This is a genomic window from Lysobacter soli, assembly GCF_003382285.1.
GTDB lineage: Bacteria > Pseudomonadota > Gammaproteobacteria > Xanthomonadales > Xanthomonadaceae > Lysobacter_J > Lysobacter_J soli.
The window spans coordinates 1-56,149 of the sequence record NZ_QTJR01000018.1; the positions used below are offsets into that span (position 1 = coordinate 1).

Below are 56,149 nucleotides of genomic sequence, written 5' to 3' on the forward strand. Positions count from 1 at the left end.
GAAGTGACGCGCGTGGCGCGCGAAGTGGGTACCGAAGGACGCCTGGGCGGCCAGGCCGTCGTGCCGGGCGTCGCCGGTACGTGGAAGGACCTGACCGACTCGGTCAACGCGATGGCGTCCAACCTCACCTCGCAGGTGCGAAACATCGCCGAGGTGACCACCGCGGTGGCGAAGGGCGACCTCTCGCGCAAGATCGCCGTGGACGTGAAGGGCGAAATCCTGCAGCTGAAGGAAACCATCAACACGATGGTGGACCAGCTCAACGGTTTCGCCGCGGAAGTGACGCGCGTGGCGCGCGAGGTCGGTACCGAGGGCAAGCTCGGCGGCCAGGCGCAGGTGCCGGGCGTCGCCGGCACATGGAAGGACCTCACCGACAACGTCAACTCGATGGCGTCCAACCTCACCGCGCAGGTGCGAAACATCGCCGAAGTCACCACCGCGGTGGCGAAGGGCGACCTGTCGCGCAAGATCGCCGTGGACGTGAAGGGCGAAATCCTGCAGCTGAAGGAAACCATCAACACGATGGTGGACCAGCTCAACGGCTTCGCCGCGGAAGTGACGCGCGTGGCGCGCGAAGTGGGTACCGAAGGCAAGCTCGGCGGCCAGGCGCAGGTGCCCGGCGTGACCGGCGCCTGGAAGGACCTCACCGACAACGTCAACTCGATGGCGTCCAACCTCACCACGCAGGTGCGAAACATCGCCGAAGTGGCGACGTCGGTGGCGAAGGGCGACCTGTCGCGAAAGATCGCGGTGGGCGCGGAAGGCGAAATCCTCCAGCTGAAGGAAACCATCAACACGATGGTGGACCAGCTCAACGGTTTCGCCGCGGAAGTGACGCGCGTGGCGCGCGAAGTCGGCACGGAGGGCAAGCTCGGCGGCCAGGCGCGCGTGCCCGGCGTGGCCGGTACGTGGAAGGACCTCACCGACAACGTCAACTCGATGGCGTCCAACCTCACCACGCAGGTGCGCGGCATCGCGGCGGTGGTGACGGCGGTGGCCAACGGCGACCTGCACCGCAAGCTCACCGTGGAAGCCAAGGGCGAAGTCGCCGAACTGGCCGACACCATCAACAACATGACCAACACGCTCGCGATCTTCGCCGACCAGGTGACGACCGTGGCGCGCGAGGTGGGCGTGGAAGGACGCCTGGGCGGCCAGGCGAAGGTGCCGGGTACGGCCGGCATCTGGAAGGACCTCACCGCCAACGTGAACCAGCTCGCGGCGAACCTGACCAACCAGGTGCGCGCGATCGCCGAAGTGGCCACCGCGGTGACGCAGGGCGACCTCACGCGTTCGATCCAGGTGGACGTGCGCGGCGAAGTGTCCGACCTGAAGGACAACATCAACGCGATGATCGCCAACCTGCGCGCGACGACCGAGTCGAACCGCGAGCAGGACTGGCTGAAGACCAACCTCGCCAAGTTCTCCTCGATGATGCAGGGCCAGCGCGACCTGCTCACGCTCGGCCAGATGCTGCTGTCGGAACTGGCGCCGCTGGTGGATGCGCAGCAGGCCGTCATGTACATCGTCGAGGAAGGCGACGACGGCGAGGCGCCGCGCCTGCGCCAGCTGGCCGGCTACGCCGACAGTGCGCCCTCGGCGAGCCGCACGCTCGACTTCGGCGAAGGCCTGGTGGGCCAGTGCGCCGCCGAAGCGCGCCTGATCCTGCTGGAGAACATCGGCCGCACCGGCAAGGCCAACGCCGGCGTGCGCATCCAGTCGGGCCTGATCGAAGCCGCGCCGAGCAGCGTGATCGTGCTGCCGGTGCTGTTCGAGGACCAGGTCAAGGCGGTGATCGAACTGGCGACGCTGCACGAGTTCACGCCGTCGCAGCGCGCGTTCCTCGAACAGCTGTCGGGCAGCATCGGCATCGTGCTCAACACGATCGAGGCGACGATGCGCACCGAGCGCCTGCTGTCGCAGTCGCAGCAGCTGGCCGGCGAGTTGCAGACGCAGCAGGACGAACTGCAGCAGACCAACGAGGAAATCGCGCTGAAGGCCTCGCTGCTTGCAGCGCAGAAGGCCGAGGTGGAGCAGAAGAACCTGCAGATCGAACACGCACGACGCGCGCTCGAGGAAAAGGCGGCCGAGCTGGCGCAGACCTCGCGCTACAAGTCCGAGTTCCTCGCCAACATGTCGCACGAGCTGCGCACGCCGCTCAACAGCATCCTGATCCTCAGCCAGCAGCTGGCGGAGAATCCGGAAGACAACCTGAGCGAGCGCCAGGTCGAATTCGGCCGCACGATCCACGCTGCCGGCACCGACCTGCTGCACCTGATCAGCGACATCCTGGACCTGTCGAAGATCGAGTCCGGCACGGTCACCATCGACATCGAGACGATCAGCTTCGCGCACCTGCGCGAGAACCTCGAACGCGGTTTCCGCCACGAGGCCGAACGCCGCAAGCTCGATTTCGCCGTCGATTTCTCGCGCGATCTCGGCCCGACCCTGCGCTCGGATCCCAAGCGCCTGCAGCAGATCCTCAAGAACCTGCTGTCGAACGCGTTCAAGTTCACCGACCAGGGCAGCGTGCGGCTCGCCGCGCGTCCGGCCACGCGTGGCTGGAGCGACGACCATCCGGTGCTCGCGCGTGCGCCGGTCGTGGTCGCCATCGAAGTCACCGACACCGGCATCGGCATCTCGCCCGACAAGCAGCGCATCGTGTTCGAGGCGTTCCAGCAGGCCGACGCGGGCACCTCGCGCAAGTACGGCGGCACGGGCCTGGGCCTTGCGATCAGCCGCGAAATCGCCGGGCTGCTCGGCGGCGAGTTGAAGCTGCACAGCGTGGAAGGCGAAGGCAGCACGTTCACGCTGTACCTGCCGCTGAACTACCAGGGCAGCAACCAGGACCGCAACCTGCCCGAGCCGGGCACCAGCGCGAACCGCGTGCGCGTGGAAGTGCCGATGCCCGCCGAGCACGTCAGCGGCGCCGATACCGGCATAGCGGAGAAGATCGAGGACGACCGCCACGCGCTCGTCTCCGACGTACCGACGCTGCTCATCGTCGAGGACGACGCGCACTACGCATCGGTGCTGCGCGACCTCGCGCGTTCGCGCGGCTTCCAGGTGCTGCACGCCAACCGCGGCGACGAAGCGTTGCGCCTTGTGCGCGAGTACAAGCCGACGGCGATCACGCTCGACATCTTCCTGCCCGACATGCTCGGCTGGACGGTGCTCGCGCGCCTGAAGCAGGACGCCTCCACGCGCCACATCCCGGTGCAGATCGTCACCGTGGAGGAAAGCCGCCATCACAGCATCGAGCGCGGCGCCTTCTCGTACCTGGCCAAGCCGTCCACGTCGGAAACGATCGGCGACGCGCTGGAACGCATCAAGGAGTACGCCGCCCCGCGCGTGAAGCGCCTGCTGGTGGTGGAAGACGACGCCAACGAGCAGATGAGCATCGTCGAACTGTTGCGCCACGACGACATCGCCATCGACACGGTCGGCTCCGGCGCCGAGGCGCTCACCGCGCTGCGCGAAGGCAAGTTCGACTGCGCCGTGCTCGACCTGCGCCTGCCGGACATGACCGGCTTCGATCTGATCGAGCGCATCCACGCCGACGAGTCGCTGAAGAACGTGCCCATCGTGGTGTTCACCGGCAAGGAACTCAGTGCCGAGGAGAGCGAACGTTTGCGGCGCGTCGCGCGCAGCGTGGTGCTCAAGGGCGTGGAATCGCCCGAGCGCCTGCTCGATGAGACCGCGCTGTTCCTGCACCGCGTCATCGGCAACCTGCCGCCGGCCAAGCAGCGCATGGTGCGCAGCCTGCACGAGTCCGACGACGGCCTGCGCGGCAAGAACGTGCTGGTGGTGGACGACGACGTGCGCAACATCTTCGCGCTGTCGAGCGTGCTCGAACGCCACGGCATGCACGTGCACACCGCCGGCAACGGGCGCGACGCCGTCACCAAGGTCAGCGAGATGCCCGAGCTCGACCTGGTGCTGATGGACATCATGATGCCCGGCATGGACGGCTACGACACGATGCGCGAGATCCGCGCGCTGGGCGACCGCCGCACGCTTCCGATCGTCGCGCTCACCGCGAAGGCGATGAAGGGCGATCGAGAGAAGTGCCTGGAGGCTGGAGCCTCCGACTACCTGGCCAAGCCGGTCGTCACCGACCAGCTGCTCGGAGTCCTGCGCCAATGGCTGCAACGCTGAACGAAACCGGCGCGGTGACCACGACCGCGCCGGTCAAGATCCTGCTGGTCGACGACCAGCCCGGGCGTCTTTTGACGTATCGCACCATCCTGGAGCCGCTGGGCGAGGAACTGGTCGATGCGCGCTCGGGCATGGAAGCGCTCAAGCTTCTGATGGAGGACGAGTACGCCGTCATCCTGCTCGACGTGAACATGCCGGTGATGGACGGCTTCGAAACCGCGACGCTGATCCACCAGCATCCGCGCTTCGAGAACACGCCGATCATCTTCGTCACCGCGGTGAACCTCTCCGACCTGGACCGCCTGCGCGGCTACAAGCTCGGTGCGGTCGATTACGTGATGGTGCCGGTGATCCCGGAGATCATGCGCACCAAGGTGTCCGTGCTCGCCGAGCTGTATCGCAAGCGTCGCGAACTGCAGGTGCTCAACGAGAGCCTGGCGACGGCGCATCGCGAACTGCAGGCGGAGAAGGCGCAGGAACTCGAACGCCTCAACGCCTCGCTGCGCGCGGCGAACGCCGAACTCGAACTGCGCAACCGCGAACTGCTGGCCGAGAACAAGGAGCGCACGCGCGCCGAACGTCGCCTGCGCGAAGCCGACCAGCGCAAGGACGAATTCCTCGCCACGCTCGCGCACGAGCTGCGCAACCCGCTCGCGCCGCTGCAGAACGCACTGGCCGTGCGCCGCCTGCGCGCGCCCGACGACCACGATCCGCTGCTGTCGATGATGGAACGCCAGCTGTCGCTGCTGGTGCGCATGATCGAGGACCTGCTCGACATCGCGCGCATCACGCGCGGCAAGCTCACGCTGCGCCGCGCCTCCACGATCCTGCAGGACGTCATCGCCGCCGCCGTCGATACCGCGCGGCCGCTGATCGAGGAAGGCGGCCACACGCTGGAGCTGCAGCTGCCCGAATCGCCCGTGCCGCTCGACGCCGATCACGCGCGCCTGGCGCAGGTGTTTGCGAACCTGCTCAACAACGCGGCGAAGTATTCCGACGCGAAGGGCCGCATCGAACTGGGCGCAGCGCTGGAAGGCGAGGAAGTGCAGGTGTGGATCCGCGACTCCGGCATCGGCCTCACCGCCGAACAGATGGACACGGTGTTCGAGATGTTCCACCAGGTCGACACCACCGTGGAGCGCTCGCGCGGCGGGCTCGGCATCGGCCTGACGCTGGTGCAGCGACTCACCGAAATGCACGGTGGCCGCGTCGAGGTGCATAGCGAAGGCCCGAATCGCGGTTCGACCTTCCGCGTGCGCCTGCCGCGCTCGGCGACGACCGAAGCATCTCCGCCGACGCCCGCGCCGGCTCGCGATGCATCCAGCGCGCAGCGCCGCGTGCTGATCGTCGACGACAACCACGACGCCGCCGACACGCTGGCGATGATGGTGCGTCTGCTGGGTCACGAGACGCGCGCCGTGTACGACCCGCAGACGGTCGAGGGCGAGGTGTCGGCGTTCGGCCCGGAAATCGTGTTCCTCGACGTCGGCATGCCCGGCCGCAGCGGCTACGACGTCGCGCGCGCCCTGCGCGACATGCATGGCAGCGCGCTGGTGATCGTCGCCGTCACCGGTTGGGGCCAGCCCGAAGACCGCCAGCGCACGCTGCAGGCGGGCTTCGACCATCACCTGGTGAAGCCGCCGGACATCCAGGCCATCACCGACATCTGCAGCAAGGGATTGCGCCCGCTCGCGGAGGGCACGCCGCAATGACCGTCGATTCCCGTTCCGGCCATCACACCGGCTCCAGCCCCGCCTGGATGAGCAAGTGGGCGCACGACCTGCGCGGCCCGCTCGCGCCGATCCAGTCGGCGCTGTTCCTGCTGCGCCACAGCGGCAGCGATGCAAACGAACGCGACGAGCTGTTCGAACTCATCGAGCGCCAGATCCGCCGCCTCACCGGCATGATCGACGAGATCGGCGACTGGGTCCGCGCCGACCAGGGCCGGCTGCTCACGCGCAGCGGGCCGATCGACCTGGGGCTGATCGTCGAAGCCAGCCGCGGTCTTGGCAGCGAAGCGGTCGAGGTGCGTTACGAAGGCGACGCGGAGACCGCGTGCCTGGAAGGCGATGCATCGCGCCTGGCGAACCTGCTGTCGACCTTCTTCTGGCTGGTTTCCACGCCGCGCGACAACGGCCACGGCAACGGCGCGCGCGCGGTGGTGGACATCGCGGTGCAGGACGGCCGCGTGCGCCTCACCGGTCCGCTGAGTCCGGCGATCCGCGCAGGCAGCGACGTCGAAACCTTGTTCACCCAGCCGCAGGTCGGCGCCGCGGGCGACGGCCTGGGTTTGCGGATGCTGATCGCCAGCGCCATCGCAAAAGGCCATGGCGGCGAACTCGGCACGCGCTCCAGCGGCGATGACGCGGTCGAGGTGGTGTTGCAGTTGCCGGTCAGCGCGGGCTGATCCCGCGCGTAGGCTTTTGTCATCCGGGTAAGCGACGCGCACCCGGGGCTTCTGCGGCGACGCTACGACCGCTGGTTTCGAGCTGTCGTCCCCGCGAAGGCGGGGACACATGCATCAGATTTCTCACGTCTTACGAAGGGCGTGACGCATCGGAACGTTGCATCCCCGCCTTCGCGGGGATGACAGCAGACTCCCAGGACCTGCCTGTATCCGCGAAGGAGCGACACGCGCTACCGCGGCGCCAACCGCTCCGAATTCCCGTACGCCGCCGGCTTCAACGCGCCGTCGCGGATCCAGTCCACGAGCATCGCGTAATAGCCGTCCGCGTAGCGCAGCGCCGTGCGCTCGCCATCGGCGCCGGTCTCGAATTCGATGATGCCGTGGTCGGTGCCGGGGAATTCGACGACTTCCACGTTCGGATTCGTCTTCGCCACCGACAGCAGGCGACGACGCGTTTCCTCCGGCGGCGCTTCCTTGTCGGCGCCGGCGATGATCCACAGCAACGGCACCTTCACCGCGCGCAGCGGCGGCATCGGGTCGTGGCGCCACGTCGTGCCTTCGTCATGGAACGGCCCAACCAGCCGCAACATCGTCGGCGAATGCTTGACGATGTCGCCGGTGAACTCGCCCTGCATGGCGTTCCACCACGGCTCCTTGCCGTACTTCGCCTTGAGCGCTTCCAGGCGGTCGTAGCCATCCTTGAAGCCCGACGCCATCACCTCGCCGGTCGCGTCGGTCACTTCGCGCGCCTTCACCAGCGCGTCGCCCTTGAAGCCGGCGCGGATCAGGTCCAGCTGCACCTGATCGCGATCTTCGGCGAGCGGGCTGTCGGCCAAGCCGAAGCTCACCGCGACGAAATCCGGATCGCTGCGCTGCGCGGCGAGCGGTTCGATCCAGCCGGCCTGGCTGCCGCCGCTGTAACCGACGCGGCCCGCGCGCTTGCCCGCCAGGCGGCGCGCTTCCTTCAGCGCGGCCGCGGCGTCGTCGGCGAGCAAATGGAAGTCCTGGCTGTAACGCCCAGTGCTGTCGCCCGTGCCGCGCTTGTCGTACACGAACACGCCGATGCCGTTGGCCGGGAAGATGCGCTGGAATGCATTGAACGTGCGCGCCGAATAGCCTTCCGAGCCATGCACCATCACCGCGATCGGCACGGGGCCGTCGCCCGGCGGCATCACGAGGCGCCCGGCGAGCGTTTCGCCGTTGCCTTCGAAGCGCGTCTCCACCGCTTCGAACTGCAGCTTCGTGCCGCGATGGCCTTCGAAGGTCATCGCCGGCTTCTCGCAGGTGCCCAGCGATACCGGCGTGGTGTCGGCGTGGTCGCTCCAGCCGACGGTTCCGCTCCACTTGCCGGCCTCGTCCTGCACGAGCTTGCCCGTGCGTCCGTCCATCGCGCGCCAGCGCAGGCCGGGTTCGGACATCGGCGCGATATCGAGGAGACGACCGTCATCGAGGCGATACAGGCCGACATGGCACGCCATGCGCGGATCGATGGGCTTGTCGCGCTCCGGCCGCGTCCACCAGAACACCGCCGCGGCTCCCACCGCGATCAGCACCAGCACCGTCACCAACACCTTGCGCATGAGCGTCCTCCTTCGGCCGGGCCGACTTTACGGCATCGGGCGATGCCACATGCCTTCGGATGCGCGTGGGGGCGTTGGGGTTTGGATGGCTCGACCGGACGTCGCAACGGGCCGCGAGCGTGGGTGCTAATGTCCGCGTTCGACCCGAAGCGGACGATCGACATGTTGTTCGTCAGTTCCTACCCAAAGATGGCAACGGCGATGCTCCTCGGGCTGCTCATCTGGTGCTTCGGACCTGGCTCACTCGCGGTGGCGCGGACATTGGGTGGGCCTGCGACGAAGGCAAACACGCCGCATGACGGGCTTTTGGCGAGGGAACAGGCGCTGGCTCGGGCTCGTGAGGTTGCTGTGACAGACGGCCGAGATCTTGAGCGTTATGAGTTGGACACCTTCGGTGACGAGTTGACCGAAGATCGCAGTGAATGGGTGTTTGTCTTTCGATGCAAACCCGCGCCTGCGCCGCCCGGATGCCACTTTATGGTCGTAGTGGATCGGCGGACGGGGGAGTCGCAGCTCTTCCCGGGCGAGTAGCAAACGTCAGCTTCTGGCCGATCGCAGACATTTACTCGACAACTATCCTGCCCCGACCTTCTTGCAATACAGGAGCCGCGCCATGTCCATGATGGGTCTGTTGTTCATCGCCGCCTCGGCCACCGGCGCCGCGCCGCAAGCCGCCATCGATCCCGCCACGCGCGCGGCGCTCGAAGCGACCTGTTTCGATTACGTCGACGGCCAGCTCGAAGGCGATGCCGAACGCGTCGCGCGCTCGCTGCATCCGGATCTCGCGAAGCGGCGCGTGCTCGGCGATACGCCCGACGAGCGTCTAGGCCTGCGCCGCATGAGCAAGGAAGAGCTGGTGGAACTGACGAAGCAGGGCGCGCTGAAGACGCCGAAGGATCAATGGAACCGCTCGTGCACTGTGCTCGACGTCGCCGGCAATGCCTCGGCGGTGCGTGCGGAAACGCCGTGGTTCGTCGACTTCTTCCACATGGGGAAGTTCGGCGACCGCTGGGTGATCGTCAACGCGCTCTGGTATTCGAAACCGCGGTGACGACGACGCGCGCGGGCCTTACCCGCGCGCCGGCCCGAGCTTGAACGACGCCGGCTTGCCTGCCTTGCAATTCGGCGCGATCCACACGTCGAACGTGCCGGGCTCCGCGCGGCGCACGCCGTCCGCACCGGAGAACGCCAGCGCTTCGAGATCGAGCGTGAAGCGCACCGTCGTGCGTTCGCCCGGTTCGAGCCGCACCTTCGCGAAACCGCGCAGCTCGCGCACCGGACGCACGCGGCTGGCGACGCGATCGTGGATGTACAGCTGCGCGACTTCCTCCGCCGCGCGCGTGCCGGTGTTCGTCAACGTCGCGCGCACCTCGAGCGTGTCGCCCCATGCGAGTTCGCTCGTCGACAGTTCGACATCGCCGTATTCGAAACGGCTGTAGGTCAGGCCGTGACCGAAGGGATACAGCGGCTCGTTCGGGATCTCGCGCCAGCGCGCCTTGAATTCCGACATCTCCGGCGTTTCGGGCCGGCCGGTGCGCGTGTGGTTGTAGAAGTACGGCTGCTGGCCCGACGCGAGCGGAAAGCTCACCGGCAAACGCGCCGACGGACTGTAATGCCCGAACACCACGTCGGCGACCGCGTGTCCCGACTGTGTGCCGAGGAACCACGTGACGAGCACCGCGTCGGCGTCGCGCACCGCGCCTTCCAGCGCCAGCGCGCGGCCGTTGCGCAGCAGCACGACGACGGGCTTGCCGACGGCGGCGACCGCGTCGGCCAACGCCTGCTGCGCGGGCGGAATCGTGATCTGCACGCGCGATTGCGCTTCGCCGCTGTAGTTCTGCGGTTCGCCCAGCGCGAGCACGACGACGTCGGCGCGCGCAGCGGCTTCGACGGCCGCTTCGATGCCACCGTCGAGCGGCGCTTCCGGCGCGCAGCCGGCGACGACGTCGAGCAACGCCGCGTCGTCCATCGCGGCGCGGAAGCCGTCTTCCCAGCTGACGTAACGCGACTTGTCGCCGAACAGCGTCCAGCAGCCTTCGATGTTGTCGCGATCGCTCGCGAACGGGCCGATCAGCGCGATGCGCCGGCCGGCGCTGCGCAGCGGCAGCACGTCGCCATCGTTCTTCGCCAGCACGATGGAACGGCGCGCGGCCTCGCGGGCGAGTGCATCGTGCGCGTCGAGCCAGCTGCGGTCGGCTTCACGCGCGAGGTCGAGTGAACGGTACGGATCGTCGAGCAGGCCGATGGTTTCCTTCAGCGTCAGCATGCGGCGGACCGCCTCGTCGACGCGCTCGATCGGCACCTCGCCGCTCTCGACCAGCGCGGGAAGGTGGTTCGCGAAGAAGCCGCTCTGCATGCTCAGGTCGAGCCCGGCGAGGATCGCGCGGCGCGTGGCATCGCGCTCGTCCTCGGCGTAGCCATGCGCGATCAGCTCCATGTCGGAGGTGTAGTCCGACACGACGACGCCACGAAATTTCCATTCACCGCGCAGCAGGTCCGTCAGCAGCCACGCATTAGCCGAAGCGGGCACGCCGTTGATGTCGTTGAACGAGGACATGATCGCAAGCGCGCCGGCATCGATGGCCGCCTTGAACGGCGGCAGGTGAACGTCGCGCAGCGTTTGCGGCGAGATGTCCACCGTCGCGTATTCCATGCCCGCGGCCACCGCGCCGTACGCGGCGAAATGCTTGGGCGTGGCGAGCAGCGCGTCGGGCGAACGCAGGTCGTCGCCCTGGAAGCCGCGCACGCGCGCGGCGGCGAACGCGCACGAGAGGAAGGTGTCTTCGCCCGCGCTCTCCGCGCCGCGGCCCCAGCGCTGGTCGCGCGCGATGTCGACCGATGGCGCATAGGTCCAGTGCACGCCGCTGGCCGTGGCTTCGACCGCGGTCGCGCGCGCGGTGTGCTGCGCGAGGTCGGGCTCGAAGCTGGCCGCTTCGCCGAGCGGAATCGGGAACACGGTCTTCATGCCGTGGATGACGTCCGCGGCGAGGATCACCGGGATGCCCAGGCGGCTTTCCTCGACAGCGACTTTCTGCAGACGTCGGCCCGCTTCCACGCCGTAGCCGTTGAACAGCGAACCGACCGCGCCGGCCCGGATCTCGTCCAGCACCTGGTCGGCGTTGCGGGCGTTGGTCTCCGGGTTCACGTCGGGATTGAAGGGCCGGACCATGTCGGCGAACACGCCCAGCTGGCCGACCTTTTCCTCCAGGGTCATGGCGGCCAACAGGGCTTCGACGCGGGCAGATGACATGCAGCGGGTCCGTGAAAACGTTTACAGGAGTCTAGGGCAGCCGGTGGCTGAAGTCATTTTGTCGCAAGGCAGGACAGCCGTGGTCAGAACACCAAAGTCCGTCCCTCTCGGGCGTCCATAGTTTGTGGCTCAGCCTGATGAGCGGAACGAACTTTGGCTCAGGAAGTGAGTGAAAGTATGGCCCGACTCGCTAGATCAATGAGTTAGGCGCTACACGACCTGGCAACGGACAGCGAGGTCACACCATAGTTTGGGCGACAGATCACCACCGCGGTGGTCTTCAGAGGCTTGGCCTTGGAGCCCTCGGCGGCGCCTCATCGCAGGAATCTCGGCTAGCGCGCCGCCGCGAATCTCTCTGTTAAGGTCTGTCAATCTCGTCAATTTGCGACTCTGAGTGATCAACCGGATTAGAGCTTTACGGGAGGCCCGGGGCCTGTCCCTCGAAGCGCTGGCAGTGCTCGTCGGGACAACAAACCAGCAGATCAGCCACCTGGAGACAGGCAAGCGACGTCTGACCGTCGATTGGCTGAGCCGGCTTGGGGAGGCGCTTTGCTGCCACCCCTGGACTCTCGTCAGTGATGACCACTTCTCAGATGGCGCGGAGAAGCCTGTCCCTCCCGACGAGAGGCTGCTCCTAGAGTCGTACCGGAAACTCAACCAGGAACAGCAGAGAGCGGTCCTAACCCTTCTGGCGGTGCACAAGACTGGCTCCGACGCTCAAACGAAATAGTTGACTTAATCCAACACATCGTGTGAATCTCAACGCCCCCCACCCGCGGAATCCGTGGAAATGGGCGCATGGCGTACTCGATCAAAGCCCAGGCCGGACGGCGCACTCGCTGTCGCCCAATACGTGCGCATGTCGACCGATCATCAGCGGTACTCGACAGAGAACCAACGCGACGCCATCCAGCAATACGCCCTGCAGCACGGGATGGCCATCGTTCGGACTTACGCCGATGAAGGCAAAAGCGGGCTCAACCTTGAGCACCGCGAGGGACTGAAGCAACTCATTCGGGACGTTGAGTCAGGCGAGACCGACTTCGAAGCCGTCCTCGTTTACGACATCAGTCGGTGGGGGCGCTTCCAGGACGCTGATGAAAGCGCCTACTACGAATACGTCTGCCGGAGGGCCGGGATACGTGTTCACTACTGCGCGGAGCCCTTCGAGAACGACGGCAGCCCAATGACCGTCGTCATCAAGAGCGTGAAACGGGTAATGGCGGCCGAATACAGCCGCGAGCTATCCACTAAAGTCTTCATGGGTCAGTGCCGACTGATCGAACTCGGTTTCCGGCAAGGTGGTCCGCGCTGCATCCGCAAGTAGCGTTCTGGCTACTTCCAAGCGCTTCAATACCCTCTCATCCATTGGGCACCTGTGTGATTCTTCCGGACCGGCTAGCCAATGTCCGCTTTGGGTCGAAAGCGGACATTAGCAGCTCGACTACCGGCCGTCTCTTCCGAACGTCCGCTATCGGCCAGAAGCGGACATTCAACGGTAAGATCACCGCCCTCCAATCATGTTTGTCTAGCCAGACGATAAGGGCCTCGATCGACCCCTCTGCGCGGTCAAACGTAACGCTATAACCTGTAGCTTCCTCTGAGTTACGGAGCCCGCCAGGAAATCTGGCGGGCCTCTCGGGAGGCGACGCGGACGCAGCGCGGCGCTTCGTGCGGACGCTAAAGCTGGTCAGCATGGATTGCGGAGTCGCTTTCCCTATCCGACTGGGCAGGCTGCAACGTTCTACGGCTTCAGATTGCCGGGGCGACGCGCACTGCTTGGCGCTGTGTTCCCTGAGTCCTTTAACCGCACATACAAATGCGCGATCGGGGTCCCGTCTGTCGATGGCACGGTTTTGACTTCGGCGCGCGCGGCCCATCCCGGGGGATGGCCGCTAACCACTTAGCCGCATGGGGTATCCGTCGGGTCATGTGCGGACTTCGTGCCGCGAGTTCGCATCGGGCTGTCGCACTACGCCGTCAGTTCATGCAGTGCACGAAACAGGTGCGCAAGGTCGTAGGGCTTTCGCAGGTACGGCGCTTCCGAGAACTCCGGTGGCATCAGGTTCGGATCGCGGGCACTGGTGAACATGAATCTGAGTCCGATCTTTCCAAGATGGTGTGCCAGGTCAAAGGACAGCTCGTCGCCAAGCTCTACGTCAAGCAATGCGACGTCGAACGCGATATCGTCCCCGAGTGCTCTGAAGGCCTCGGCGACCGTCAGCACATGGACGGTGTCGTGGCCTTCGGAATCCAGAGCCATCACGACGGTTGCGGCCATCATCGGGCTGTCTTCGAGCAAGAGTATGCGCACAGTATCCCCACGCGGCGTCGCAGCCGACGCCTCGTCTGCCTAGTGGAAAGCGAGTGTTCTACGCGCCAGGGGCGACAGACGCGCGAGCATGTCGGCCACGCCATCCAGCGTGTAGGGCTTGGAAAGGAAAAGGGCGTCACTCGGCGCCGACTGTGGGTCAACGCCAGACGCGAAGCAAACAAGGTGGCCGGCAAGGCGCAGCTCTTCACCGACCTCCAGCGTGGAGACGCCACCGACGTTCAAATCCAGGATGAAGGCGTCGTACGCGCTGCGTGCGATCAACTCAGCGGTGGATTCTATCGAGCAGGCAACATCGGCTTCGTGACCCAGAGAGGTCAGCGCCTCGCTGACCTGCTCCGCCGTGGCAGCACAGTCTTCGACCAGAAGGATTCGCATGCCGGGCCTCATCTCGCAGCGGAGCTGCACGGAGGCTCGGGTGACAGGACCAGGGTGAGTCCGATGCATCAAGGAAGGTACACGCTCGGCCACGCAAAGAGGTGATGGGTCGTTCATGACGTTGAACGCCGCGGCCTGTGCGTCGGCGATTCGACAAGCAACACGGGTAGCGCGCGTCTTGTGCGACTGGCTTTGCTCCCTCGTTCCACGGGAGCGTCGACTTCGGACGCGGTCCGCAGTGGGAGTGCTATGTATGCCGCTTGAAGCGGTTCGGCGTGTCCGAAGGAACGTTGTGCCGGAATGCCGGCCGGCCTACTGTCCGGCGAATACAGTGGGCTCATCGCCCAGCGAATGCCGGGGAAGGTCGATGGTGAATACGCAGCCAGTGCCGGGAACGTTACGCACACTCAGCAGCCCGGCGTTGGCCTCGATGCTCCTGCGGGAGATGGACAGCCCCAGGCCCAGGCCGCTTCTGTCTTGGGCCTGCTGAGTGAACGGCAGGAACATCTTCTCCGCGTCACCCGATGAAAGGCCGCCACAACGGTCCTCCACATCAATGAGGATGCGATCCGCCACCGCGTACGCGTTGACGGTGATCTCGGTGTGCGGGTGCGAGAACTTGAAGGCGTTCTGGAGCAGATTCCCGGCGGCCGCCAGGAGCAGGTCACGATCCACGTCGACGGCCAGCGATGGGTCCACGTTGGAAACCTTCAGTGTGAACCCACGTATGTCCGCTTCCAGCGACGCGGAGAGCCTGAGCTCGGCGAGGAACTCGTGGACGGAAAACAACCGGCTCTGGAGTGGAAGACCGGCGGTCATCCGAACCTCGGCGAGAGAACGGTCGATCAGGTTGCCCAGGTTTACCAGCGAACGCTCGAGGATGCCGCCGGTGGCACCGGTGACACCCACGCTTCCATTCCGGATGGCGGAAAGTGCCAGCGTCGCCGTCGCCAGCTGATTGCGCAGCTCGTGGGCAAGGAATCCCAGCCGTGCGTTCAGATCATGCACGTGCTGGTCCGCGACCACGATGTCGCGCTGATATCCGAACTCGGTGACGGCATTGGCTATCGCGTTGTCGAGACAGCGGTTGAGGATCCGGAACTCTTCCACTTCGATCTGCGCATCGAGCTCGAACGCGAGATCAGTGATCGCCTGGCAGAGGTCGCCGTAGTCGTGGACCACTTCTTCGACAGTAAACCCGTGCTGCATCAGTTCCTTGCCATGCCGGGCCGCCGTATCGCCTATCTCGGACAGCGCCGGCTTGCCGCCACCGGCACGCCCTGAGACGCGTCGGCTCTGCAGCGGATCGGCGGTCTGCTCGAGTTCAAGTGTCTTGATTACCTGTTCGAGGAACACGGAAATGCCGTGTTCCAGCTCAGCGCCCGGAACGCCATAGGCGGATCTGGCCTGGACCTTCACCCTGCATCGGGCGGCCAGTTCGTCCCGGTTCGCGATGAGAAAGCGATGCATCATCACAACACCCTACGCCCAATGCCCGACCACGCCATGCGCGCGGTCTGCGCTCATCGGCCGCACACCTGTGTCCCTGACGATGTCCGCTATCGGTTTTCCATGCCCCGAAGACGCTCGTCTTGAGGTCGATAGCACCATTGCGCTATCGCTCCTGATAGACCGAGTAAGGGGTCGAGTAGAGTCGCCAAAGCCTCAATGCGCCGCCTGCGGCAACGGCGAACCCAATCACGAACAGACCAACCGGCAGCCAGGCGAGAACCTCGATGATCGGTCGCAGGAAGCTACCCGCCCTCTGGTCTATCGCTGCGAGCACGCCCGAAACCATGAGCGCCACGAGGGCGACAGCCGCGCCCCTCCATACACGAACACTCGCCTTTCGCTCCGTCTTCCGATGCCACCGGTTGAAGTCCACTGGGTCACCTCTGTGAATGCTCGCAGTAGGCCTGACGAAGATAAACGAGCGCGTGACGAGACGAGACGGTAACGCACGTCTTCCCGACGCGCTTGCGGGCGCCCAGTGACTACTTCTGCTCACCGTTTTCGGCGTCATCGCCATCGTGCTCTTCATCCAGCTGCCCGCTGACGCCAGTGCGCCGGTCTTCGTTGTGTCCGGCTACCGGTCCTGCTGGCTCTTCCGGACGCTGCGATTGTTGCTGGTTGCCTAGACCTATGCGCTGCTTATCGCCTTCATTGACGCTACCCATCTCGCTCTTCCAAGTGTGTCGGCGAAGCGCCGAGCATCAACACTGCGCGCCTGGCCGTCAGCATGCAGTGACGCGCCGGTGCACAGCCAACTCAGCGGAAAAGATGCGTCGCGGTGGTTTCGGCAGAGCCTGCTGTCTGTGTCGCTTGCTACGTTCGATCAACTCACCGGTACGCGAGATGAACCGAGTTCGGCTTTCGCGATCGCACGTGAGATGGGGCCATCCAAGGCCGGCGTTGCTAACCTCTCGTCACAAGGTGACGCGGATTGCGCAGTCAATCCTAGCTTCTCCGCCACCAGCTCTATGGCACTGTCGGTCATCGTGATCAGAGTTGGCGACGAATCAACGTCCGATGCCAGCTCGAGCGGGAAAGCTCCGGCCGAAGCTTGCAGGCGAACCTCGAAGGGGCTTGCAGGTGTCGGATAAACCAAACTCCGTGATCATCAGGGCTCAGGTGACGAACACCACTTGCGAAACTGTCCGACCCGGCTACCTGGAACAAAGGACATGGGTGATGACGTCAATGTCGCGCATGCGCATTTTCGCAAGGCGTCACCCTGGGCGCTCCCAGAAGAGTAACAGCGTTTACCCACCTCATAGAGTTGCCTCCGTTTCGCTCCGGTCGCTTCGACCCGAGATGAAGCGGACCAGAGACGCGACCGGACATGCGCCGAATAATGCGGTCATACACTACGGCTTGCCCCCCAGCGACTTAACTATAAGCCCCTGCTCGTAGACAGCCTGCGCAAGCTCGGTCATTCGAACGGCGAACTCGTGGCCATTAACGAAGATGATCGTGAACTTGCCGCCGCCGTCAGCCGTTGGCTCTACGGCAGACATGTGGACGATGTGGCGGGGATTTATCCAGTTGTCGCCTAGCTTGATCAATGGGGTCATTCCTTGCGGGACAAAGTCTGCACTCACTCGCGCTGTCTACTGTGACGAGCAGCAACTCAAACCCGCGCCAATAAGTAAGTGCAAAGCTCCACCGTCCACCCCATTGTCGCCGTCTTCAATGCCTTGAGCGATGGCGTATCTGAGCAATTGCGAAGTCCTCGTAGCTTCGATCGGCATCCAGTGCTTGCAGTCGTGCCGATACCTGCTCGAACTCCTCCCGTGTGAGATCGCGAACGATCACCTGAAGCTCCGGCGGACTCATCCTGCCTTCCGCCCTGGACGTCCTGAATCGCGGCAGCAGCCTATCCTTGGAGAGTAGAGCGAATCGCTTCTCGTCAGTAACGTAGATGCGTCCGCACTCCCGCAGCATCTGCGCAGTCACATCGCCTGGAGTCGCGCGGAAAGACATCGGAGTATCAGCTCTCGACTGCGAGCGCCACTACAGCGGCGATGCCTGCCCCGACCGTGCACCAGTACGCCAAGAGCAAGATCGCGCGATAGCGAGAGCAGTAGCGGGCGCCAGCTTCGTCTATGCTGCCCATAAACTCTCGCGTCAGCAGATAGAGCATCGTGCTGCGCGCGCTCAGGACGGTGCGATCGTGCCAGCGAGCGGGCTGAGCCGCGTGCATCCACTGTTCAGGATGCCGCGACTTCAAGCCCCTCAGAAACGTGATCCATACGACGGTCTCAATTGCGATAGCGATCGCAAACAGAACGCAGGCGCTGGCAGTTACCGGCTTCATGGAAATTCTCGTGGCAGCTCCATCGCACGCCAGTGGGGGCGAAGCAACGTCGGCGAACTATTCAGCTTCGCCGATGGTCCGTTCGACTAGAACCGTGAGGCTTGGCCGTTCCTATGGCCCAGAGCGCTTCATGCGCGTGCCCTGAAGTAGTTCGGTCAGGACAGTTGCTGATGTCTGCAGTGTGCTCTGACTCTCGTGACCATGTCGTTACGAGCACCGCCCAAAGCCGAGCAGGTCACCGCGAGATTCCGCAAACTACGAACCCAGTCCACGTTCGGCACGCTTCTGCGACCTACCGAAATACCTGCACCACCGCACGGAGGAGCAGGCGTTTGCTACATGGCCACGGGGGCATGGAGTGGTACGGTCGCCCTGCGGGGTTTCAGGGCTCTGACTGTCTGTAGTGGCGAGCTGGCGCGCGATGCTGCAGCCGCCCCCCCTGACCACGTGGACCTCCAGCTCCCTGGCGGCAGCGCGTGAGACGATCATTGGCTAGCGTCCTGACGTCTTCGGAAATGTCTGAAGTGGCAAGCGCGCCATTGATCGCATTCATCAGCAATGCGTAACGATCGGCTTCCGTAAGGGTCGTGTGCCCCGATCTGCAGCGCGTGAACTGTGGTAGAAAAATCCTCGGTGTCACAGCATTCTTCCGTATGAGGCTTCGCCCAGGCCGCATGCGCCGAGATCCAGTGGAACCAGCAGCGGCCATGCTGCATTCCCGTCAGTGGAGTGTACGAGTCTCGTTCTGGCCGCTCTTGAATCGCGGCTCACCTCTGAAAGATGAGGGTACAGAAGAACGGCGAGGGAAGCCCTCGCCGTTCCGTTGACACCCGCTGGCGGTTACTGCTTAGTCGGAATGTTGACCTTATCGATCCCATGGAGCAGACCATTGCTCGACCCGATGTCGGCAGAGGTAATCAGCGCTCCATCAATGCTGAGCTGGTCGTCCTTCAGGATGATCGGGGCCGACTGGCCGTTGACGGTTCTGGCAGCGTCCCACTTGCCAACGTCGGCCGCGGTCTTGCGGCCGCTGACAACATGATAGTTCAGCAGCGAGACGAGTTCTTCCTTGTTCTCGGGCTTGAACAGACTTTCCAGCTTGCCAGCCGGAAGCTTTTCAAATGCCGCATCCGTCGGTGCGAACACCGTGAAAGGGCCCGTGCCGCGCAGCGTTTCGGTCATGCCCGCGGCATCAAGTGCCTTGCCAAAAGTCCTGAAGGACCCATTGGCGGCGGCGGTGTCGACGAGATTCTTGCCGTTGGGAATGTTGGTTACGGTGTTCATACAGGATTGCCTCTTATATGGTCCGCTGTTTTGCGGAATCCAGGGCGGCCGAAGCCAGACCCCGCTCGAAGCGGGGCGAGTGAGGCTCAGTGCGGAGGAGGAGTGGAATTGCAGCGCGGCTGAGTGGCCGTTGCGACGTTGCATCGCAATGCACAAGGATCGTGCGCCGTTGAGCGTGAGTTGGGCGTGAGCTAGCCTCGTCGCGGACCGGTGCTCGTTGGCCACGCGCCGCGGCTTGTACTCAGCAGCAGGAAGGGATCACCGCGCATGCTGGTGGCGTACCCAGCATGAATGTCATGCCTGGACGCGTCATTCACTCAACAGAATGAGCGCATAGTGTCGCAGGTTGCGAGCATGTATCGCTCCGTCTCAGTTGTGTTAGCCCCCAAGGCTGTGACCTCAAATCAGAACAGCCAATCGCGGGGCTGAGGACACTAATCATGAGAACGCTCATCGAAATGCTCGCATCACAGGTCACGCAGGCGATTGGGTCGTTGAGGGTGGATCGGCCACCGCAGCTACCAGACCCCGTGCGCGACGGGTGGCCAGTGCTAGCATTCACGCATCCACATTCGAGCCGAATGACTGCAAACCTTCGATCCTCATCATTGCGTCGCAAATCCTTCCGAAAGTTCCTCCATATTGATCGACCCACGCCGTAACACGGCGCCCGGCCATTGATAGCATCACGCTGACCGAAGAGACCGCGGACCGCTTCTTTAAGTCACGAGTTAGTAACAACAGTTGGCGCACTCTCCAATGGCACTACGGCGCAACGTCGTACTGGCTATCCGGCCGCACAGCACGCCCCGCTCCTACCTTCCCTGAGCTCAAGCGCCCCATGTCGGTCGGGTTTGCTATTCGTTGGCGCTGCGGGCCATTTGCATCACACACCCATCGCCGCCGAGTTGCGGGTTCGTTTTCCGACGATGCCGCGGCGACGGCTGAACGGAGATCATCATGAACGGCGCAACCGCCCCGTTGTTCACAGACGTACTCAAGTCGATACCGAGGTTCTTCGGCATCCGACTCGACGCGAGGCCAGCCTACCGAATGGAGGACCTCGTCGGCCCCGTGGAGATCAGGCGCTACGCCCCAGCCTTGTTTGTGCATACCTCTGCGGACGGAAGCCATGACGCGGCGGTGCGTGTCGCACGCGAGAAGCTAGAGGATTACATCTACGGTGACAACGAAGCCTTAGAGAAGATGGAGATGACCTATCCGACGTACCAGGGCGACGACGAGTCCACGATGTTCCCCAGTGCCTTACGCATGCGCGAGAGGCACGGCTGGAGAGTTGCATTTTTCCTCTCCAACAACTTGGCCGCTGGGGAGGCGCCGCTACCGGACGATCCAACGGTAAGAGTCCATGAATCGCCGGAAACATTGGTTGCCGTACTCGGATACCGCGGTGCCGACACGGAGGAGAGCCGCACCGCTGCTAAGAGTGACCTAATGCAAGCACTGTCAGGGTCACGGTGGTCGGCAGACGATCAGGTGTACTGGGCAACTTACGACCAGGCGTTTGCCATTCCCTATCTCAAGAAGAATGAAGTTCATGTCCGTGTAGCGAACTCGAAGACGGAGATTGTCGTCTCGGCCAAGGTCGACGAGGCATGCAACAGCGACAGTGAAGCCGCAAACCAAGCCTAACCGCAGTACGCTCCGGAGAACTGAAATGCAAATCTTCACGAATGAAAAGAGAGATCGAAGTTTCCTACGCCCGGTCACTGAGGACGATTTGGCATTACAGCGCGCCGAGAACGAAGGACTGCCTTTCTTGTCGCACCGCGATGAAGCGAGCCATCTCTTCGCCCGCGTGTCGATGAGGCTCCGAAAGGGGCTTAGTCCAGTCGCGGATGGGAACTTGCTGACCCTTGAAGAGCTCCTCGCCGCGGTCAAAAAGGTGACGCAAAGCGACACACAATTACGTCAGCAGTGTGCAAACCTGGTTGCACTCTTGGCATCGGACATTCGGAATGCGAAGCAGTTCTCCTTGGATAGTTGTCTCCGCGCCAGGCCGCTGCGCGATTGGCGCGAGCGCTACAACGGCCTAGAGTTCCTGCGATGACCCTCGCCGAAACCGCATCCTTCTGCGCTAGCGGATGCTGATGCGCTAAGTGCTGGGCTCTCGCGTCACCTGGATGTTTGCCGCACAAAAGATCAGTTGCCGGCCAGACCGCCAGGCTTGCGTTCCCGCGGCTGGCAGAGCCCGGCCGTCAGCAGACATCTCTTGCGGAACGCCAATCATTCTTCTGCACTGCTTTTACGCTCGGCCGGCTACCTTGCCCGCAGGAGGGTCAGATGCCGGCGCCCCTGAACTCGCAGCGAGAAAACCAACGTGACGCGGCGGCGCGGCTCGCGCAGGCGCTCGCTCAGCTCGCCGAACAGCGCGACGCCCTCAGCTGGCACCGCCAGAAATCGCGCCAGCTAACAGACCAGTCCAGCCGCTTGGTTAGCGCAAGCCAGTTGCTCCGAGAAAAGATTGAGGAGTCGTGGCGACGCCTGGCTGAGTAAGCAGGTCGCGGCAATCATGCGCCGATCATTGCGACTCGACGACCAACGGGGTCAGCCACGTCAAACTTCCCTGCCGAGCACGTCTCACCCCATAAGCGAGCTCATCAGTGCAGACCTGATCGTCACGCGCTCGTGTCAGGGTAGCCGGTCCCGGAGAGAGAGTCCGTAATGCGTCTTGCCGACTTCATCGAACAAAACGTCTGTCTAATTGCCGATGGGGCGCAGGCCTTCGCCGCAACGCAGACTCCTCAGGGAGTGCACCTAGACGAAACCGCGCTGAGGGATCACATCCCGGAAATTCTGTTGGCCGTAGTTGCAGACCTGCGAACGAAACAATCCGCCGAGGCCCAGCTGCTTAAATCGGAAGGGCGGGCATCTGCGCTGGACGGACCTCGGACCCCTGCAAGCACCCACGGCATGTTGAGGGCTAAGGGCGGCTTCGACATCAATCAAATGGTTGCGGAGTACAGAGCTCTAAGAGCTGCAGTGCTTCGACTATGGATTGATGCGCATGAGCCTTCAAAGCAGTCGTTCGACGACATGATCCGATTCAACGAAGCTATTGATCAGGCCATTTCAGAGTCCGTCTCCTATTTTTCGAAGGAAGCAGAGTCTTGGCGCCAGGTGTTCCTCGGCGTTCTCGGACACGATCTCCGCGCGCCCTTGAGTGTCATCGTGACAACGTCGGACCTGCTGTCTCGGATGACGCGCGATGGCCCCTATTCCGAGCAGACGCAACGCATCGTCCGCAGCGGGATGCGCATGAGCAAGCTGCTTGACGACCTTCTTGACTACAGCAGGACCCAACTTGGCGTCGGAGTGCGCATTGTGCGCTCGGAATGCTGCCTCAGTGAGGTTCTTAGCGAAGAAATCGACCTGCTGCGCACAGCACTTCCCGAAGCGACGATCAGGTTCTACACCTCGGGACCCGTTTGCGACAGCTTTGACGCCTCACGCCTACGCGAAGTGCTAGCGAACCTAGTTAGCAATGCTTACAAATACGGCGAGAGTGGGTCAGCGATTCTGGTTTCTCTAGCACGAACAGCAGAGGGCGTTGAACTCGTGGTACGCAATCGCGGCGCCCCGCTCCCGTCGGCCTCACTGGACGAACTGTTCAACCCTCTACGACGAGGCCTGCAGCCGGCGACAAGCGGCGAACGTACGAGCCTCGGCCTGGGCCTCTTCATTGTCCGAGAGATCGTGAAGGCGCATAGGGGCGAGGTGGTCGGCGAATCAGCGCGAGGGAAGACCACCTTCACCGTTCGAATTCCGCTCCAAGCTTAACTCTCAGCGCCCAATGCTGCCGACCCCTGGGCAAGCCAGATCCAGGGCCCGCTCAAGGTCATCTATTAGATATGGCTTGCGCAGGTGCGGTTTACCTAACATCTCGAGCGGCGTATCTGCTTTAGCTTGCCCAGTGGCAACGACAAACGGGATCGATCTCTCATTCAGAACGGATGCCACATCCGCGCTGGTGCCGCCGCCAAGGTCCACATCTAGCACCGCGGCATTGGGGCAGGTCACATCGATAAGCTTGAGAGCTTCAACAACCGAAGATGCATGGCTTACAGAGTGTCCAAGGACAGCGAGCGCGTCCGCAACGCTCTCCGCGACTTCCTTGTCATCCTCGACGAGTAGAATCTGCATGCCTCTGCCCCCAGTGGGACATTCGACACTCCCACAGGCAGTGTGAGCAACTGGTCGAAGTAGCCTCAGCTTATAGCTCGTTCGTCGAGGAGGCTCTTCACCGTCCCACGAAGGGCATGACGTACGTGGCTTGGATGAACGCGTCGCCGAACTCGACACGGACATCGCGGCCATCGCGCAGAACGATCCGCACGCGCGCAGGTTGCAGCAGCTACGAGGTGTTGGCCGATGATTGCCACCGCGCTGGTGGCTGCAGTGGGCGCGGCAGTTCGCCAATGGCCGTCAACTGTCAGCGTCGCTCGGCCTGACACCGCGTCAACACAGTTCCGGTGGCAAGGAGCGATTGCTGGGCATCAGCAAACGCGGCGATGCTTATCTGCGCTCGCTGCTGGTGTATGGCGCGCGGGCGATGCTGCGAACGGCAAGGGGCAAAGAGGACCGACTCAGCCGATGGGCATGCCAGCTGGCCGAACGGTCACACCCGAACGTCGCCTGCGTAGCCTTGGCCAACAAAACTGCACGCATGGCCTGGGCCATGCTGCGCAACGGCACCGACTATCGACCGGACTTGGCTGCCGCCTGACGCCTAGGAGAGCCCCCACAGATTGCGAGTAACCTGCAGATGAAAAAACCGGGCGGACCGGCGTCGGTAAACCCAAGGTGCGCAAGCACGTGTTAGCGATTCGGAGCCGGCGCGCGAATAGCCCATCAAGGCTCAGCATCGGAGCGATGCAGCAGTCCGAGGCCGGATATACGTGCGCAGGCGACTAGGGCGCCGAATGCGGGATGCTTTCAGCCATAGGAGGAGTCCATATACGGACATTGGGGCAGTGCGGACGCTGCATCGGATGCTAATGTCGGCTTTCGACTGCGGTTTCAACCGGTCGATGCAACACACTGAAGGCTGCTTCGGCAGCAGGAGTGTTGCATATGAAGTACCGGACAAGGATCTGCTACACCCGAAGACTTGTAAGCTGGCCCGGCACCGAGCCGTGGCGCGACAGGTCGCGGCCAAGCTGCAACAGCGCTGGTCTCCGCAGCAGATCGCCGGATGGCTCAAGCGCATCCATCCCGACGACGCGAACGGCCAGGTGTCACACGAGACGATCTACCGCACGCTCTTCATCCAGGCCCGCGGTGCTGGGCGCGGCGGCGGGCGACGGCGACGTCGCTGTTCTCGTGCGTCCCATCATGATCTTCAGCTCGCCTCGTCCAGAACACGCTGCACCAGCTCGTCACCGTCGGCAAGCCAAGCGTGCTCGTCGACGTACCACGTGCCGCCGACCTTCCGGCCCGGCACCTTGCCGTTGCGCAGCCCGCATAAGGGTGATTTCCGCCGGCCGGCTCTCCGGCGCGAAGTACTTCTCGATCCAGGCGTGCGCAGCCAGGAGCTTCATGCTGAGGCGCGTCCTTCAAACTGCGGGGCTTCCGGTTCCTCCGTCACGCGCCGCATCCGGTCGGGCGCCCATCCTGCAGGAATGCCTGTGCGCGGGAAGACATTCGTCTTACTCGCCCAGCCGGACGTTCGATTCCTTCCAAGGGAGGAGGACTGAGCATGGAACCCTCTGAGTACCCTGACATCTGGCTGATCCGTCTGCTTGGACATCACGGGTTCGCGGACTACGTGGTTGAAGCCGACCGCCGGGATGCCTCGGCTTGGCGCTTTAGCCTGCAGTTTGTCAACGACAATCGTCACATCGATCTCGGAGTATTTGCAGACTGGAATGAGGGGCTCGGCGCAGCGATGGAAGTTGCTGCCGTCGGCGTGACGCGTTTTGACCACAACGCTCATGGGTTGGCGGATCCAGATCGACTTACACGTCGACCGAAGAGATCTGAGCGCGCGGCTGATCATCCGGATGTACTCGATGTAGGTGGGCAGGGCAGGTGAACTGCGCCGTGTCGGCTAGCGTCCCCCACTCGCCGTCTGCGGAACTGTCGGTGTAGTCGCGCAGGCGCCAGACCTGGATGCGGGCGCCAGCGGCGTGCGCCGCGCGGAGTGTTGCGTGCTGATCGATCTGGTTCATGCGGCTCTCCAGAGTAGGCGGCGCCACCACGGGCGCCGAAGGTGCTCGATTTCCCGCGCCTGCCTCTCGATCGTTTCGGCGGCATCGCGGAGTAGGTCTCGCAGCTGGTCTTCTCGCGGCTGCTTCATTCGCCGCGGCGGGCGAGGGAACAGGTGCTGATTCATGCCGCCCTCTTCGCGCTGTTGTTGAAGGGGATGAAGCCGAGCGGCTTCGAGACGGCGCCGATGGAAGCACCTGCGGTGTGTTCCCAGTACGGGCCATCCACTGCTCGACGGTCTCCTCGGCGCTTCCTTCTTCGGTGCTGGCAGCGGCGCGAGCTGAACGACGGCGTCGGGTTTCGCCCTGCGGTCGTGGAGAGGTTTTGCCACCGCAGCACGCGCCGCGGTCCGTTTCGCGCGATCAGCGGCGCGCTGCTCACGACGTGCGGGCGGGTAAGGGCGTACTGTGGTCCCTTCACACTCCGACCCGTAGAAGCCCAGCGGTTGGGGGGGGTATGTACGGCGAACAACGATTGGCAATCGAGAATTTGAGATTCCTCGCCAAGACGGGCGGCGACGCGGAGTTCTACGATGAACTTCGTACCCGGCTAGTAGCGCTTGCTGAAAGCTGGGAACAGATGCAGCTCGCTGACGACGAGCGTGAGCAGCTCACAGCTCACAGACGCAGGTTGATCTTCGAGCTCGACATCCTGCGAGCGCGCATTCCGCGCGAGTGAAGCAAGTAGGAACGGACCTCTAACAACGCTCCGACACGGTGAGCATCCGCAGGGTGTATGGTCTAGTCCCCACCGAGGATCAAGCCATGGCTACCGTATCGGAGGGCGAGCAGGTATTCGCGGAGGAACTGGGCCGGTTAGCGCGAGCTCAACTCCCCGCATTGGACTGGGACGAAGTGGAGCCACACCTGATGTTGGGCTGGAAGACGAGTGCCCATGCGGACAAGCTGCGCTGGTCCGACGTTAGGATCTATGCGCGCGAGAGCTGGAGCCGGACTGATCGAAGCCTACAATTTGATACGCCTCCGGGGAGATCGCGGGCCTAGCAGGCGCGTGGTGCCCGGGTGGCACCGGCCGGCGCGCCTCGTAGATTCATTTACGAGATTCGCCCGCTGATCATTTCCCGTAGTACTAAGACGAGCTCGGCGAACCGATAGGGTTTCGCCAGGTACCGTGTGCCTTCCGGCAACGACGGAAGTTGACTGCGGGCGTAGCCCGACACAATGAGGACAGGCGCCACCGGGTCAAGCCGAAGAACCTCTTGGGCAACCTCGATGCCGCTAACGCCATTCGGCATGCTCACATCCGTAACCACGGCGTCGTATTGCTCTTCCTGAAGAGCTCGCATCGCCGCCACTCCATCCTCGGCAAAGCGCACACTGAAGCCGTGGATTCGAAGCCCCTGGCCCACAAGTAGCCGGGTGTCAGCTTCGTCCTCAACAAACAGAATTCGCATTCCCCTCCCTCACGTGGCGATCTTGTGCCACCTGAAAATTGCACCCGTGAGATCGGTACGCTAGAGCCTCAACGGTCATGCACACGTGCAGCCGGGCTGAAGTGTAGGTATTGGTGAGCGTACGCGAGTGGGGCGACGCCATGTTTTGACCCACGTTTAACGATCGTCGCGGACAATTTTCAGTTCCCAAGGCACGGGAGAAAGGTTATGTCGGACGCCGACGAACATGATCTTGAAGCGTTTGATGCGTTGGTGCCGGTGATCATTCGGGCGGTGCCGCAAGACGACGTCCTGGCGGCGGTCACGTGTTACGTCGGGCCAATGATTAGTCGAGCGGAAGATCCGGATGAGATTCGAACCGCCGTAGACGAAATACTGCACTGCCACGGGCTCGCAACGCCTGGCTTGTAGAAGCCGGGCTGGACTTCACGCACAAATCGAGCGTTGCTCCCAGCGCCCGCCTCGCCCGAGCGCAAGCTTGACGTCAGCCAAACAGGGATTGGCCGATGAGAGACCAAGAAGATCCGAGAGCTGGGGAAGCGTTTGCTTCCTTCCTGGACCCTACGGCCTATCACGCCCTTTCTTATGAGGAGAAGCAGCGTCTTTGGGAAGCCTTCGTCTGGGCGAGGGTACCAGATCATCCAGTCATGCGATTCGTACTGGATGGGCCGCCGGCAGGTCCAGGCAGGTCAGGGCGCTTCGTCGAAATGGAAGATGCGGTCGGACAGAGCATTAGGTCCGGCCGATGGCACGAAGACGCCCGCGGGCGCTGGGTACTAGAAGTCGCCCCCTCCCGCGGAGGACGGTCACAGCCTGGCTAGGAATTCCCGAACCTCATCGGCAGATGTGCCTACTTCTTGAACAGCCTCGCGGAGGCGCTCCTCGCTGGCGCCCAGTTCCTTGATCCAGCTACCGGCGCCGCTGGAAGTACTCGCGGACCTTGTCGGCCGTAGGACCCACTGCCTCCACAGCGGCGCGAAGCTCCGCCTCGGTGGCGTCCAGGGCCTTGGTCCAGTAACGAACCTCGTGCTCTTCGTTTAAGTTGATGCGGGAGCGGTCGGGCTCTCCGCGGTTCCTGGGATCGTCTGTCATCGGGCTTCACCTAGCTGGGGAGCCTCACCTTACGCCACCACCCTGTGATGGTCCTGGCTTGAAGCGAGCCGCCAGCGGCGGCGTCTGTGCGGCGCCAACCAGGCCGAATGTCCGTATATGGACTCCTCCTCTGGCTGCAAGCATTCCGCGTTCGGCGCCCTAGTCGACTGCGCACGTATATCCGGCCTCGGACTGCTGCATCGCTTCGATGCTGGGCCTTGATGGGCTATTCGCGCGCCGGCTCCCAATCGCTAACACGTGCTTGCGCACCAGGACATTTAGAGGTTTGCCGACGCCGGTCCGAGCGGTTTGCCATCTGCAGGTTGCTCGCAATCTGTGGGGGCTCGCCTAGGCGTCAGGCGGCAGCCAGGTCCGGTTGATAGTCGGTGCCGTTGCGCAGCATGGCCCAGGCCATGCGTGCAGTTTTGTTGGCCAAGGCCACGCAGGCGACGTTCGGGTGTGACCGTTCGGCCAGCCGGCATGCCCATCGGCTGAGTCGGTCCTCTTTGCCCCTGGCCGTTCGCAGCATCGCCCGCGCGCCATGCACCAGCAGCGAGCGCAGATAGGCATCGCCGCGTTTGCTGATGCCCAGCAATCGCTCCTTGCCGCCGGAACTGTGTTGACGCGGTGTCAGCCCTAGCGACGCTGACGGTTGACGGCCATTGGCGAATTGCCGTGCATCGCCCACCGCAGCCACCAGCGCGGTGGCAATCATCGGGCCAACGCCTCGTAGCTGCTGCAACCTGCGCGCGTCCGGATCGTTCTGCGCGATGGCCTCGCGCGGAAGCGGACCCCGACGCCCCTCCTGCTTCGCTTCTAACGCACTCAGGGATTCGTACAACTCGCCCATGTGCTCTCCAAGGAATTGCGATTCTAAATAGAGGCATTCTTTGGGTGCGGCCTAGCTCAATGGAGCGTAACGTCCCGGTGGACTGGACGCTACTGGGCGATCCGTGAGCGAACCAACCGCCTTGGATGAAGATCTCTCCGCTTCTTGGATCGCGGCCCGCTATGGCGGCTTAGTCCAAGTAAAGGACCTGTCACGTTTGCTGGGCTTCAACAGTCCGGCGAGCCTGCGCCGCGCTCATGCAACCGGAAGATTGCCGATAGCCTTGTTCAGACTTCCGGGAAGGCGCGGGTGGTTTGCCCACGCCAGCGACGTCAGCGCGTATCTGCGCGCGCATTTGGGAGGTGCCCCATGACGTAAGCAATTGCCGGACTCCATTTGATGGGAGCCGGAAAGCGAAAACCCGCGAGATTCGAGCTCGCGGGTTCTCGGGGTCGGCGACGTTACGAGCCGCTGTCGACACTCTCCCCCTCCCCAACCCCACTGTCAAGTCCTGACCGGACGAGGCACGGGCACCTCTTGGCGGTGCCTCGTTGCGGGCGATTAGGAGGCACTAATGAACCTTCAGAGAGAGCTCGGCGGCCCGTCTGCCGCCGAGAGAGAGGAGATCTATGCCCGCTTCGGGATGACTTCGCGAGGCATCGAAGAAGTCGAACGGATGATTGCGGATAGCGGCTTGCGGTCGGTCGGCAAGTCAGCGCTGACGAACGTCCGGGTGTCCCTTCAGTCCGGCCACGCGCAAGTTCACGCACGAGCGCAGGCGCGCACGCCTCACGGTCGAGGACTACCGGAAGATCTGGGCGAAGGCGCCGGCGTGGGTGCAGGTCGCGATGGACCTGTCCCTGCTGACGCTGCTGCGGCGCGAGGACGTGGTCAGCCTGAGCTTTTCCGATGCGCGGGCGGGCTCGCTGTGGGTCGTGCCGTCGAAGACCGAGGGTACCAGCGGGGTCCGCCTGCAGATCGCCATCGGCCCCGAGCTGGAGGCCGTGCTGGCGCGTGCACGGGACGCCGTCGTGTCGCCGTTCGTGGTGCACCGGCTGCCGGATAAGGCACGGCCGCAGGACAAGCGCGCGAAGGCGCGCACGCATCACATGCAGGTTCTACCCGAGCAGCTGTCGCGCGCGTTCGCAGATGCCCGTGACGAAGCGGAAATTGTCGGCGACAACCCGCCGACCTTCCACGGAGCCTGGGCGGTGCGCTGTTGCAGGAATCGGGATGGACGCTGCAGCAGGTGCAGGCGCTAATGGGCCATAGCAGCGAGAGCATGACGAAGGCCTATCTGGAGGGCCACGATGCGCCGTGGAGCTCAGTGGCGACCGGAATCAAGCTGCCTTCGAGTTAGGCAGTCAGATCGATTCCATTGCGCATACCAGGCAGCCTTCTAAGCGGGAGCGTTCCAGCGTAAGCGGCGATCGTACGGCGTAGCTCCGACAGTTCAGCTGTGATGTCGGCAACCGCAGAGTCGTGGTCTGCCTGCGTAATGCGCTTCGACTTCAGCCGGGCAGAGATCTTCTTTAGTGAACGCTCACGCTCGCCAACAGCATCGTTCAGTAGCCGTAGGACCTGCAGAGTACTACGCCTATAAGCGACGCTTTCCTCGTCATTGAGTAGGAGCAGTTCTTCGGTGTGACGCCCATAGGCAGACTTCGGGTCCATGCGGCCGGTTGCCGAATCGAACTTGAGGTGCGAGGCCATCTCGTGATCGCATGGGTTGACCACGTACGGGCCAGCAGTTTCGTCGTCAGGCCAGTAGGCCCCCTTCCGGCTGTTGCAAGCGGAACAGCAGTAAAAGAGGTTTTCATAGCTGCATACAAGATGCGCGAACTTACTGATGCTCTTGGGGCGATAATGATCGACCTGAAAATTCAGGTTCGGCACACTTGAATCAGGCTGGCGGCAATACACGCACACCCTGGCAAATTCGTGCTGAAGATACGGCTTGTAGGTTTGATAACGACGGAACTGCCGCGGCTTGAGCGACCGCTTTTGCCTAGCCTTCGGATAGTGAAAGACGTTCACAGCGCTGCTTAGAGTCCAAGCCGCCGCATGCGCTCCGCGTGCGCCTGATTCAGAGAATCAAGGCGCGACACTGATAGCTCCAAGGCCGCTACTTGAGCAGACGTCACGCGAGGCGCGCGCTCGGTAATCCGCTGATTGAGGATCTCCAAGCGCGCAAGCAATTCAGATGACCTATTGCCTTCACCCGCACGCAGGGCCATTACGTGAATGCGTTGTCGAGCAATCCGCTCAACGTCGCTCTCTCCTTGCTTGCTTCGTTGCCCAGTTTCTTGGTCGCGGGTCTGGTCAATCAGCGCACTGGTAGGCGCCACTTCCAGCGCTTGAGTGGTCGCGCTGGGACGCGAGGTTGAGCCTTCAGCAACTCGAGAGTCGAACCTTTCGCTCAACCACTTCTCGGGGCCGGCGAATGTTGTCCAGTGCTTTGGGGGCTCTCCCGAAATCGCAGGCGGATGATAAGAACCGGCAAGCGATACGTCGACGTGGGAAGCGTAGTAGTCCATCACCCCTTCTCCGAGCTAAGAAACTCACGAGCCTTCGTGTCGAGACACCAGTCGAAAACGTCAAACGCCTGTGCGTGGATGGCATCCATTGCGTCGTACGCCTCGCCAATTGCAGTTTCGTTGCGATAACAATCGATATCGAAACTGTACGTTGGCTTGAGGTTACCGCTGCCGGAGTCTACGAGCTTAACCCCATGCTGAAGAAGCACACCGCCATCCGCGGCTGCAAGCTGAACTCTTCCCGCATATTCCACAATTCCTAGGAATGCGCCGCTCCGTATCGGTTCGACTAATGCCGGGTTGATCCACCCTTGAGCGGGATCTTCATCATTTTCAATATTGTTAATGAAGCGCATTCCAATGCGAGTAAAGAACTCGGAGTCAATGATCTCCGCCGCCGCATCAATGACGGTGACCATCCGTTCCCGAAACGCCTTGTACCCCGGATAGGTCCGAGTCTCGAGCGCGATCGTGCTCTCTTTCAGAGTCACCGCCCAATTGCCCCTCACCGATCGCAACACATGCGAGTGCGCTGCTTCCGCGGTGGTACTTCCAAGCGCGAACTTGAACTCGTTTGCGGAGTCCAACGTCGGGTACTGCTTGCGGAGCGCCTTGATGAAAGAAGCCGGAGGTCGATCCTTTCCCAACTCGAGCAGGGTCGGGAATCGAAGCTCACAAACCACCTGACCAGCGAAGTTGCGCTTGTAGCGATCGATGTTCTCGGAGCGAGCTTGGACCAGGCTGTCGGCTTTGAGCTGCTCTGACATGAGAGTCACTTTGGGAGGACCGTTCGGACCGGCGAATTCTGACACGGCGTGTGTCACCGTGCCGAGTGGGCAATGTATTTGGTGACAATAGGGTGACTTTAGGGTGACGGGCAGCTTCACCGTCACCTAAGTCCTTGAAAAGATGGTCGGGACGCCGGATTCGAACCGACGACCCTCTGCCCCCAGATAGATGCGCTATGAGCACGCTATGGGAGCCGCACCATAGTTCGTGCCCGTGCCGGCCACCATAGTTTGGCTTCAAGGACAAACTATGGCCGGCCGACCAGCCGCGGCAAGCACGGCGACGGCGACCGCGCGGCTGCCCTTGCACTAGGATGGTGCAATGCCCACCCCGCCCGACACCCTCCGCCCCGAGCTCGACACGCTGACCACACCCGTCGCGTGGAGCGACGAGGAAGGGGCGATCATCGGCTGCAACGCGGCGTTCTCGCGCTGGCTCGGGGTGGGCGCGCGCCGGCTGATCGGCTGGCCGCTCGCCGGGCTCGACGGCGGCGAGGGACGGCTCGCCGATGCGATGGGCCGCCTCGACGCCGCCGACGCGCCGCTGCGCGTGCGCCGCAGCCGCCTGCGCTACGCCGATGGCGAGGAATGCTTCGCCGATGTCTGGCTGAGCCGGCGCGACGACGGCGGCTGGTTGCTGGAAGCGCATCCGGTCGACGAATTCCCCGGCGACGATCCGGCGCTGCTGCTGCCGTCCGCGCTGTCGGCCTCGCTCAAGGGGCTCGCGCACGAACTGCGCAATCCGCTCGCCGGCCTGAAGGGCGCCGCGCAGTTGCTGTCGCGCCGGCTCGATGCCGAGACGCAGGGCGATTCGCGCGAACTGGTGGCGATGATCGGCTCCGAGGTCGAACGCCTCACCGCGCTGGTCGATCGCCTGCTCACGCCGGCGCCACCGCGGCCGCACGCGCCGCTCAACATCCATGCCGTGCTCGAACGCGTGCTGCGCCTGGCCGAAAGCGACGCCGGCTGGGCCGTGCGGCTGGTGCGCGATTACGACCCGAGCCTGCCCGAGTTCGCCGGCGATTCCGACCGCCTGATGCAGGCGGTGTGGAACCTGGTGCGCAACGCGATCGAGGCCGGCGCGGCGAACGTCACGCTGCGCACGCGCGCCGAACACGCGGTGCGCATCGCCGATGCAGTGCATCCGATCGCGCTTCGGCTGGAGATCATCGACGACGGCCGCGGCGTCCCCGACGAACTCACCGAACGCTTGTTCCTGCCGCTCGTGTCGGGACGCGCCGAAGGCAGCGGCCTCGGGCTCGCGCTCGCGCAGCAGGTCGCGCGCGAACACCGCGGCTCGCTCGCCTACCGTTCCCGCCCGGGCCACACCGTGTTCACCCTGCTGCTGCCGATGCACGTCGAGGACGCACCCTGATGAAGCCACCTGGCACGAGCGATGCCCGCGTCTGGGTGGTCGACGACGACCGCAGCGTGCGGTTCGTGCTCGCCACCGCGCTGCGCGAGGCCGGCTATCGCGTCGACGGTTTCGAGAACGCGCGCGACGCGCTCGATGCGCTCGCCGAACGTGGTGCGCCCGACCTGCTCTTCACCGACGTGCGCATGCCCGGCGACGACGGCCTGGTTCTGCTCGACAAACTGAAGGCGCAGGCGCCGAAGCTGCCGGTCATCGTGATGAGCGCCTACACCGACGTCGCCAGCACCGCCGGCGCCTTCCGCGGCGGTGCACACGAGTTCCTGTCGAAGCCGTTCGATCTCGACGAAGCGGTCGAACTGGCCGCGCGCACGCTCGCCACGCGCGAAGCCGCCGAGCCGCCGCAACGCGACACGGCTGCGACGCAGGACGACGCGCTGATCGGCGAGGCGCCGGCGATGCGCACGCTGTTCCGCGCGATCGGCCGCCTCGCGCAGGCCCCGCTGTCGGTGCTGATCACCGGCGAAACCGGCACCGGCAAGGAACTGGTCGCGCGCGCACTGCATCGCGAATCGCCGCGCGCGCAGGCGCCGTTCGTCGCGCTCAACACCGCGGCGATCCCCGCCGAGCTGCTGGAAAGCGAGCTGTTCGGCCATGAGGCCGGCGCGTTCACCGGTGCGCAGCGGCGCCACGTCGGCCGCTTCGAACAGGCGCACGGCGGCACGCTGTTCCTCGACGAGATCGGCGACATGCCGCTGCCGTTGCAGACGCGTTTGCTGCGCGTGCTGGCCGAAGGCGAATTCTTCCGCGTCGGAGGGCGCGAGCTGATCCGCGTGGACGTGCGCGTGATCGCCGCGACGCACCAGGATCTCGAAGCGCTGGTCGACGCAGGACGCTTTCGCGCCGACCTGCTGCACCGGCTCGACGTCGTGCGCCTGCGGCTGCCCGCGCTGCGCGAACGTCGCGAGGACGTGCCGCGTCTTGCCGAACGGTTCCTGCGGGCGGCCGCGACGCGTTTCGACGCGCCGGCCAAGCGCCTGGCACCCGCCGCGATCGAACGACTGGTCGCCTACGACTGGCCCGGCAACGTGCGCCAGCTCGAGAACCTTTGCTGGCGTCTGGCCGCGCTCGCACCGGGCGACACCATCACGCGCGAGGACCTCGACGAAGCGCTTGCGGCCACGCCGGGCAAGGACGACGCGCACGCCGCGGGCGATGATGACTGGGATCGCCGACTTGCCGCGTGGGCGCGCGCGCAGCTCGAACTCGGCCGCGACGACATCCACGCGCAGGCGCGCGAACGGTTCGAACGTGCGTTGTTCGATGCGGCGCTGGAACACACCGGCGGGCGTCGCACCGAAGCGGCGGCGCGGCTCGGGCTCGGGCGCAATACGCTCACGCGCAAGCTCGGGCCCGGACGGCGTCGTCCGTCGTGAAGGCCGCCGCGCCGTTCACCGGCGGCCTACCGTCGCGACGGTAGCCTGCCGCACCGTCGCCCGCTTTGCCCCATCGGGGCGCTCCTTTCGCACGCGGGAGGGGCAGGAACCAGACACCGTTGTCCGTTTCGCAAGGAGAAGCCGATGAAGACCGCCCTCACCCCCGTCCTGCTCGCCGCGTCCGTGCTCGCGCTGTCGGCCTGCAGCTCGTCCGCGCCGACGAAGTCGACCGCGCCCGCCGCAAGCGCACCGACGCCCGCCGCGCAATCGACCGCGAAGTCCGCCACGGTGAACCTCGCTTCGGCGTCGGGCAGCCTGGTGAGCGGCAAGCTGACCGTCGTGCCGATGGGCAACGGCGTGCACCTGACGGGCGAAGTCGGCGGCCTGTCGCCGGGCAGCACGCACGCGATCCACATCCACGAGAAGGGCGACTGCAGCGCGGCGGACGCGAGCAGCGCCGGCGGCCACTTCAACCCCGCCGCGCAGCCGCACGGCAAGGTCGGCAGCGGGGCGCACCACGGCGGCGACATGGACAACCTCGTCGCCAACGCCGAGGGCGTCGCGCAGGTGAATGCCCATGCCGAAGGCGTGACACTCGGCGGCGGCGCGGCGAACGACGTCGCCGGGAAGGCGGTGATCGTGCATGCCGCGGCCGACGACTACCGCACGCAGCCGACCGGCAATGCGGGCGGTCGCGTCGCGTGCGGCGTCATTACCGTGACGCGCTGACAGCCGTCGTTTCCATCCCTCATCACCCGACGCCATGTCCCAACTCCGCATCCGCGCCGCGCACGCCCACGACCGCGACCTGCTCGCCCAATGGGCCGTCGCCATGGCACTGGAAACCGAGCACAAGCAGCTCGACGAGAAGACCGTGCGCGCAGGCGTCGAAGCGGGCATCGCCGACCCGGCGAAGGCGCGCTACTTCGTCGCGATGCACGAATCGGCCGTCGCCGGTCGCGAAACCATCGCCGCGCCGGCCGGCACGCTGATGCTCACGCGCGAGTGGAGCGACTGGCGCAACGGCGACTGGTGGTGGATCCAGAGCGTCTACGTGCCGCCACAGTTCCGCCGCATGGGCGTGTTCACCGCGCTGTACCGCCACGTCGAACAACTCGCGCGCGACACGCCCGGCGTGGTCGGCCTGCGCCTGTACGTCGAACGCGAGAACACCAACGCGCAGAAGACATATGAAGCGCTGGGCATGCGCGATGCGGGGTATTCGATTCTCGAGGCGGAGTTCTAAAACGCGCTGAGGTCGAGCCCCTCTCCTTTGGGAGAGGGGTTGGGGTGAGGGTCGGGACGAGCGGCGCGGTGATGGAGCTGAAGTTCCTGGGCGCCACGTATTGCATCCAAAGCGACACACCACCGCAGCTATCCTTTACACCCTGAACACGCGTCCGGGCGCACGGTGCGCCCGACCACGACAAGGAGAACCCCATGACCCGCATCATCCTGTGCCTGACCGTCCTGGCTGCCGCATCGCTGGCCGGCTGTGCATCCACGACGCCGGTCGCCGGCGGGCCGACCGCGCCGACCGGCAAGTGCAATGCCGAAGGTGCGCGCTGGGCGATCGGTTCGGCCGTCAACGACGACGTCGTCAACCGCATCCTGCAGGGCACCGGCAGCCGCGACGCGCGCGTGCTGCGTCCGGGCCAGATGGCGACGATGGATTTCCGGGAGGATCGGGTGAACGTCGACGTCAACGACCGCGGCGCCATCACCGGCATCCGCTGCGGCTGACGCGTCACTCGGCTGATCGCTCGTGCGCCGTTCGCATTCGATCTGGCTCGTCGCGCTCATCGCGCTGGTCGCCCTGTGGGCGTTGACCAGGCGCGCCGGCGACGGCGAACTGCGCACGGCCGACGCGCCGCCGGTCACCGCGCAGCATGCGGCGCAGGTCGGCTATCCGGCGTTCCTGCCGGTGGAGGCGCATGCGGTGCTCGACCGCATCGCCAGCGGCGCGGCGCATCCGTACCGGCAGGACGGCAGCGAGTTCCAGAATCGCGAAGGCCGCCTGCGGCAGCAGCCGCGCGGCTATTACCGCGAATACACCGTGCCCACGCCCGGCGCCGACACGCGCGGCGCGCGACGGATCATCGCCGGCGGCGATCCGCCGGTCGAATACTGGTACACGGCCGATCACTACCAGAGCTTCCGCCGCTTCGAATGGGCATCGAAGGAGACGCGATGAGCGCCGTCGACCTGCGCACGATCCTCGCCGACCCCGAACACGGTGGCGCGTACTTCATCGACGACCGCGACGGCGAGGCGATGGCGCAGACGGCGGCCGGGCTCGATTTCGCGGTGATGCGCGTCGACCTGTCCGACTGCGTCGACAAGGCCGACCTGATGGCGCGTCTGGCGAAGGCCGGCGGCTTTCCCGCAGGGTTCGGCGCGAACTGGGATGCGCTGTCGGACGTGTTGCGCGACATGTCGTGGCGCGCCGCGCCCGGTTATGTCTGGCTGATCGAACACGCCGGCGCATGGCGCGAGACGTATCCGGAAGACTTCGACACGTTCCTGGAAATCCTCAACGAAGCGGCCTTCGAGTGGGCGCATGAGGACGTCGCGTTCTGGGCGCTGCTGCCCTTCCCCGGCGACCAGCTCACCGCACTGGAAGACTGAGCGGCGCGCCGCTCGCGCGCGTCAGATGCGGTCGTCGATGCCCGTGATGCCCGAGTGCTTGGCGCAACTCGCGCAGCACCAGAACTTGCCATCGTGTTCGACGCCGTGCCCGATGATGCGGCAACCGCAGTGTTCGCACGTGGGCGCGAGCTTGTGGATCGCGCACTCGAACGAGTCGAACGTCCCGCTGCCATGCGGCATGGTGACGGTGAACGCCTTGTCGTAGTCGTTGCCGCAGGTATCGCACTTGGGCATGGCGGGGATCCTGGTCGTCGCGTGGATCCCGAGTGTGGCGTCGCGGCGCACGCGAGGCGGTGAAGTTGGCGGCAATGGGGTGTTAAGGCCCTAGTGCCTCGTCCGTCCGTCACGTCTAATCTCGCCCGGCGTTTTGAGCCCCTCTCCCTGCGGGAGAGGGGTTGGGGTGAGGGTCGGCGGAGTGATGAGCGACCACATCGCATGAAGCCGCTTTCGTTGGGCACGGTGCGACTAAAAGCAGACCGCAGTGCATCAAGGCACCTGCTGTTCACCTGTGAGCCTTCGTTACCCCTCACCCCAACCCCTCTCCCGCGGGGAGAGGGGCTTCAAAGCTTCAAAGCTTCAAAGCTTCAAAGCTTCAAAGCTTCAAAGCTTCAAAGCTTTATCACATCAACCCGGCTCGACCACACTCGCTGCCGGCGTCGTCGCCGGCACGCGCGCGTACCGCCACGCGATGCCCACCGCCACCGCCAGCAGGATGCCGGCGATCAGGAACGGCGCGCCCGGCAAATGCACCGGCGCACGGTCGTCGATGAAGTAACCGAAGCTGCCGGCGAACACGACCGGGCCGATGATGCCGGCCAGGCTCACCAGGCTCATCAGCGCGCCCTGGATGCGGCCCTGCACTTCCGGGCCCACCTGTCGCGTGATCAATGCCTGCGTCGACGGCGCGGCCAGTCCCCAGATCGCCGAGATCGGCAGGCCGACCAGGAACATCCAGCCCACGTGCGCGAAGCCGTAGATGCCGAAGCCGATCGCGCCGCACGCGAGGCCGAGCATCAGCGCGCGTCGTTCGCCCAGCGCGTGCACCGCCTTGCCGACCAGTCCCGCCTGCACGATCACGTTGAGCACGCCGACGATCGCGAGCACGTAGCTCACCTCGCGCGGGCCCCACTGGTACTGGTAGTCGGCGAACAGCACGAACACGCTCGGATACACGTAGTGCGCGAGGTTCGCGATGAACACCACCGCGGCGAGGCCGAACACCTGCGGATAGCGCTTGAGCAGGCCGAGCGAGCCGATCGGATTCGCATGCGACCAGTCGAAGCGCGGGCTGCGGCGCTCCGGCGGCAGCGATTCGGGCAGCACGAACAGGCCGTAGCAGAAGTTGAGCAGCGCCAGTCCCGCGGCGAACCAGAACGGCAGGCGCAGATCGACCTCGCCCAGCGCACCGCCGATCAGCGGGCCGACGATGAAGCCCACGCCGAACGCGGCGCCGAGCAGGCCGTAGCTTTTCGCGCGCTTGTCCGGCGGCGTGACGTCGGCGACGTAGGCATTGGCCGTGGTGAAGCTGGCCGACGTGATGCCGGAAATGATGCGTCCGACCAGCAGCCACGCCAGCGACGGGGCCAGCGCCATGAACACGAAGTCCAGCCCGAGGCCCAGGCACGAAAGCAGGATCACCGGCCGGCGACCGAAGCGGTCCGACAACGCGCCCTGGATCGGCGAGGTCACGAACTGGATACCGGCGAACAGGAAGCCGAACGCCGCCACCCAGTACGCCGCGTGCGCGGTGTCGCCGCCGGCGAACTGCTCGATCAGGTGCGGCAGGACCGGGATGATCAGGCCGAACGACAGCACGTCGATCAGGATCGTGATGAAGATGAAGACGAGCGCGGCTCGGCGGCGCGCGCCCGTCGCGGGAGCGGTGTCGGTCACGGGGGCCGGGGATGGGTCGAAAGAAGGCGGAAGTTTAGCGCTTCGCTTCTTCGCGCCCCAAAAGCAGCTGTGCATTACCAGGCCGTCGAGCCCCGCTCGCCGCGGTCATTGCCGCTTTGAGGCTGTCATTCCCGCGAAGGCGGGAATCCATGCCTCCGGGACATCAAGCCCTTCGTCAGACATGACACGTCGGATAGATGGATTCCCCCTTCGTGGGAATGACAGCTTTGGGAAGCCATGACCGCTTCAGAAGTCGTGACATCCCGGGCACGTGGATTCCCGCCTCCGCGGGAATGGCAGCAAAGACGAGCTCGGCAGTCGCAGCAAAGCACTACCGCGCGACGCCCGCGCGCACCCGCCGCGCCAATGGTTTCAATCGTTACCAAACGCCGGCGCATGTCGCGCAGTTTCCCTCGCCCTATCAACGACTTGAAACGCCGAATGCGTCGTGCCGCGTGCGCGCCGCCGGACATTTGCCGCATCGCACAAAGTGTGATTTATTCGGTTGAACCAGGGTGGTGAGGCAGGCCGGACCGCGCGAGCGGACCGCCTTCGTCGTCGCCGCAATTCCCCGGTTTCGAGTGTGCGTTTGCCAGGTTCGTTGTCGTGTTTCGCACAGCAACCCAGCGGAGAATCCGCGATGGAGCGACGATGCAGCAGCAGTACCGCCCCGGCCCTGTCGGTCTCTACGACCCGCGCGATGAGCGCGATGCGTGCGGCTTCGGCCTGATCGCGCAACTCGACGACGCGCCCAGCCGCGCCATCGTCGATCGCGCGATCGAGGCGCTGGTGCGCATGACGCATCGCGGCGGCATCGCGGCCGACGGACTCAGCGGCGACGGCTGCGGCCTGCTGATCCGCCAGCCGGACGCGTTCCTGCGCGCGCTCGCGCGCGAGTCGGGCATCGCGCTCGGCGCGCATTACGCCTCCGGCCTGGTGTTCCTTCCGCACGATGAAACCGAAGCGGCGCGCGCGAAGGACGAGTTCGCCGCGCAGCTGCGGCGCGAACGCGTGGACGTCGCCGGCTGGCGCGTCGTGCCGGTCGATCTGGACGCGTGCGGCGAACTCGCCAAGCGCACGATGCCGCGCATCGAGCAGATCTTCGTGAAACCCGCCGGCGCCTTCGATGCGGCGAGCTTCCAGCGCTCGCTGTTCCTCGCGCGCCGTCGCGCCGAACAGCGCCTGCGCGAGTTTCCCGACTTCTACGTCGTCAGCCTGTCCACCGCGAGCATCGGCTACAAGGGAATGGTGCTGCCGAACCGGCTTTCGCAGCTCTATCCGGACCTGCAACGCAGCGACCTGGCCGCCAGCGTCGTCGTGTTCCACCAGCGTTTTTCGACCAACACCACGCCGCGCTGGCCGCTCGCGCAGCCGTTCCGCCTGCTCGCGCACAACGGCGAGATCAACACCATTTCCGGCAACCGCGCGTGGGCGCAGGCGCGTGCACACGTGTGGCGCACGCCGAACCTCGAGCTGACCGAGTTCGATCCGGTCATCACGATGGACGGCTCGGATTCGCAATCGCTCGACAACATGCTCGAGCTGCTGCAGGCCGGCGGCATGGACCTGCTGAAGGCGATGCGCATCCTGATCCCACCGGCGACGCAATCGCTGGAATACAAGGACGCCGACCTCGCCGCGTTCTACGAGTACTACGCGCTCAATACCGAACCGTGGGACGGCCCGGCCGGCATCGTCACCGTCGATGGCCGCTACGCCGCGTGCACGCTCGATCGCAACGGCCTGCGCCCGGCGCGCTGGATGCGCACGCGCGATCGCCATTTCCTCATCGCGTCCGAAGCCGGCGTGTGGGAGCGCCCGGCGGAGGAGATCGAAGCCAAGGGCAAGCTCGGCCCGGGCGAGATGATCGCCGTCGATCTTTACCTGGGCGAAGTGCTCGACAGTGAGGCGATCGACCGCATCAACCGCGCGCGCGCCCCGTACAAGCGCTGGCTCAAGCAGGGCGTGACTTACCTGCAGACCGAACTGATCGATCCCGCGCTCGCCGCCGAGCCCTTCGACAGCGAGACACTGACGCGTTTCCAGAAGCTGTTCCAGCTCACGCGCGAGGAGCGCGAGCAGGTGCTGCGTCCGCTCGCCGAAACCGAGCAGGAAGCGGTCGGCTCGATGGGCGACGACGTGCCGATGGCCGTGCTGAGCCAGCAGGTGCGCCCGCTGTACGACCAGTTCCGCCAGGCGTTCGCGCAGGTGACCAACCCGCCGATCGACCCGCTGCGCGAGGATTGCGTGATGTCGCTGGCGACGCAGCTCGGTCGCGAGGGCAACGTGTTCGTCGACGGCCCCGGCAACGTCGACCACATCCATCTCAATTCGCCCGTGCTCTCGCAGCGCAAGCTGCGGCAGATGCTGGCGATGGAGCAGTACGAGAACGCGCACGCGCTGATCCACCTGCATTACGCACCGGAGGAAGGCCTGAAGGCCGCGCTCGAACGCATCTGCGCCGAGGCCGAAACCGCCACGCGCGAAGGCAAGGTGCTGCTGGTGCTGAGCGACCGCTATCCGGTCGAAGGCCGGCTCATGGCGCACGCGCTGCTCGCCACCGGCGCGGTGCACCAGCACCTGGTGCGCGCGGGGCTTCGTTGCGAATCCAACCTCATCGTCGAAACCGGCACCGCGCGCGATCCGCACCACTTCGCGTGCCTGATCGGCGTCGGCGCGACGGCGGTGTATCCGTACCTCGCGTACCAGACGCTGCACGACCTCGGCGTGCGCGGCATCCTCAAGACCAAGCATGGGCAGGTCGCGGAAATCGGTCGCAGCTACCGTCGCGGCATCAAGAAGGGCCTGCTGAAGATCATCTCGAAGATGGGCATCAGCACCATCGGCAGCTATCGCGGCGCCCGGCTGTTCGAGATCGTCGGCCTGGATCGCGAAGTGGTGGACCTGTGCTTCGCCGGCACGCCGTCGCGCATCGGCGGCGCCGGCTTCGCCGAACTGCACGAGGACGCGGCCACGCTCGCCGAACACGCGTGGAACGCAAACGCGCTGCCGAACATCGGCGGGCTGCTCAAGTACACGCCGGGCGGCGAATACCACCTGTTCAATCCCGACGTGGTGATGAACCTGCAGCGCGCCGTATCCACCGGCGACTGGAACGACTGGCAGCGTTACGCCGCCGCGGTCAATGAACGCCCCACCGCCGCGCTGCGCGACCTGCTCGACGTCGATACGTCTGACGCCGTCGCTATTCCGCTGGACGACGTCGAACCCGTCTCGGCCATCGTGCGCCGCTTCGATTCGGCCGCGATGAGCCTCGGCGCGCTGTCGCCCGAAGCGCACGAGGCGCTCGCCATCGCGATGAACCGCCTGGGCGGGCGCAGCAATTCCGGCGAAGGCGGCGAGGATCCAGCGCGTTACGGCACCGACAAGGTGTCGAAGATCAAGCAGATCGCGTCGGGCCGTTTCGGCGTGACGCCGGAATACCTGGTCAACGCCGAAGTGCTGCAGATCAAGGTCGCGCAGGGCGCCAAGCCCGGCGAAGGCGGCCAGCTGCCGGGCCACAAGGTCAACGAACTGATCGCGCGCCTGCGTTACGCGATGCCGGGCATCGGCCTGATCTCGCCGCCGCCGCATCACGACATCTATTCCATCGAGGATCTCGCGCAGCTGATCTTCGATTTGAAGCAGGTCAATCCGCAGGCGCTGGTGTCGGTGAAGCTGGTCTCGCACGCGGGCGTGGGCACGATTGCCACCGGCGTCGCGAAGGCCGGCGCGGACCTGATCACCATCTCCGGGCACGACGGCGGCACCGGCGCGAGTCCGATCTCGTCGATCCGCTACGCCGGCACGCCGTGGGAACTGGGTTTGTCCGAAGCACGCCAGGCGCTGGTGTCGAACGACCTGCGCGATCGCGTGATCCTGCAGACCGACGGCGGCCTGAAGAGCGGCCTGGACGTGGTGAAGGCCGCGCTGCTGGGCGCGGAAAGTTTCGGCTTCGGCACCGCGCCGATGATCGCGCTGGGCTGCAAGTACCTGCGCATCTGCCATCTCAACAACTGCGCGACGGGCGTGGCGACGCAGGACGACGCGCTTCGTCGCGAGCATTTCACCGGCCTGCCCGATCGTGTGGAGAACTTCTTCCGCCTGCTCGCCGAGGAAGTGCGCTTCTGGCTCGCGCAGCTGGGCGTGCGCACGCTCGGCGAACTGGTCGGCCGCACCGATCTGCTGAAGCAGCTCGAAGGCGACGGCGAGCGGCAGCACAAGCTCGACCTCGCGCCGCTGCTTGCCGGCAGCGGTCTCGCGCACGGCGGCCATTGCGGCGTGCCGCAACCGTCGGCCGATGCGACGGGCCTCGCGGCGCAGCTCGATGTCGACCTGGCCGAGGCCATCGCGAGCAAGCGCGGCGGCGCGTACGCGTACACGATCCGCAACACCGACCGCAGCATCGGCGCGCGCCTGTCGGGCCGCATCGCGCGGCTGCATGGCGATCGCGGCATGGTCGATGCGCCGATTTCGCTTCGCTTCGACGGCACCGCCGGCCAGAGCTTCGGTGCGTTCAACGCCGGTGGCCTGCAGTTCGAACTGCACGGCGAAGCGAACGACTACGTCGGCAAGGGCATGGCGGGTGGGCGCATCGTGATCCGTCCGCCGATGGGCGCGCGCTACACCGCGCACGAGACGCCAATCATCGGCAACACCTGCCTGTACGGCGCCACGGGCGGCGAACTCTACGCGGCCGGTCGCGCGGGCGAGCGCTTCGGCGTGCGCAATTCCGGCGCGACGGCGGTGGTGGAGGGCGCGGGCGATCACTGCTGCGAATACATGACCGGCGGCGTGGTCGCGGTGCTCGGCCGCACGGGCCTGAACTTCGGCGCGGGCTTCACCGGCGGCATGGCGTACGTGCTCGATACCGAGCGCGATTTCGTCGATCGCTACAACCACGAACTCATCGACATCCTGCGCATCGCGTCCGACGGTTTCGAGAACCATCGCTCGCACCTGCGCGAACTGCTGGAGGCGCACGTGCAGCTCACCGGCAGCGTGTGGGCGCGGAAGATCCTCGACGAGATGCGCGACTTCCTCGGCAAGTTCTGGCTGGTCAAGCCGAAGGCGGCGAGCCTGGAATCGCTGGCCGAAAACCTGCGGAGAGCGGCGTGAGCAAGATGGACAGCAAGAAGCCCGTGTTCGCCTTCCGCGAGACGCCCCGGCAGATGCCGTCGCGCATCCCGCTGGAACTGCGCCGCAGTGGCGACTGGGGCGAACTGTACGGGCGTTTCGGCGAAGCCGAGGCCAAGCACCAGGCCAGCCGCTGCCTGGACTGCGGCAACCCGTACTGCAGCTGGAAATGCCCGCTGCACAACTACATTCCGAACTGGCTGGAACTCGCGCGCGAAGGCCGCATCTTCGAAGCCGCCGCGCTCGCGCACGAAACCAATCCGCTGCCGGAAATCTGCGGCCGCGTGTGTCCGCAGGATCGCCTGTGCGAAGGCAGCTGCACGCTCAACGACGGCTTCGGCGCGGTCACCATCGGCGCGGTCGAGAAATACATCAGCGATCGCGCGCTCGCCGACGGCTGGCGACCGGACCTGTCGAAGGTCGCCGCCACGGGCAAGCGCGTGGCGGTGATCGGCGCCGGCCCGGCCGGCCTGTCGTGTGCGGATCGTCTCGCGCGTGCCGGCATCGAGGCGGTCGTGTTCGATCGCTATGAACAGATCGGCGGGCTGCTCCACTTCGGTATTCCCAGTTTCAAGCTGGAGAAGTCGGTGTTGCAGACGCGGCGCGACGTGCTCGAAGGCATGGGCGTGCAGTTCCGCCTCGGCGTGGAGATCGGCCGCGACGTGGGGCTCGACGACCTCCTCGCGGAGTTCGACGCCGTCTTCCTCGGGCTGGGCAGCTATCGCTACACCGACGGCGGCCTGCCGGGACAGGACCTGAAGGGCGTGCTGCCGGCGCTGCCGTTCCTGGTGCACAACGGACGCCTGGTGCATGGCGACGACGAAGCGCAGGGCAAGCCGATCGCCGGCTGGGAAGATCGCGTCGCCCTGCCGGACCTTCACGGCAAGCGCGTGGTGGTGCTCGGCGGCGGCGACACCGGCATGGACTGCGTGCGCAGCGCGGTGCGACTGGGCGCGGCGCGCGTGACCTGCGCCTATCGTCGCGACGAGGCGAACATGCCCGGCTCGGCGCGCGAAGTCGCCAACGCGCGCGAGGAAGGCGTGCAGTTCCTCTTCAACCGCCAGCCGCTCGCGCTCCTGGGCGACGACGGCGAGGTCACCGGCGTGCGCGTCGCCGAAACGCGCCTGGGCGAACCCGACGCGCTGGGCCGACGCAACGCGGAACTCGTGCCGGGAAGCGAATCGGTGCTCGCGGCCGACGTGGTGATCATCGCGTTCGGCTTCCAGCCCGATCCGCCGCAATGGCTGTCGGCACACGGCATCGAACTGGAAAGCAACGGCCGAATCCGCGTGACGCAGCCAGCGTCGGGTTGCGGTTCGCGTCGGGCGGCAACGGCGGCGCTGCCGTTCCAGACGACGAACACGCGCGTTTTCGCCGGCGGCGACGGCGTGCGCGGCGCGGACCTGGTGGTGACGGCGGCGTACGAAGGCCGCGAGGCGGCAGCGGGGATCGTGCGGATGTTGCTCGGATAGACCGGCGCGGGTGACGAGCCGCGCTCAGGCCGGCTCGTCGGGGATCAGCGCGCTTTCCAGCCGCGCGATGCAGTCCTTCAGCCACAGCTTGCGCTTCTTCAGGCGCTTGACCGTCAGCTCGTCCGCGTCGGGCAGCCGCGAAAGGCGTTCGATCGCCGCGTCGAGGTCGCGGTGTTCGAGCCGGAGTTCGGCCAGCTGGTGCGCGAGCACGGCGGGATCGTCGCTTTCGGTCATGCCGGAAGCTTAACGCGCCCTCGCGGCCAGCGTCACCGCGGCCGCGCCGGTAGAATGGACGGTCCATGAGTACCGTCCTGCCCTTGCTGGAACCCCAGCCGCTCGCCCACCGCGCGCAACGTCGCGCGCACGAGAACAACAAGCTCGCCAAGCGCCTGCGCCACCAGGTCGGCCGCGCGATCGCCGACTTCGGCATGATCGAGGACGGCGACAAGGTGATGGTGTGCCTGTCCGGCGGCAAGGACAGCTACACGATGCTCGACATCCTCCTGCAGCTGCAGCAGAAGGCGCCGGTGAAGTTCGAGCTGGTGGCGGTGAACCTCGACCAGAAGCAGCCGGACTTCCCCGAGCACGTGCTCCCGGAATACCTCAAGTCGATCGGCGTGCCGTACCACATCATCGAGCAGGACACCTATTCGGTCGTCACGCGCGTGGTGCCGGAAGGCAAGACGATGTGCTCGCTGTGTTCGCGGTTGCGCCGCGGCGCGCTGTACACCTACGCCGAAGAAAACGGCTTCACGAAGATCGCGCTCGGCCACCATCGCGATGATCTGGTCGCAACGTTCTTCCTGAACCTGTTCTTCCACGCCAAGCTCGCCGGCATGCCGCCCAAGCTGCTCAGCGACGACGGCAAGCACGTGGTGATCCGCCCGCTCGCGTACGTGCGCGAGGACGACATCGCCGCCTATGCCGATGCGAAGGGTTTTCCCATCATCCCGTGCAACCTGTGCGGCTCGCAGGAAAACCTGCAGCGCAAGCAGGTCAAGAAGATGATGGACGCGTGGGAGCGCGACACGCCCGGCCGCATCGAGACCATCGCGCGCTCGCTCGGCGACATCCGTCCATCGCAGCTCGGCGATCCGAAGTTGTTCGATTTCCTCGCGCTCGGTCGCAATGGCGACGCGCCGATGCCGGACGCGCATGCGTGGCTGGCGGGCGAGCCGCACGCGCAGGACGCTCCATAACCCATCCGATTGATGTCGTCATCCCCGCGAAAGCGGGGATCCAGCGACATCACGCCGTACGCGATCAAGGCACTGGATTCCCGCATTCGCGGGAATGACGGAGCTGAAACTTCACGGGACCCTACATGTTCTTCCGCAACCTGACGCTGTTCCGCTTCCCCACCACCACCAAGTTCGACGACCTCGACAGCGGCCTGACCGAATGCCAGCTTCGCGCGGTCGGCCCGCTGGAACTGTCCAGCCGCGGCTTCATTTCGCCGTTCGGGCGCGACTCCGACGAGATGTCGCACAAGCGCAGCGACGCGACGTGGCTCGCCGTCGGCGGCGAGGACAAGATCCTGCCGGGATCGGTCGTCAACGACATGCTCAACAAGAAGCTGTCGGAGATCGAGGCGAAGGAAGGCCGCAAGCCCGGCGGCAAGACGCGCAAGCGCATCAAGGACGAGCTCATCACCGACCTGCTGCCGCGCGCGTTCGTGAAGCCCAGCCGCACCGACGCCCTCATCGACACCGGCCTGGGCGTGGTCGCCGTGGACACCTCCAGCCGCAAGTCCGGCGAGAACGTCGTCAGCGAGATCCGCCGCGCGCTCGGCAGTTTCCCGGCGCTCCCGCTGAACGCCGAAGTGGCGCCGCGCTCGGTGCTGACCGGCTGGGTCGCCGGCGAGCCGCTGCCCGAAGGCCTCTCGCTGGGCGACGAGTGCGAACTGCGCGATCCGATCGACCAGGGCGCGGTGGTGAAGGTGCAGCGCATGGAGCTGCAGAGCGACGAGATCACCAAGCACCTGGAATCGGGCAAGCAGGTCACGCGCCTGGCGCTGACGCTGGACGATCACGTTTCGTTCGTCCTCGGCGAAGACCTCGTCGTGCGCAAGTTCAAGCTGCTCGACGGCGCGGTGGACGAGCTGGAATCGACCGAACGCGACGACCTTCGCGCCGAGCTCGACGCCCGCTTCGTGCTGATGGCCGGCGAGTTCCGTCGCCTGTTCACGGTGCTGGAAGGTGCGCTGAAGCTGTCGAAGGCCGAAGCCTGAATCACGCCGGGCCCTTCTCCGCGCGGTGAAGGGCCGCGGACTTCGCGCATCGCGCAATGTGTGCGCCGCTACGGCGCACATCGTCACGCAGCATCGCTAAGATGCTGCCATGCCGTCCCCGCCGCGCCCCCTCGCCCGCCTGTTCGCGCCCACGCCGCGCACGGTGGAGCGCGAAACGCTCGACATCGAACTGTCCGACGGCCGCACCGTCCCGCTGCAACGCGTGCGCGATCCGCGCGCGCGGCGGATGAAGCTGTCGGTCGACGAACGCGGCGCGCGCCTCACGATCCCGATGCGCGCGAGCCTGGCCACCGCCGACCGCTTCGTCACGCAACATCGCGACTGGCTCGCCGCGCAGCTCGAACGCTTCGCCGTCGACGGCGTGCCCTCGCTCGAACCGGGCGTCGACGTGCAGTTGCCGCTGCGCGGCGCACTGCATGACGTGCGCTGGCAGGCCGGCCGTTTCACGCGACTGGATCACGCGAACGACGACACGGGCGACCTGGTGTTCACGCATCCCGCGCGCGCCGGCGATACGGCCGTGCGGCGCGCGGTTCGCGATTTCCTCGAAGCGCAGGGGCGCGCCGACGTCGGCCGCTGGATGCCGCGCTACCTGCCGGCGCTGCCGCGCGCGCCGCGCCGGGTGACGTTCAAGATCATGTCGTCGCAGTGGGGTTCGCTCGCGCCCGATGGCTCGATGGCGCTGGACCTCTCGCTCGTGCTCGCGCGCCCGAGCGCGTTCGAATACGTGCTCGTGCACGAACTCTGCCACCTCATCCACGCCGACCATTCGCGCAGCTTCTGGCGCGAAGTGGAAGCGCGCTGCCCGCAGTGGCGCGAGGAACGCGATTACTTCCACGCCGAAGGACGGCGCCTGAAGGCGACGCTGCGCGCCTTGTGCGGGAAGGTCTAGCGGCGCGTCATCCGCGCACGAAGAAATCGCCGATCACCTCGGCGATGCGCCCGGGCTGTTCCATGTGCAGGTGATGGCCGCCGTCGATGACGATGAGTTCGCCCGCGGGCAGCAATGCCGCGCGTTCGCGACGCAGCGCGTCGGGCAGATACGGCTGCGCGGGATCGGCGAAGATCACGCGCGTCGGGCATTCGATGCCGGCGACGAGATCGCGGATCTGCGGCTCGGTCATGCGCTGCATCGTCGGCAGCGTCAGGCGCGGATCGCTCGACCAGGTGAACCCGCCTTCGACCGGCACCACGCCGCGCTCGACGAGCAACCGCGCCGCGCGTTCTTCCAGACGACTGCCGACGTTCGCGCCGGCGGCCATGCGTGCGCGGATCGCGATGGCGATGTCGGGAAACACGCGCAGCGATTTGCCGCGCAGCGCGCGATAGGCCGCGATGGCTTCGCGCAGGCGCGACACGGTCCGCTCGGGCACTTCGGCGAGCGCGCCGAGCGCCTCGATCGCGACCAGGCGCTCCACGCGCTGCGGGCACGCGGCAGCGACGAGGCTGGAAATCCCCGCGCCCATCGAATGGCCGAGCAGCGAGAACCGCTCCCAGCCCAGCGCGTCGGCGACGTCGAGCACCGCATTCACCGCGGCGGCGAACGAGTAATCCGCGCCCGGCGCGAGATGCGCGCTGGCGCCGTGTCCCGGCAGATCGGGCGCGACGAGTTCGATGCCGTGGAGGTGTTCGGCCAGCGGCACGAAGCTGGCGGCGTTGTCGAGCCAGCCGTGGAGCGCGATGACGCGCGCACCGCCGGGCTCGCTGCGCAGCCCGGCGATGCGGCCGGTCGGGGTGTCGAGCGTGAAGTCGTGCAGGCCGCGTGCGGGCATCGGGTGCAGGTGCCTCAGATCCAGTTGTGCAGTTCCTGGCGGGCGATGCCGGCCAGGGCGCGTGCGTGCGGAAGCGAATCGTTGAGGCACGGGATGTAGCGCAGCGTGCCGCCGTGCTCTGCGAAATCCTCGGCGAGCATCATCGCCACTTCTTCCAGCGTCTCGATGCAGTCCACCGCGAATCCCGGCGCAACCACGTCGACGTTGCGCACGCCGCGCGCGGCGAGCGCGTGCAGCGTCTGCTGCGTGCTCGGCTCCAGCCACTTGTCGCGACCGAAGCGCGACTGGTAGCTCAGGCTCCACTGGTCATCGGCGAGTTCCAGCCGCTTCGCGATGGCGCGTGCACCTGCTTCGCAATGACGCTGGTACGGGTCGCCTTCGTCGATCAGCCGCTGCGGCAGGCCGTGGAAGGAGAACAGCAGGTGTTCGCCGGCTCCGTCCCGCGCGCGGTGCGCGCGGATCGAATCGGCCACCGCATCGAGCCAGCCGTCGTCGAGGTGGTAGTTCTCCACCAGCCGCGTGGGCAGCGCGTGTTCGCGCGCGAGCACGTCGTCGACGGATGCGGTGGTCGTCGTCGAATATTGCGGATACAGCGGCAGCACCAGCGCGCGGCGCACGCCGGCCTCGCGCAGCTGGCGAAGGCGCGCCGCCAGCGACGGCGAGCCATAGCGCATCGCGTCGATCACCCGCAGCTGCGGCATCTCGTTCTGCACCGCCCACGCGAGCCGGCGCGTGTACACCGCCAGCGGGGAACCGCCGTCCTCGCCGCCCATCCAGATGCTCGCGTACTTCTTCGCGACGGGCTTCGATCGGAGTGGCAGCACGACCAGGTGCAGCAGCGGCAGCCAGAACCAGCGCGGCAGGCCGACGACGCGGCGATCGCCCAGGAATTCGGCGAGGTAACGGCGCACGCCGGCGGGCGTCGGCGCGTCCGGCGTGCCGAGGTTCACCAGGACAAGGGCGGTGTCCGGCGGGGCCGAAGAAGGTGAAGTCGGGGCGCCGTCGAGCGCGGCGTCGGTGCTGGCGGAGGCGGGCATGCGCATAGGATGACAGCTGCGCCGGCCAGCGCGAATCACATCGCCGATGCGCGCCGGCGATCGGCAGCGACACGATCCGCACGCCGGATTGCTCAGGATAGGCGAGGCTGTCTCACTTTCGGCGCTTGACGTGCGCGCCGATTCGGTAAGGATTCATTGCCGAATCACTAGCCTGAACCGACTGCCGCGCCGGCGGTCGAATGCTCGAATTTCCCCCAGCTGCGCATCGTCGAGTTTTCACTGGAGTCCGCCATGTCCCGTCTGCCGCGCCCTGCCCTGCTGCGTATCGCCGTCCTTTCCCTCGCCCTTGGCATCGCCACCTCGGCGGTCGCCGGCCAGCAGGAGGACGATCGCGCGCGCCAGGCCGTGCGCGTGCTCACCGACATCCAGCAGATCCCCGAATCCGGCATTCCGGACAAGCTGCTCGACGAAGCCCGCGGGATCGTGGTCGTGCCCGACGCGCTCAAGGTCGGCCTGGTCGTCGGCGGCCGTCGCGGCCACGGCCTGCTGTCGGTGAAGAACCCCGACGGCACGTGGTCGAACCCCAGCTTCGTGAAGCTCACCGGCGGCAGCATCGGCTTCCAGGCCGGCGTGCAGTCGGCCGACATCGTCCTGGTGTTCCGCAGCGACCGCGGCCTGGACAACATCGTCAACGGCAAGGTCACCCTGGGCGCCGATGCGGGCGTCGCGGCGGGCCCGGTCGGCCGGAACGCGGGCACCGCCACGGACGGCCAGCTCAAGGCCGAGATCTGGTCGTGGTCGCGCGCGCGCGGCCTGTTCGCCGGCATCGCCCTCGACGGCGCGGTGCTCTCCATCGACGACGAGGCCAACGAATCGGTCTACGGCCGCGACACCACGCCGCGGATGATCTTCGAAGGCCGCGCGAACGGTCAGCCGTCGACCGCGGTGGTGGATTTCCGCGACCGCCTGGAAGAAGCCAGCAACATCGCACGCACCGCCCGTTCGAACGCGAGCGCCGATGCGAACGCCCGCGCCTCCGCGCCGCGGCCGGCGGCGAGCTCGGCGACGGTGCATTCGAGCGGCGCGGTTTCGGCCGCCCCGGCGACGGGCTCGGCCACGACCGCGCCCCTGCACGCCCCGCAGCAGGCGCAGCAGCCTTCGGCCTTCGAGACGGTGGAAAGCCCGGTTCAGGCCGAACCGCTGCCCTGACCGGCGTGCAGTCGTCACGTTCTTAACCCTCCGCACGCGCGGAGACGACAGCGGCCGTCATGGTGCTGCGGTATCCTGACCCTCCACTTTTTCCCGCGGACATTCCTCATGGGCGGTTTGAGTCTTTGGCACTGGCTGATCGTGCTGGTGATCGTGGTGCTGGTGTTCGGCACCAAGCGCCTGGGCAACGTCGGCAAGGACCTCGGCGAAGCGGTGAAAGGCTTCAAGAAGGGCATGCGCGATGGCGATGAGGATGCGGACAAGCCCTCGGCGCAGCTGCGCGACGAGCGTCGCGACGAGACCAAGTCCGGCGAAAGCACCAAGCACGACGACCGCACCCCGCGCTGACGCGGCGCGGCGTCCTGGCGGTCGGCGGCCATGTTCGACATCGGGTTCTCCGAGATCTTCGTCATCGCGATCGTGGCCCTGCTGGTGCTGGGGCCCGAACGCCTGCCGAAAGCGGCGCGTTTCGCCGGCCTGTGGGTCCGGCGCGCTCGCGCGCAGTGGCATTCGGTGAAGTCCGAGCTCGAGAACGAGCTGGCCGCCGAGGAACTCAAGCGCAGCCTGCGCAAGACGCAGGAATCGCTCCGCGAAGCCCAGCAGGGCTTCAATGAAGGCCTCGACGAGGCGCGCAACCGCATCAAGCGCGAGCAGGAATCCCTGCAGCGTGAGCTCGACGCGCTCGACCGCGACGTGCGCGGTGCAGCGGCGCAGTCGGAAGGGTTGACCGATGCGACGCCGGACCCCGCGGGCGAACTCTCGACCCGCGAAACGCCGGAGTCCACGGGAATCGAGGAACGCTCGCTCGCCTCGGCGACCGACCCCGACGTGGCGCTCCGCGACGATGCCATCGAACCGGGCGTGAGCCGCGACGACGTCTACGCGCACGGCCTGCCGGTGGAAACCGATTCGGAAGCCGAACCCGTGCCGCTTTCACGCCCCGTCCCGTCCACTTCCGATGACGGGGCGCCGCGTCGATGAGCCGCGATCACGACACCTACTCCGGTGACGAGGCCGGCGTCGACGGCGCCGAGCCGCGCCTGATCGACCACCTGATCGAGCTGCGCGCGCGCCTGCTGCGTGCGGTCGCCGGGTTGATGCTCATCTTCGTCGTGCTGCTGCCTTTCGCGGCCGACATCTACGCGATCCTCGCCCAGCCGCTGCTGAGCTCGCTGCCCGAGAGCGGCAGGCTGGTGGCGGTCGATCCGGCCGGCGGCTTCTTCGTGCCGGTGAAGCTCGCGTTCTTCGCCGCCTTGCTGGTGACGATGCCGTGGCTGCTCTACCAGGCATGGGCCTTCGTGGCGCCCGGCCTCTACCACCGCGAAAAGCGCCTGGCGATGCCGCTGCTGGTTTCGGCGGTGGCGCTGTTCTACACCGGCTGCGCGTTCGCCTTCTTCCTGGTGCTGCCGTCGGTATTCGGCTTCCTGGCGCGGTTCACGCCGGAAGTGGTCGCGATGACGCCCGACATCGGCAAGTACCTCGACTTCGTGCTGGTGATCTTCCTCGCGTTCGGCGCGAGCTTCGAACTCCCGGTCGCGCTGGTGATCCTGGTGCTGCTGGGCTGGGTGACGCCGCAGCAACTGAGGGAATCGCGCGGATACGCCATCGTCGGCGTGTTCGTCGTCGCCGCGGTGATCACGCCGCCGGACGTCGTCTCGCAGCTGATGCTCGCGATCCCGATGTGCATCCTCTACGAGCTGGGCATCGTGGCATCGCGCTGGCTCAAGCCGCGCGAGGATGCCGACACCTCCGGGCAGACGCCCACCGCGTGAGTGCGCCGGCGCGCCTGTTGCCGCGCTACGCGGCGTGGTCGCTCGATGCGGCGCTGATCGCCGCATTGCTCGCGCCGTTCCTGTGGGATCGCGTGGCGCGCGACCTCCACGCGCTCGAACAATCCTTCGTCGCGATGCTCGACACCTTCTACGGCGCGGTCGCGAGGCAGCTCGACGCCGGCGGTGTGCCGGACGTGTTCGCGCTGGCGTCGGATACGTCGATCCGACCTGCCGTCGCCGCGCTCGAAATGGCGCTGCTGCGCGCGATGTGCGTGCCGACCATCGCCTTCGCGCTCGCGATGCTCGTGTGGCAGGTGGCCGGCGAGCAGTCGCGCTGGCAGGGCAGCCCGGGCAAGCGGGCGCTGCGGTTGCGCGTGGTGGACCGCGAAGGCGCGGCGCCGGGCCTTCTCCGCTCCATCGGGCGTGAGTTCGCGGGGCTGCTGTCGTGGCTGACGCTCAACATCGGCCACGTCATGGCCGCGGTTCCACCGACGTACCTGGCGCTGCACGACCGCGTCAGCGGCACGCGCGTGATCCGCGAGGACGCGCCGCTTCCGGCGTGGGTGCGTGGATGGATCCTGCTGCAGGCCGGCGTCGCGGCGGCGCTGACGATCGCGTTGACCGGCCGCCTTGCATCGCTGGCGCAGGCGGCGGTGGAGCGGGCGCTGGGGTGATTCGCGGCTCGCCGCGAACCCGGGTGCGTTTCGCGTCCCCGGGCTGCGGAAGCGCGTCGCTTACAGCTCGATCTGATGACTGTTCGAAGACGACGACGGCGGCGGGCCGTTGCCCCGCGTGTCCGAAGGGGAGCAGACGTCGCGCCACAGGTAGTACATGACGCCGAACATCACCACGTACATCACCACCATCAGCGCCAGGTAGAGCGGCAGGATCAGCGCCGCGCCCAACGTCGGATGGATGATCCCGCCGATCAGCCCGACGATGCCGAACACCGCCGCGAGCACCAGGCCGACGGGGATCGAGGCCAGCACGATCACCACGGCCAGCAACAGGATCGGCAGCAGGTTCTTCGCGGTGCCGACGACGCCGTCGGCCATCGCCAGCCGAACCGGACGACGGCCGAGCGCGACCTGGCCGAAGCCGATCGCGTACACGCCGGACAGGAACAGGAACAGGATCGAACCCAGGCCCAGCAGGCGGCCGAGGCCTTCGGGCGCATCGGGCACCTGCGCCGGATCGATGCGGCCGTTGCCCGCCGCCTGCAGCGTCATCACCTTGGTCAGCCAGTCGAGCAGGCCGTCGCCGAAGACGGTGATCAGCGCGACGCCGATGATCACGTAGTACAGCGTCATCAGCAGGCCGAAACCGATCAGGCGCCCGGCATCGCCGCCGTGGCGGAACGGCTTGAAGACGTCGCTCGCCGAGGCGGGACGTGCATGTTCGGTGTCGTCGATCAGCCGCAGGAAGCCGCCCATGAATGGCGACAGGAGCACGATCGACAGCAGCTGCGCGCCGGCGGCGACGGCCATCGCGCCGTTCGCGTCGGGCTGCAGGACCGACAGCACGGCCAGCTGCAGGAGGCTGGGCAGCGTCGCCACCATCATCAGGATCGCCGCCGCGCCGAACACCGCGCGCGCGTTGTGGCGACCGAGGTTGATGCCGCGCTTGAGCCAGGTCAGCCCGGACAGCGGGCCGGTTGCGTGAGTCGTCATGGGGGAAGGGGTTCGATGGGGACGCGTGGGGGAATGCGCGCGATCGCGTCGCGCGCATGAAGGGTGATGCCGGAAACCTCAGTGCCCGTGCAGGCCGCGTGCGTGGCGCACGAAGCGCCGCAACACGCGCCGCGCGTGCGGCGTGGCGCTGACCGCGCGCGCCAGCGATTTCGCGCAGCGGCCTTCGCCGTGCAGCGCGTCGCGTCGCGCGTGGACGTAGCCGCGCATGTGCGTGGCGCTGAATTCGGGATGGAACTGCACGCCCCAGGCGCGTTCGCCCCAGCGGAACGCGTGGCAGTCGTCCTGGCTCGATTTCGCCAGCACCGTCGCGCCCAGTGGCGCGCGCAGCACGGTCTGCAGGTGCGTGGCCTGCGCGGCGAACTGCGCGGGCAGGCCCTTGAACAGCGGGTCTTCGTCGGCGTGCG

56 protein-coding genes and 2 pseudogenes (1 of these 58 cut by a window edge) are annotated in these 56,149 nt (G+C 65.8%); 32 read left to right on the forward strand and 26 right to left on the reverse strand.

Annotation, left to right across the window (positions count from 1 at the left end; genetic code table 11):
* The 3 genes from DX912_RS17165 to DX912_RS17175 all read left to right on the forward strand — a co-directional run.
* Positions 1–4,158 (forward strand): response regulator (locus tag DX912_RS17165; protein ID WP_115844657.1); only part of this gene is annotated, 4,158 nt, incomplete at its 5' end.
* Positions 4,143–5,870 carry a response regulator gene (locus DX912_RS17170; protein WP_115844659.1) on the forward strand — a complete coding sequence of 576 codons (1,728 nt, stop codon included), beginning with the start codon at positions 4,143–4,145 and terminating at the stop codon, positions 5,868–5,870. The genes DX912_RS17165 and DX912_RS17170, both read left to right, overlap by 16 nt.
* Positions 5,867–6,565, forward strand: coding sequence for a sensor histidine kinase (locus DX912_RS17175; protein WP_115844661.1), 699 nt, complete (start codon positions 5,867–5,869; stop codon positions 6,563–6,565). The genes DX912_RS17170 and DX912_RS17175 overlap by 4 nt, the downstream gene beginning before the upstream one ends.
* Positions 6,566–6,795: 230 nt before the next feature.
* Here DX912_RS17175 and DX912_RS17180 read toward each other — a convergent pair whose 3' ends face one another.
* Positions 6,796–8,145 carry an alpha/beta hydrolase family protein gene (locus tag DX912_RS17180; RefSeq protein WP_115844663.1) on the reverse strand — a complete coding sequence of 450 codons (1,350 nt, stop codon included), beginning with the start codon at positions 8,143–8,145 and terminating at the stop codon, positions 6,796–6,798.
* Between the two features lie 129 nt (positions 8,146–8,274).
* Here DX912_RS17180 and DX912_RS17185 point away from each other — a divergent pair, with 129 nt between their 5' ends.
* Both DX912_RS17185 and DX912_RS17190 read left to right on the forward strand, forming a co-directional pair.
* The gene (locus DX912_RS17185) at positions 8,275–8,676 is read left to right on the forward strand and encodes a hypothetical protein (protein WP_115844667.1); all 402 of its coding nucleotides are present in this window, start codon (positions 8,275–8,277) and stop codon (positions 8,674–8,676) included.
* A gap of 82 nt (positions 8,677–8,758) precedes the next feature.
* On the forward strand, positions 8,759–9,196 hold the full coding sequence (locus DX912_RS17190) for a nuclear transport factor 2 family protein (RefSeq protein ID WP_115844670.1): 438 nt from the start codon (positions 8,759–8,761) through the stop codon (positions 9,194–9,196).
* Positions 9,197–9,214: 18 nt separating this feature from the next.
* Here DX912_RS17190 and DX912_RS17195 read toward each other — a convergent pair whose 3' ends face one another.
* A complete protein-coding gene (locus tag DX912_RS17195) occupies positions 9,215–11,395 on the reverse strand; it encodes a glycoside hydrolase family 3 N-terminal domain-containing protein (protein WP_115844673.1) in 2,181 nt (726 codons plus the stop codon).
* 394 nt (positions 11,396–11,789) lie between these two features.
* Here DX912_RS17195 and DX912_RS18810 point away from each other — a divergent pair, with 394 nt between their 5' ends.
* Both DX912_RS18810 and DX912_RS17205 read left to right on the forward strand, forming a co-directional pair.
* Positions 11,790–12,125, forward strand: a complete 336-nt coding sequence (locus DX912_RS18810; protein WP_115844675.1) for a helix-turn-helix domain-containing protein — start codon at positions 11,790–11,792, stop codon at positions 12,123–12,125.
* A gap of 60 nt (positions 12,126–12,185) precedes the next feature.
* Positions 12,186–12,722: a recombinase family protein gene (locus tag DX912_RS17205; protein ID WP_115844677.1), complete on the forward strand. Its 537-nt coding sequence runs from the start codon at positions 12,186–12,188 to the stop codon at positions 12,720–12,722.
* 645 nt (positions 12,723–13,367) lie between these two features.
* Here DX912_RS17205 and DX912_RS17210 read toward each other — a convergent pair.
* The 7 genes from DX912_RS17210 to DX912_RS17245 form a co-directional block, all read right to left on the reverse strand.
* On the reverse strand, positions 13,368–13,679 hold the full coding sequence (locus DX912_RS17210; RefSeq protein WP_115844679.1) for a response regulator: 312 nt from the start codon (positions 13,677–13,679) through the stop codon (positions 13,368–13,370).
* A 69-nt stretch (positions 13,680–13,748) separates the two neighbouring features.
* Positions 13,749–14,105: a response regulator transcription factor gene (locus DX912_RS17215; protein WP_181902884.1), complete on the reverse strand. Its 357-nt coding sequence runs from the start codon at positions 14,103–14,105 to the stop codon at positions 13,749–13,751.
* Positions 14,106–14,417: 312 nt separating this feature from the next.
* Entirely contained in the window at positions 14,418–15,578 is a 1,161-nt protein-coding gene (locus DX912_RS17220; RefSeq protein ID WP_181902885.1) for a sensor histidine kinase, read from the reverse strand.
* A gap of 521 nt (positions 15,579–16,099) precedes the next feature.
* Positions 16,100–16,282: a hypothetical protein gene (locus DX912_RS18235; protein WP_147298670.1), complete on the reverse strand. Its 183-nt coding sequence runs from the start codon at positions 16,280–16,282 to the stop codon at positions 16,100–16,102.
* A gap of 690 nt (positions 16,283–16,972) precedes the next feature.
* The gene (locus tag DX912_RS18470) at positions 16,973–17,179 is read right to left on the reverse strand and encodes a hypothetical protein (protein WP_115844685.1); all 207 of its coding nucleotides are present in this window, start codon (positions 17,177–17,179) and stop codon (positions 16,973–16,975) included.
* A gap of 416 nt (positions 17,180–17,595) precedes the next feature.
* Positions 17,596–17,922, reverse strand: coding sequence for a hypothetical protein (locus tag DX912_RS17240; RefSeq protein WP_115844689.1), 327 nt, complete (start codon positions 17,920–17,922; stop codon positions 17,596–17,598).
* A gap of 840 nt (positions 17,923–18,762) precedes the next feature.
* On the reverse strand, positions 18,763–19,206 hold the full coding sequence (locus DX912_RS17245; RefSeq protein WP_115844691.1) for a fasciclin domain-containing protein: 444 nt from the start codon (positions 19,204–19,206) through the stop codon (positions 18,763–18,765).
* A 960-nt stretch (positions 19,207–20,166) separates the two neighbouring features.
* On the opposite strand from DX912_RS17245, the gene DX912_RS17250 reads away from it, so the two are divergent.
* The 4 genes from DX912_RS17250 to DX912_RS17265 all read left to right on the forward strand — a co-directional run bounded on the left by DX912_RS17250 (position 20,167) and on the right by DX912_RS17265 (position 23,007).
* Positions 20,167–20,859, forward strand: coding sequence for an SOUL family heme-binding protein (locus DX912_RS17250; RefSeq protein WP_115844693.1), 693 nt, complete (start codon positions 20,167–20,169; stop codon positions 20,857–20,859).
* 25 nt (positions 20,860–20,884) lie between these two features.
* Positions 20,885–21,277, forward strand: coding sequence for a hypothetical protein (locus DX912_RS17255; RefSeq protein WP_115844695.1), 393 nt, complete (start codon positions 20,885–20,887; stop codon positions 21,275–21,277).
* A gap of 233 nt (positions 21,278–21,510) precedes the next feature.
* Positions 21,511–21,723 (forward strand): hypothetical protein, encoded by a 213-nt coding sequence (locus DX912_RS17260; RefSeq protein ID WP_115844697.1) that lies wholly within the window; start codon positions 21,511–21,513, stop codon positions 21,721–21,723.
* Between the two features lie 168 nt (positions 21,724–21,891).
* Entirely contained in the window at positions 21,892–23,007 is a 1,116-nt protein-coding gene (locus tag DX912_RS17265; protein WP_115844699.1) for a sensor histidine kinase, read from the forward strand.
* 3 nt (positions 23,008–23,010) lie between these two features.
* Here DX912_RS17265 and DX912_RS17270 read toward each other — a convergent pair whose 3' ends face one another.
* Positions 23,011–23,370: a response regulator gene (locus DX912_RS17270; protein WP_181902886.1), complete on the reverse strand. Its 360-nt coding sequence runs from the start codon at positions 23,368–23,370 to the stop codon at positions 23,011–23,013.
* A gap of 232 nt (positions 23,371–23,602) precedes the next feature.
* Here DX912_RS17270 and DX912_RS17275 point away from each other — a divergent pair, with 232 nt between their 5' ends.
* Positions 23,603–23,953, forward strand: coding sequence for a transposase (locus DX912_RS17275; RefSeq protein ID WP_198173790.1), 351 nt, complete (start codon positions 23,603–23,605; stop codon positions 23,951–23,953).
* Between the two features lie 376 nt (positions 23,954–24,329).
* A pseudogene (locus DX912_RS17280) lies at positions 24,330–24,563 on the forward strand (IS30 family transposase); the annotation flags it as partial.
* A gap of 200 nt (positions 24,564–24,763) precedes the next feature.
* Here the strand turns inward: DX912_RS17280 and DX912_RS18240 are convergent.
* Positions 24,764–25,162 carry a hypothetical protein gene (locus DX912_RS18240; protein WP_147298671.1) on the reverse strand — a complete coding sequence of 133 codons (399 nt, stop codon included), beginning with the start codon at positions 25,160–25,162 and terminating at the stop codon, positions 24,764–24,766.
* A 22-nt stretch (positions 25,163–25,184) separates the two neighbouring features.
* A complete protein-coding gene (locus DX912_RS17290; RefSeq protein WP_147298672.1) occupies positions 25,185–25,397 on the reverse strand; it encodes a hypothetical protein in 213 nt (70 codons plus the stop codon).
* Between the two features lie 493 nt (positions 25,398–25,890).
* Here DX912_RS17290 and DX912_RS17295 point away from each other — a divergent pair, with 493 nt between their 5' ends.
* The gene (locus DX912_RS17295; RefSeq protein ID WP_147298673.1) at positions 25,891–26,112 is read left to right on the forward strand and encodes a hypothetical protein; all 222 of its coding nucleotides are present in this window, start codon (positions 25,891–25,893) and stop codon (positions 26,110–26,112) included.
* A 376-nt stretch (positions 26,113–26,488) separates the two neighbouring features.
* Here DX912_RS17295 and DX912_RS17305 read toward each other — a convergent pair whose 3' ends face one another.
* The 4 genes and pseudogenes from DX912_RS17305 to DX912_RS17325 all read right to left on the reverse strand — a co-directional run.
* Entirely contained in the window at positions 26,489–26,848 is a 360-nt protein-coding gene (locus tag DX912_RS17305) for a response regulator (protein ID WP_115844709.1), read from the reverse strand.
* A gap of 806 nt (positions 26,849–27,654) precedes the next feature.
* Positions 27,655–27,819 (reverse strand): DUF3606 domain-containing protein, encoded by a 165-nt coding sequence (locus DX912_RS18815; protein ID WP_115844769.1) that lies wholly within the window; start codon positions 27,817–27,819, stop codon positions 27,655–27,657.
* Positions 27,758–27,940 carry a DUF3606 domain-containing protein gene (locus tag DX912_RS17320; RefSeq protein WP_115844713.1) on the reverse strand — a complete coding sequence of 61 codons (183 nt, stop codon included), beginning with the start codon at positions 27,938–27,940 and terminating at the stop codon, positions 27,758–27,760. The genes DX912_RS18815 and DX912_RS17320 overlap by 62 nt, the downstream gene beginning before the upstream one ends.
* A 355-nt stretch (positions 27,941–28,295) precedes the next feature.
* A pseudogene (locus tag DX912_RS17325) lies at positions 28,296–28,712 on the reverse strand (IS110 family RNA-guided transposase); the annotation flags it as partial.
* A 905-nt stretch (positions 28,713–29,617) separates the two neighbouring features.
* Between DX912_RS17325 and DX912_RS17330 the strand changes: the two are divergent.
* The gene (locus tag DX912_RS17330) at positions 29,618–30,031 is read left to right on the forward strand and encodes a site-specific integrase (RefSeq protein WP_233433637.1); all 414 of its coding nucleotides are present in this window, start codon (positions 29,618–29,620) and stop codon (positions 30,029–30,031) included.
* A gap of 94 nt (positions 30,032–30,125) precedes the next feature.
* Here the strand turns inward: DX912_RS17330 and DX912_RS17335 are convergent, their stop codons facing one another.
* From DX912_RS17335 to DX912_RS17340, 3 genes are read right to left on the reverse strand one after another with little or no spacing between them, the layout of a single operon-like run.
* Positions 30,126–30,806, reverse strand: a complete 681-nt coding sequence (locus DX912_RS17335) for an HNH endonuclease (protein ID WP_115844715.1) — start codon at positions 30,804–30,806, stop codon at positions 30,126–30,128.
* An 8-nt stretch (positions 30,807–30,814) separates the two neighbouring features.
* A complete protein-coding gene (locus DX912_RS18245; protein WP_147298674.1) occupies positions 30,815–31,306 on the reverse strand; it encodes a hypothetical protein in 492 nt (163 codons plus the stop codon).
* Positions 31,306–32,073 carry a TIGR04255 family protein gene (locus tag DX912_RS17340; protein WP_115844717.1) on the reverse strand — a complete coding sequence of 256 codons (768 nt, stop codon included), beginning with the start codon at positions 32,071–32,073 and terminating at the stop codon, positions 31,306–31,308. The genes DX912_RS18245 and DX912_RS17340 overlap by 1 nt, the downstream gene beginning before the upstream one ends.
* Before the next feature lie 343 nt (positions 32,074–32,416).
* On the opposite strand from DX912_RS17340, the gene DX912_RS17345 reads away from it, so the two are divergent.
* The 7 genes from DX912_RS17345 (at position 32,417) to DX912_RS17375 (ending at position 37,530) form a co-directional block, all read left to right on the forward strand.
* On the forward strand, positions 32,417–33,469 hold the full coding sequence (locus DX912_RS17345) for a two-component system sensor histidine kinase NtrB (protein WP_115844719.1): 1,053 nt from the start codon (positions 32,417–32,419) through the stop codon (positions 33,467–33,469).
* Positions 33,469–34,902 carry a nitrogen regulation protein NR(I) gene (gene ntrC, locus DX912_RS17350; RefSeq protein WP_115844721.1) on the forward strand — a complete coding sequence of 478 codons (1,434 nt, stop codon included), beginning with the start codon at positions 33,469–33,471 and terminating at the stop codon, positions 34,900–34,902. Before DX912_RS17345 ends, ntrC begins: the two co-directional genes overlap by 1 nt.
* 144 nt (positions 34,903–35,046) lie before the next feature.
* Positions 35,047–35,631: a superoxide dismutase family protein gene (locus tag DX912_RS17355; RefSeq protein ID WP_115844723.1), complete on the forward strand. Its 585-nt coding sequence runs from the start codon at positions 35,047–35,049 to the stop codon at positions 35,629–35,631.
* 34 nt (positions 35,632–35,665) lie between these two features.
* On the forward strand, positions 35,666–36,148 hold the full coding sequence (locus DX912_RS17360) for a GNAT family N-acetyltransferase (protein ID WP_115844725.1): 483 nt from the start codon (positions 35,666–35,668) through the stop codon (positions 36,146–36,148).
* A gap of 194 nt (positions 36,149–36,342) precedes the next feature.
* Positions 36,343–36,645, forward strand: coding sequence for an I78 family peptidase inhibitor (locus DX912_RS17365; protein WP_115844727.1), 303 nt, complete (start codon positions 36,343–36,345; stop codon positions 36,643–36,645).
* Between the two features lie 22 nt (positions 36,646–36,667).
* Complete coding sequence (locus tag DX912_RS17370) at positions 36,668–37,096, forward strand: guanyl-specific ribonuclease (protein WP_115844729.1); 429 nt, start codon at positions 36,668–36,670, stop codon at positions 37,094–37,096.
* On the forward strand, positions 37,093–37,530 hold the full coding sequence (locus DX912_RS17375; RefSeq protein WP_181902887.1) for a barstar family protein: 438 nt from the start codon (positions 37,093–37,095) through the stop codon (positions 37,528–37,530). Before DX912_RS17370 ends, DX912_RS17375 begins: the two co-directional genes overlap by 4 nt.
* A 21-nt stretch (positions 37,531–37,551) precedes the next feature.
* Here DX912_RS17375 and DX912_RS17380 read toward each other — a convergent pair whose 3' ends face one another.
* Both DX912_RS17380 and DX912_RS17385 read right to left on the reverse strand, forming a co-directional pair.
* Positions 37,552–37,785, reverse strand: coding sequence for a hypothetical protein (locus DX912_RS17380; protein WP_115844733.1), 234 nt, complete (start codon positions 37,783–37,785; stop codon positions 37,552–37,554).
* Positions 37,786–38,175: 390 nt separating this feature from the next.
* Positions 38,176–39,444 (reverse strand): TCR/Tet family MFS transporter, encoded by a 1,269-nt coding sequence (locus DX912_RS17385; RefSeq protein ID WP_233433638.1) that lies wholly within the window; start codon positions 39,442–39,444, stop codon positions 38,176–38,178.
* A 651-nt stretch (positions 39,445–40,095) separates the two neighbouring features.
* Between DX912_RS17385 and gltB the strand changes: the two genes are divergently transcribed.
* Entirely contained in the window at positions 40,096–44,562 is a 4,467-nt protein-coding gene (gene gltB, locus DX912_RS17390; RefSeq protein WP_115844737.1) for a glutamate synthase large subunit, read from the forward strand.
* Between the two features lie 5 nt (positions 44,563–44,567).
* Positions 44,568–46,052 (forward strand): FAD-dependent oxidoreductase, encoded by a 1,485-nt coding sequence (locus DX912_RS17395; RefSeq protein ID WP_115844771.1) that lies wholly within the window; start codon positions 44,568–44,570, stop codon positions 46,050–46,052.
* Positions 46,053–46,076: 24 nt separating this feature from the next.
* Here the strand turns inward: DX912_RS17395 and DX912_RS17400 are convergent, their stop codons facing one another.
* A complete protein-coding gene (locus tag DX912_RS17400) occupies positions 46,077–46,286 on the reverse strand; it encodes a YdcH family protein (protein ID WP_115844739.1) in 210 nt (69 codons plus the stop codon).
* Between the two features lie 65 nt (positions 46,287–46,351).
* On the opposite strand from DX912_RS17400, the gene ttcA reads away from it, so the two are divergent.
* From ttcA to DX912_RS17415, 3 genes are all read left to right on the forward strand, one after another.
* Positions 46,352–47,251 (forward strand): tRNA 2-thiocytidine(32) synthetase TtcA, encoded by a 900-nt coding sequence (gene ttcA / locus DX912_RS17405; protein WP_115844741.1) that lies wholly within the window; start codon positions 46,352–46,354, stop codon positions 47,249–47,251.
* A gap of 125 nt (positions 47,252–47,376) precedes the next feature.
* Positions 47,377–48,282, forward strand: coding sequence for a recombination-associated protein RdgC (locus tag DX912_RS17410; protein ID WP_115844743.1), 906 nt, complete (start codon positions 47,377–47,379; stop codon positions 48,280–48,282).
* Between the two features lie 109 nt (positions 48,283–48,391).
* Complete coding sequence (locus DX912_RS17415) at positions 48,392–49,195, forward strand: M48 family metallopeptidase (RefSeq protein ID WP_115844745.1); 804 nt, start codon at positions 48,392–48,394, stop codon at positions 49,193–49,195.
* Positions 49,196–49,202: 7 nt separating this feature from the next.
* Here the strand turns inward: DX912_RS17415 and DX912_RS17420 are convergent, their stop codons facing one another.
* Complete coding sequence (locus DX912_RS17420) at positions 49,203–50,075, reverse strand: alpha/beta fold hydrolase (RefSeq protein ID WP_115844747.1); 873 nt, start codon at positions 50,073–50,075, stop codon at positions 49,203–49,205.
* A gap of 14 nt (positions 50,076–50,089) precedes the next feature.
* Positions 50,090–51,112 carry a ferrochelatase gene (gene hemH / locus DX912_RS17425; RefSeq protein ID WP_115844773.1) on the reverse strand — a complete coding sequence of 341 codons (1,023 nt, stop codon included), beginning with the start codon at positions 51,110–51,112 and terminating at the stop codon, positions 50,090–50,092.
* A 252-nt stretch (positions 51,113–51,364) separates the two neighbouring features.
* Here hemH and DX912_RS17430 point away from each other — a divergent pair, with 252 nt between their 5' ends.
* The 5 genes from DX912_RS17430 to DX912_RS17450 all read left to right on the forward strand — a co-directional run bounded on the left by DX912_RS17430 (position 51,365) and on the right by DX912_RS17450 (position 54,728).
* Entirely contained in the window at positions 51,365–52,282 is a 918-nt protein-coding gene (locus tag DX912_RS17430; RefSeq protein WP_115844749.1) for a lipid-binding SYLF domain-containing protein, read from the forward strand.
* 108 nt (positions 52,283–52,390) lie between these two features.
* Positions 52,391–52,630: a Sec-independent protein translocase subunit TatA gene (gene tatA / locus DX912_RS17435; protein WP_115844751.1), complete on the forward strand. Its 240-nt coding sequence runs from the start codon at positions 52,391–52,393 to the stop codon at positions 52,628–52,630.
* A gap of 30 nt (positions 52,631–52,660) precedes the next feature.
* The gene (tatB, locus tag DX912_RS18750) at positions 52,661–53,263 is read left to right on the forward strand and encodes a Sec-independent protein translocase protein TatB (protein WP_325050593.1); all 603 of its coding nucleotides are present in this window, start codon (positions 52,661–52,663) and stop codon (positions 53,261–53,263) included.
* Entirely contained in the window at positions 53,260–54,054 is a 795-nt protein-coding gene (gene tatC, locus DX912_RS17445; RefSeq protein ID WP_115844753.1) for a twin-arginine translocase subunit TatC, read from the forward strand. The genes tatB and tatC overlap by 4 nt, the downstream gene beginning before the upstream one ends.
* Positions 54,051–54,728, forward strand: a complete 678-nt coding sequence (locus tag DX912_RS17450; protein WP_181902888.1) for an RDD family protein — start codon at positions 54,051–54,053, stop codon at positions 54,726–54,728. The genes tatC and DX912_RS17450 overlap by 4 nt, the downstream gene beginning before the upstream one ends.
* 60 nt (positions 54,729–54,788) lie before the next feature.
* Here the strand turns inward: DX912_RS17450 and DX912_RS17455 are convergent, their stop codons facing one another.
* Both DX912_RS17455 and DX912_RS17460 read right to left on the reverse strand, forming a co-directional pair.
* Positions 54,789–55,724, reverse strand: a complete 936-nt coding sequence (locus DX912_RS17455) for a hypothetical protein (protein ID WP_115844757.1) — start codon at positions 55,722–55,724, stop codon at positions 54,789–54,791.
* A 78-nt stretch (positions 55,725–55,802) separates the two neighbouring features.
* Positions 55,803–56,149 carry the final stretch of a glutamine amidotransferase gene (locus tag DX912_RS17460; protein WP_267896530.1) on the reverse strand. 391 nt of this gene lie beyond the right edge of the window, so 347 of the gene's 738 nt are visible here — the last part of the coding sequence; its start codon lies beyond the right edge, outside the window; it ends in the stop codon at positions 55,803–55,805.

Coding starts and splice junctions, on each gene's coding strand:
- DX912_RS17170 (WP_115844659.1), top strand. CDS start 4,143: ATGGCTGCAACGCTGAACGAAACCGGCGCGGTGACCACGACCGCGCCG.
- DX912_RS17175 (WP_115844661.1), top strand. CDS start 5,867: ATGACCGTCGATTCCCGTTCCGGCCATCACACCGGCTCCAGCCCCGCC.
- DX912_RS17180 (WP_115844663.1), bottom strand. CDS start 8,145: ATGCGCAAGGTGTTGGTGACGGTGCTGGTGCTGATCGCGGTGGGAGCC.
- DX912_RS17185 (WP_115844667.1), top strand. CDS start 8,275: ATGTCCGCGTTCGACCCGAAGCGGACGATCGACATGTTGTTCGTCAGT.
- DX912_RS17190 (WP_115844670.1), top strand. CDS start 8,759: ATGTCCATGATGGGTCTGTTGTTCATCGCCGCCTCGGCCACCGGCGCC.
- DX912_RS17195 (WP_115844673.1), bottom strand. CDS start 11,395: ATGTCATCTGCCCGCGTCGAAGCCCTGTTGGCCGCCATGACCCTGGAG.
- DX912_RS17205 (WP_115844677.1), top strand. CDS start 12,186: ATGGGCGCATGGCGTACTCGATCAAAGCCCAGGCCGGACGGCGCACTC.
- DX912_RS17210 (WP_115844679.1), bottom strand. CDS start 13,679: ATGATGGCCGCAACCGTCGTGATGGCTCTGGATTCCGAAGGCCACGAC.
- DX912_RS17215 (WP_181902884.1), bottom strand. CDS start 14,105: ATGCGAATCCTTCTGGTCGAAGACTGTGCTGCCACGGCGGAGCAGGTC.
- DX912_RS17220 (WP_181902885.1), bottom strand. CDS start 15,578: ATGATGCATCGCTTTCTCATCGCGAACCGGGACGAACTGGCCGCCCGA.
- DX912_RS18235 (WP_147298670.1), bottom strand. CDS start 16,282: ATGGGTAGCGTCAATGAAGGCGATAAGCAGCGCATAGGTCTAGGCAAC.
- DX912_RS18470 (WP_115844685.1), bottom strand. CDS start 17,179: ATGACCCCATTGATCAAGCTAGGCGACAACTGGATAAATCCCCGCCAC.
- DX912_RS17240 (WP_115844689.1), bottom strand. CDS start 17,922: ATGAAGCCGGTAACTGCCAGCGCCTGCGTTCTGTTTGCGATCGCTATC.
- DX912_RS17245 (WP_115844691.1), bottom strand. CDS start 19,206: ATGAACACCGTAACCAACATTCCCAACGGCAAGAATCTCGTCGACACC.
- DX912_RS17250 (WP_115844693.1), top strand. CDS start 20,167: ATGAACGGCGCAACCGCCCCGTTGTTCACAGACGTACTCAAGTCGATA.
- DX912_RS17255 (WP_115844695.1), top strand. CDS start 20,885: ATGCAAATCTTCACGAATGAAAAGAGAGATCGAAGTTTCCTACGCCCG.
- DX912_RS17260 (WP_115844697.1), top strand. CDS start 21,511: ATGCCGGCGCCCCTGAACTCGCAGCGAGAAAACCAACGTGACGCGGCG.
- DX912_RS17265 (WP_115844699.1), top strand. CDS start 21,892: ATGCGTCTTGCCGACTTCATCGAACAAAACGTCTGTCTAATTGCCGAT.
- DX912_RS17270 (WP_181902886.1), bottom strand. CDS start 23,370: ATGCAGATTCTACTCGTCGAGGATGACAAGGAAGTCGCGGAGAGCGTT.
- DX912_RS18240 (WP_147298671.1), bottom strand. CDS start 25,162: ATGAGCGTTGTGGTCAAAACGCGTCACGCCGACGGCAGCAACTTCCAT.
- DX912_RS17290 (WP_147298672.1), bottom strand. CDS start 25,397: ATGAACCAGATCGATCAGCACGCAACACTCCGCGCGGCGCACGCCGCT.
- DX912_RS17295 (WP_147298673.1), top strand. CDS start 25,891: ATGTACGGCGAACAACGATTGGCAATCGAGAATTTGAGATTCCTCGCC.
- DX912_RS17305 (WP_115844709.1), bottom strand. CDS start 26,848: ATGCGAATTCTGTTTGTTGAGGACGAAGCTGACACCCGGCTACTTGTG.
- DX912_RS17320 (WP_115844713.1), bottom strand. CDS start 27,940: ATGACAGACGATCCCAGGAACCGCGGAGAGCCCGACCGCTCCCGCATC.
- DX912_RS17330 (WP_233433637.1), top strand. CDS start 29,618: ATGGACCTGTCCCTGCTGACGCTGCTGCGGCGCGAGGACGTGGTCAGC.
- DX912_RS18245 (WP_147298674.1), bottom strand. CDS start 31,306: ATGGACTACTACGCTTCCCACGTCGACGTATCGCTTGCCGGTTCTTAT.
- DX912_RS17340 (WP_115844717.1), bottom strand. CDS start 32,073: ATGTCAGAGCAGCTCAAAGCCGACAGCCTGGTCCAAGCTCGCTCCGAG.
- DX912_RS17345 (WP_115844719.1), top strand. CDS start 32,417: ATGCCCACCCCGCCCGACACCCTCCGCCCCGAGCTCGACACGCTGACC.
- ntrC (WP_115844721.1), top strand. CDS start 33,469: ATGAAGCCACCTGGCACGAGCGATGCCCGCGTCTGGGTGGTCGACGAC.
- DX912_RS17355 (WP_115844723.1), top strand. CDS start 35,047: ATGAAGACCGCCCTCACCCCCGTCCTGCTCGCCGCGTCCGTGCTCGCG.
- DX912_RS17360 (WP_115844725.1), top strand. CDS start 35,666: ATGTCCCAACTCCGCATCCGCGCCGCGCACGCCCACGACCGCGACCTG.
- DX912_RS17365 (WP_115844727.1), top strand. CDS start 36,343: ATGACCCGCATCATCCTGTGCCTGACCGTCCTGGCTGCCGCATCGCTG.
- DX912_RS17375 (WP_181902887.1), top strand. CDS start 37,093: ATGAGCGCCGTCGACCTGCGCACGATCCTCGCCGACCCCGAACACGGT.
- DX912_RS17380 (WP_115844733.1), bottom strand. CDS start 37,785: ATGCCCAAGTGCGATACCTGCGGCAACGACTACGACAAGGCGTTCACC.
- gltB (WP_115844737.1), top strand. CDS start 40,096: ATGCAGCAGCAGTACCGCCCCGGCCCTGTCGGTCTCTACGACCCGCGC.
- DX912_RS17395 (WP_115844771.1), top strand. CDS start 44,568: ATGGACAGCAAGAAGCCCGTGTTCGCCTTCCGCGAGACGCCCCGGCAG.
- DX912_RS17400 (WP_115844739.1), bottom strand. CDS start 46,286: ATGACCGAAAGCGACGATCCCGCCGTGCTCGCGCACCAGCTGGCCGAA.
- ttcA (WP_115844741.1), top strand. CDS start 46,352: ATGAGTACCGTCCTGCCCTTGCTGGAACCCCAGCCGCTCGCCCACCGC.
- DX912_RS17410 (WP_115844743.1), top strand. CDS start 47,377: ATGTTCTTCCGCAACCTGACGCTGTTCCGCTTCCCCACCACCACCAAG.
- DX912_RS17415 (WP_115844745.1), top strand. CDS start 48,392: ATGCCGTCCCCGCCGCGCCCCCTCGCCCGCCTGTTCGCGCCCACGCCG.
- DX912_RS17420 (WP_115844747.1), bottom strand. CDS start 50,075: ATGCCCGCACGCGGCCTGCACGACTTCACGCTCGACACCCCGACCGGC.
- hemH (WP_115844773.1), bottom strand. CDS start 51,112: ATGCCCGCCTCCGCCAGCACCGACGCCGCGCTCGACGGCGCCCCGACT.
- DX912_RS17430 (WP_115844749.1), top strand. CDS start 51,365: ATGTCCCGTCTGCCGCGCCCTGCCCTGCTGCGTATCGCCGTCCTTTCC.
- tatA (WP_115844751.1), top strand. CDS start 52,391: ATGGGCGGTTTGAGTCTTTGGCACTGGCTGATCGTGCTGGTGATCGTG.
- tatB (WP_325050593.1), top strand. CDS start 52,661: ATGTTCGACATCGGGTTCTCCGAGATCTTCGTCATCGCGATCGTGGCC.
- tatC (WP_115844753.1), top strand. CDS start 53,260: ATGAGCCGCGATCACGACACCTACTCCGGTGACGAGGCCGGCGTCGAC.
- DX912_RS17455 (WP_115844757.1), bottom strand. CDS start 55,724: ATGACGACTCACGCAACCGGCCCGCTGTCCGGGCTGACCTGGCTCAAG.